This is a genomic window from Bifidobacterium longum subsp. longum JCM 1217, from assembly GCF_000196555.1.
In the GTDB taxonomy this organism is placed as follows: domain Bacteria; phylum Actinomycetota; class Actinomycetes; order Actinomycetales; family Bifidobacteriaceae; genus Bifidobacterium; species Bifidobacterium longum.
On the sequence record NC_015067.1, the window covers coordinates 519044 to 576714 of the forward strand.

Annotated in this window: 39 protein-coding genes (2 of these 39 running past the window's edge); 30 read left to right on the forward strand and 9 right to left on the reverse strand. The window is 61.1% G+C overall.

Features of this window, described 5'->3' with window-relative positions:
* The 6 genes from BLLJ_RS02105 to BLLJ_RS02130 all read right to left on the reverse strand — a co-directional run.
* Window positions 1–785 carry the 5' portion of a PP2C family protein-serine/threonine phosphatase gene (locus tag BLLJ_RS02105; protein ID WP_007056411.1) on the reverse strand. 148 nt of this gene lie to the left of the window's left edge, so the window shows 785 of its 933 coding nt (coding positions 1–785); its start codon is at window positions 783–785; its stop codon lies off the left edge, out of view.
* Window positions 782–3295, reverse strand: coding sequence for a DUF3488 and transglutaminase-like domain-containing protein (locus tag BLLJ_RS02110; protein WP_013582408.1), 2514 nt, complete (start codon window positions 3293–3295; stop codon window positions 782–784). Before BLLJ_RS02110 ends, BLLJ_RS02105 begins: the two co-directional genes overlap by 4 nt.
* Entirely contained in the window at window positions 3292–4515 is a 1224-nt protein-coding gene (locus BLLJ_RS02115; protein WP_007051314.1) for a DUF58 domain-containing protein, read from the reverse strand. The genes BLLJ_RS02110 and BLLJ_RS02115 overlap by 4 nt, the downstream gene beginning before the upstream one ends.
* Before the next feature lie 24 nt (window positions 4516–4539).
* Window positions 4540–5913, reverse strand: a complete 1374-nt coding sequence (locus tag BLLJ_RS02120) for an AAA family ATPase (RefSeq protein ID WP_013582409.1) — start codon at window positions 5911–5913, stop codon at window positions 4540–4542.
* A 10-nt stretch (window positions 5914–5923) separates the two neighbouring features.
* Window positions 5924–11908: an Ig-like domain-containing protein gene (locus tag BLLJ_RS02125; protein WP_013582410.1), complete on the reverse strand. Its 5985-nt coding sequence runs from the start codon at window positions 11906–11908 to the stop codon at window positions 5924–5926.
* A 166-nt stretch (window positions 11909–12074) separates the two neighbouring features.
* Window positions 12075–13496 (reverse strand): serine/threonine-protein kinase, encoded by a 1422-nt coding sequence (locus tag BLLJ_RS02130; RefSeq protein ID WP_007057781.1) that lies wholly within the window; start codon window positions 13494–13496, stop codon window positions 12075–12077.
* A 131-nt stretch (window positions 13497–13627) separates the two neighbouring features.
* On the opposite strand from BLLJ_RS02130, the gene BLLJ_RS02135 reads away from it, so the two are divergent.
* The 25 genes from BLLJ_RS02135 to BLLJ_RS02250 all read left to right on the forward strand — a co-directional run bounded on the left by BLLJ_RS02135 (window position 13628) and on the right by BLLJ_RS02250 (window position 48601).
* The gene (locus BLLJ_RS02135; protein ID WP_013582411.1) at window positions 13628–17938 is read left to right on the forward strand and encodes a PD-(D/E)XK nuclease family protein; all 4311 of its coding nucleotides are present in this window, start codon (window positions 13628–13630) and stop codon (window positions 17936–17938) included.
* Window positions 17935–21966 (forward strand): ATP-dependent DNA helicase, encoded by a 4032-nt coding sequence (locus BLLJ_RS02140; RefSeq protein WP_013582412.1) that lies wholly within the window; start codon window positions 17935–17937, stop codon window positions 21964–21966. Before BLLJ_RS02135 ends, BLLJ_RS02140 begins: the two co-directional genes overlap by 4 nt.
* A gap of 211 nt (window positions 21967–22177) precedes the next feature.
* Window positions 22178–23497, forward strand: a complete 1320-nt coding sequence (locus BLLJ_RS02145) for an MFS transporter (protein ID WP_013140338.1) — start codon at window positions 22178–22180, stop codon at window positions 23495–23497.
* 335 nt (window positions 23498–23832) lie between these two features.
* A complete protein-coding gene (dapB, locus tag BLLJ_RS02150; RefSeq protein WP_007051307.1) occupies window positions 23833–24588 on the forward strand; it encodes a 4-hydroxy-tetrahydrodipicolinate reductase in 756 nt (251 codons plus the stop codon).
* 162 nt (window positions 24589–24750) lie between these two features.
* Window positions 24751–25656 (forward strand): 4-hydroxy-tetrahydrodipicolinate synthase, encoded by a 906-nt coding sequence (dapA, locus tag BLLJ_RS02155; protein ID WP_012578306.1) that lies wholly within the window; start codon window positions 24751–24753, stop codon window positions 25654–25656.
* A gap of 84 nt (window positions 25657–25740) precedes the next feature.
* Window positions 25741–27591: a ribonuclease J gene (locus BLLJ_RS02160; RefSeq protein WP_007057778.1), complete on the forward strand. Its 1851-nt coding sequence runs from the start codon at window positions 25741–25743 to the stop codon at window positions 27589–27591.
* A gap of 41 nt (window positions 27592–27632) precedes the next feature.
* Window positions 27633–30242, forward strand: a complete 2610-nt coding sequence (pepN, locus tag BLLJ_RS02165) for an aminopeptidase N (RefSeq protein ID WP_007053722.1) — start codon at window positions 27633–27635, stop codon at window positions 30240–30242.
* A 177-nt stretch (window positions 30243–30419) separates the two neighbouring features.
* Window positions 30420–31325 carry a sulfite exporter TauE/SafE family protein gene (locus BLLJ_RS02170; protein ID WP_013582413.1) on the forward strand — a complete coding sequence of 302 codons (906 nt, stop codon included), beginning with the start codon at window positions 30420–30422 and terminating at the stop codon, window positions 31323–31325.
* Between the two features lie 198 nt (window positions 31326–31523).
* Complete coding sequence (locus BLLJ_RS02175; RefSeq protein ID WP_007051301.1) at window positions 31524–31856, forward strand: hypothetical protein; 333 nt, start codon at window positions 31524–31526, stop codon at window positions 31854–31856.
* 15 nt (window positions 31857–31871) lie between these two features.
* Window positions 31872–32111: a hypothetical protein gene (locus BLLJ_RS11100; protein ID WP_007051300.1), complete on the forward strand. Its 240-nt coding sequence runs from the start codon at window positions 31872–31874 to the stop codon at window positions 32109–32111.
* A 193-nt stretch (window positions 32112–32304) separates the two neighbouring features.
* A complete protein-coding gene (glmM, locus tag BLLJ_RS02185) occupies window positions 32305–33690 on the forward strand; it encodes a phosphoglucosamine mutase (RefSeq protein ID WP_007051299.1) in 1386 nt (461 codons plus the stop codon).
* A 24-nt stretch (window positions 33691–33714) separates the two neighbouring features.
* Window positions 33715–34368 carry a peptide deformylase gene (locus BLLJ_RS02190; protein ID WP_013582414.1) on the forward strand — a complete coding sequence of 218 codons (654 nt, stop codon included), beginning with the start codon at window positions 33715–33717 and terminating at the stop codon, window positions 34366–34368.
* A complete protein-coding gene (locus BLLJ_RS02195; RefSeq protein ID WP_013582415.1) occupies window positions 34365–35846 on the forward strand; it encodes a 3'-5' exonuclease in 1482 nt (493 codons plus the stop codon). The genes BLLJ_RS02190 and BLLJ_RS02195 overlap by 4 nt, the downstream gene beginning before the upstream one ends.
* A 16-nt stretch (window positions 35847–35862) precedes the next feature.
* Window positions 35863–35994: a hypothetical protein gene (locus tag BLLJ_RS11500; RefSeq protein ID WP_007056419.1), complete on the forward strand. Its 132-nt coding sequence runs from the start codon at window positions 35863–35865 to the stop codon at window positions 35992–35994.
* Between the two features lie 234 nt (window positions 35995–36228).
* Window positions 36229–37353, forward strand: a complete 1125-nt coding sequence (gene prfB / locus BLLJ_RS02200; RefSeq protein WP_007051295.1) for a peptide chain release factor 2 — start codon at window positions 36229–36231, stop codon at window positions 37351–37353.
* Window positions 37354–37361: 8 nt separating this feature from the next.
* The gene (gene ftsE, locus BLLJ_RS02205) at window positions 37362–38495 is read left to right on the forward strand and encodes a cell division ATP-binding protein FtsE (RefSeq protein ID WP_013582416.1); all 1134 of its coding nucleotides are present in this window, start codon (window positions 37362–37364) and stop codon (window positions 38493–38495) included.
* A gap of 10 nt (window positions 38496–38505) precedes the next feature.
* Entirely contained in the window at window positions 38506–39429 is a 924-nt protein-coding gene (gene ftsX / locus BLLJ_RS02210; protein ID WP_007057792.1) for a permease-like cell division protein FtsX, read from the forward strand.
* A gap of 102 nt (window positions 39430–39531) precedes the next feature.
* Window positions 39532–40890 (forward strand): CHAP domain-containing protein, encoded by a 1359-nt coding sequence (locus BLLJ_RS02215; RefSeq protein ID WP_013582417.1) that lies wholly within the window; start codon window positions 39532–39534, stop codon window positions 40888–40890.
* Between the two features lie 122 nt (window positions 40891–41012).
* Window positions 41013–41489 carry an SsrA-binding protein SmpB gene (gene smpB, locus BLLJ_RS02220; protein ID WP_007051292.1) on the forward strand — a complete coding sequence of 159 codons (477 nt, stop codon included), beginning with the start codon at window positions 41013–41015 and terminating at the stop codon, window positions 41487–41489.
* A 162-nt stretch (window positions 41490–41651) separates the two neighbouring features.
* A complete protein-coding gene (locus tag BLLJ_RS02225; RefSeq protein WP_013582418.1) occupies window positions 41652–42608 on the forward strand; it encodes an ABC transporter substrate-binding protein in 957 nt (318 codons plus the stop codon).
* Window positions 42609–42818: 210 nt separating this feature from the next.
* Entirely contained in the window at window positions 42819–43763 is a 945-nt protein-coding gene (locus BLLJ_RS02230; protein ID WP_008783149.1) for an ABC transporter substrate-binding protein, read from the forward strand.
* Window positions 43764–43893: 130 nt separating this feature from the next.
* The gene (locus BLLJ_RS02235) at window positions 43894–44877 is read left to right on the forward strand and encodes an amino acid ABC transporter permease (protein ID WP_013582419.1); all 984 of its coding nucleotides are present in this window, start codon (window positions 43894–43896) and stop codon (window positions 44875–44877) included.
* A gap of 15 nt (window positions 44878–44892) precedes the next feature.
* Window positions 44893–45723, forward strand: coding sequence for an amino acid ABC transporter ATP-binding protein (locus BLLJ_RS02240; protein WP_007057800.1), 831 nt, complete (start codon window positions 44893–44895; stop codon window positions 45721–45723).
* Between the two features lie 207 nt (window positions 45724–45930).
* Window positions 45931–47823, forward strand: a complete 1893-nt coding sequence (gene glmS, locus BLLJ_RS02245) for a glutamine--fructose-6-phosphate transaminase (isomerizing) (RefSeq protein WP_013582420.1) — start codon at window positions 45931–45933, stop codon at window positions 47821–47823.
* 13 nt (window positions 47824–47836) lie between these two features.
* Window positions 47837–48601, forward strand: a complete 765-nt coding sequence (locus BLLJ_RS02250; protein ID WP_013410317.1) for a pseudouridine synthase — start codon at window positions 47837–47839, stop codon at window positions 48599–48601.
* A gap of 35 nt (window positions 48602–48636) precedes the next feature.
* Here BLLJ_RS02250 and BLLJ_RS10075 read toward each other — a convergent pair whose 3' ends face one another.
* Both BLLJ_RS10075 and BLLJ_RS02255 read right to left on the reverse strand, forming a co-directional pair.
* The gene (locus BLLJ_RS10075; protein ID WP_013582421.1) at window positions 48637–48798 is read right to left on the reverse strand and encodes a transcriptional regulator; all 162 of its coding nucleotides are present in this window, start codon (window positions 48796–48798) and stop codon (window positions 48637–48639) included.
* Window positions 48799–48888: 90 nt separating this feature from the next.
* Entirely contained in the window at window positions 48889–49875 is a 987-nt protein-coding gene (locus tag BLLJ_RS02255) for a LacI family DNA-binding transcriptional regulator (RefSeq protein WP_013582422.1), read from the reverse strand.
* Between the two features lie 246 nt (window positions 49876–50121).
* On the opposite strand from BLLJ_RS02255, the gene BLLJ_RS02260 reads away from it, so the two are divergent.
* The 4 genes from BLLJ_RS02260 (at window position 50122) to BLLJ_RS02275 (ending at window position 55521) form a co-directional block, all read left to right on the forward strand.
* Complete coding sequence (locus BLLJ_RS02260; protein WP_007051281.1) at window positions 50122–51048, forward strand: carbohydrate ABC transporter permease; 927 nt, start codon at window positions 50122–50124, stop codon at window positions 51046–51048.
* A gap of 58 nt (window positions 51049–51106) precedes the next feature.
* On the forward strand, window positions 51107–52114 hold the full coding sequence (locus BLLJ_RS02265; RefSeq protein WP_032738944.1) for a carbohydrate ABC transporter permease: 1008 nt from the start codon (window positions 51107–51109) through the stop codon (window positions 52112–52114).
* A 193-nt stretch (window positions 52115–52307) separates the two neighbouring features.
* Window positions 52308–54383 (forward strand): beta-galactosidase, encoded by a 2076-nt coding sequence (locus BLLJ_RS02270; protein WP_013582423.1) that lies wholly within the window; start codon window positions 52308–52310, stop codon window positions 54381–54383.
* Between the two features lie 124 nt (window positions 54384–54507).
* A complete protein-coding gene (locus BLLJ_RS02275) occupies window positions 54508–55521 on the forward strand; it encodes a LacI family DNA-binding transcriptional regulator (protein WP_013410313.1) in 1014 nt (337 codons plus the stop codon).
* Window positions 55522–55640: 119 nt separating this feature from the next.
* On the opposite strand, the gene BLLJ_RS02280 is transcribed toward BLLJ_RS02275, so the two are convergent.
* Entirely contained in the window at window positions 55641–57341 is a 1701-nt protein-coding gene (locus tag BLLJ_RS02280) for an alpha-N-arabinofuranosidase (RefSeq protein ID WP_013410312.1), read from the reverse strand.
* Between the two features lie 159 nt (window positions 57342–57500).
* Here BLLJ_RS02280 and BLLJ_RS02285 point away from each other — a divergent pair, with 159 nt between their 5' ends.
* Window positions 57501–57671, forward strand: the start of a protein-coding gene (locus BLLJ_RS02285) for an ABC transporter substrate-binding protein (RefSeq protein WP_013582425.1). The gene runs 1182 nt beyond the window's last position; 171 of the gene's 1353 nt are visible here — the first part of the coding sequence; its start codon is at window positions 57501–57503; its stop codon lies beyond the right edge, outside the window.

Genomic DNA, 57671 nt, shown 5'->3' on the forward strand with positions numbered 1-57671 from the left:
GTTCCGCCCGCATCAAGAGCGGCCGCCACCAAGGCGTCCACGGCCTCCTGCGGACTGGAATGCGCCGCGGCGATGGCCGCGATCTGTTCGTCCGGCACCTCGCCATGCAATCCATCCGAACAGATGATGAAGCGGCCGGTCAGATCGGCGACATATACGTCGGGCATGATGCCATCCGGATCACCCAGACATTGGGTGATGATGTTGCGTGGAATGGTCGCCTCCGCCTCTTCCGGCAACATCTGCCCGGAATCGATGGCTTCTTGGCGCTGGGAATGGTCTCGCGTGATGCGGGTCAGCGAAGCGGCGTCCCACACGGGAATGATATCCGTGGCGGGAGCATCGGCATGCGCCAACGGACTGAGATGGTAGGTGCGGGAATCGCCGACATTGACCACATAGGTCTGGTCCGAGAAGTCCTGATCATCGGCGTCACTGAACAAAGCAGCGCTGCGGGCGCTGGCGGAATCCGCATGATCTTGGGGCAGTACCAAACCGGAGCAGGTTGTGCCGGCCACGCCGCCAAGGCGGTCTCCCAGATCGAGAATGTCGTGCTGGGCCCGTGCCAAGGTGTCGTCGATATCCTGACGGGTGCGTGAAGGCATGGCGGCCAATTGTGCGAAATGCTGGGCAGCCAACTGGCTTGCCTGCTCGCCGCCTTTGCCGCCGCCCATGCCGTCACAGACCATGAACACGCCTTGTTGCGCGAATCCGGTGTCTTGGTTGTTTTTGCGCCTAAGACCCACGTCACTGGTCATCGCGATACGGATGGAGCCTGTGGTCATGACGCCTTCCCCTTCTTACGCGTGCGCTTGACATGCGTCGTGTGCGGCTTTGCTGCGTGCCCATTTGACAGTATAGCCACGCTTTTCAGGGAAAGTCGTGTACGTATCCTCCTGAAACGCGGCAAAGAAGCGAGCATTGCCTTGCGTAATTGGTCGACTCCTGTCCAATATGTGGTGGCTTGGCCCGATTCAATGTCTTGCCCCGAGAACGTGGCGTAGTCGGCTTCCCGGCCAAGCTGGATCAAAGCCTGGTCATCTGTGCCGAGTTGACGGGCGATGGCACCGGCCTGATCTCGACGAGTGCCCTTGGCTGTGATGCCGCTTTGCTCGGCAAGCATGCGTATGGCATTCCAACCTGCTGCCACACGGGTTTTCGGACTGCCGTGTCGCCGCGCTCGTGCCAGCAGTATGGCCTTGAACATCAGAATCAGACCGCAGGCGATGAGTAGGGTCCACAATGGGCTGCCGTACAGGGCCACCTTGCGGGTCACTCGCCAGAACCGCGCCCAGAACAGGTTGGTCGGCGAATCATCGGCGTCGGCGCCGGCCAATGAGCTTTGGCCCTTGGCTTGCGTCTGATCGCGCAGCGGATCGGTCAACGGCACTGGTGGTTGCCGGACCAGCGTCTGCGGATTCGGCGGCGTCAGGTTCTGGTTTTCATCAGGCATCTTGGTCTCCTTGGGCGTCGGATAGAACGCCACCCATCCCAGGCCCTGCAATTTGATTTCCACCCAAGCGGTGACATCGTTGCCGGTGAATTCGATTTTGGTGCCATTGCCTGAGGTCTTCTCCGTGCGGGCATCGGTGATTTCGCCATCCTCGTTTTTCGGCAGGAAGCCCAGGACCACACGGGAGGGCAGTCCCAGATCACGAGCCATCAGTGCCATGGCGGAGGCATATTGCTCGGAGTCGCCCACCATGGCCGTGCCTGCCAGCAGCTTGTTGATGCGGTAGTTGCCATGGCCGGCATCGGAGGGATAGTCGCCTTCAAGTCCATGAGAGAACCATCCGGAGTCTTTCAATGTGTCGGCCAACGCCGTGGCTGCGGCACCGCCCGAGGACTGCCCGCCGGCAATGGACGTGGCCAGTTTGCTGGCCGAATCGGGAACATCCTGGGCTTCTGGTTGGGTGATGCGGGCCGCAGCCGCACTGCTGATCTGCTTATCGGTGGGATTACGGGCGATAATGCCGGATTCGGTATAGGTGAGGCCTTTACGCGTGCCGGCGGGAATAATGGCGGAATCGGTATCCGTGTTGTAGTAAAACGTGTCATTGCCGTTGTCGGCATCGTTGGCGAAGCTCACGCCAGTGGCCGCTCCCGCCAGCGGCAGCCAGGTGTCGGTCAGTCCCTGATCGACGGTGAAGGTCGCAGTGAAGGATTTACCCTGCTCATCCGCCTTGATCGTGGTGCCCACGCGATGATAATTCGAGGAGTCCGTGGCTTCGGAAGAATCGGACAGGTTCCATACTGTGCCATCGAATCGATCCATCACCGCAAGTTTGACCGGTGTTCCGGCCGGCAGATTATGAACGGTCAGCAACACGTCTTTTTTGTGGTCCTTGATATAGGATCGCATGCCGCTGAGCGGGCTGGTGTAATCGTAGGGGCTTAACGGCGGATCGTAGCGGTCACGCAGCACGAAACGGTCCTGTGGCACCAGCAACGTGCCCCCGAAAGCAAGGCCGGCAGCGAGCACGACGATGATCAGCGCGGATATCCAGCGCCCCCATTCCAGCAGTTCAAGACGCCAAGACAGCCAGATAATCAGCAGCAAGGCAAAGGCAATACCGCAGATGGCGCGTTGCCAGCCGCTGTCTGTGCCCAGCAGGGCACATACGGCCACGGCCGCCGCAAGGGGCAGCACTCCCACCAGAGACAACCATGCGTTGGCATTAATGGCAAACACGCCGGTGAAGAACGTAAGCCACAGGCCGATGGTCCATACCGCCATCAGCACGCCGTCTTGCGTGCCCAGAGGCGGATCGACGGAAATAATGTACTTGAACGAGCCAAACGTCATTTCCCAACCTGAACTCAAGGTCTTCAAGGTGGGAATCACGTAATGGGACGTAGTGGAACTCAGCGTTACCACCGGGCCGATGATGAATTGGGCAAACGCCAGAAACACGATTTGCCACCACAGTCGCAACGCCGGCAACATGCCCGCCAGAGCGATGATCGCGCCCAGCAAGGTGGCCGGTACAGCGGCAATCGCCCAAGTGGCCACGCCGCCGTACACGTCGATGAGATTGGCTTGCGCCAGCAACATCATCGCCGCTATGAGTACGAGGCTGGCGATTCGTTTGCCCCACGGCTGGCGACTGAGGCCCATGCCGCGAAGCACATTGCCTCTGGTCATCCAGATAACCGAATGTGTGGAGTCGGCCCAGGAGCCGGTGGTGGTGGAGGTCCCGGTGTACGTGCCGGAGGAAGTGCCGGTGTATGTGCCGCTCGATCCGGCGTACGCAGCGGTATTGGTATTGGTGATACTGGACTGGTCGAAGGTCATGCGAGCACCCCCATGATCAGCGGGAGATCATCGAGGTCGCCGATGGTGGCCAATGTGAAGTTGGCGAATCTTCTGATGCCGCGATTGGCGCCGGCGCTGGCCTGCAATACCACGCAGCTGGCCGATCGGGGCAAGGCCAAGGTCATGCGCTTGATTTGCTCGATGTCTTTCAGCGATCCAACAGTGAAAAAATAGAACGAAGCATCAGGACTGTGCTTCAGCGTGCCCTCGGCGAGATTCGGATTATCCTCACGATCAGGCTCTATGGCACTGGCGTTGTCGAGGAACTCCATGGCGTTGCGCGGCTGGCCGTGCGCGTTGCCCGCGTGGCAGAACAATGGACGATCCTGCAGCAGGCATTTGACGCCGATGGAGGAGTGGATGGACACCGCCATCTCGAATTCCTCGCCGTTGACGTATTCGTCCGGGTTCACGCTGATGGTCACCGAGGTGTCGGTGCGGCGCGTGGCCTCATATTGGCGAATCATCAACGTGCCGGTTTTCGCGGAGCTCAGCCAGTGGACGTTACGCACGTCGTCGCCCGGCTCGTATTCGCGCAATCCGTAGAAGTCGAGATCATCATCCACGATCTGGCCGGATGGTTGGCCTTCCAGGTCGCGGGGCACGCCGGCATTCAGAGTATCGAGACGCACGGTACGAGGGTGGATGAATACGGTGATGCGGTCGGCCAGCTCCTTTTCGTGACGCACCAGACCGAACGGGTCTCCCTTGCGGATGCGCAATGGGCCGATGGGCAGTATTGCGCGCGATACGGTACGGAACTCCACATCGGTTTGCTTGGATTGCCCGGGAGCCAGCATGGGGATGTTGAATCGTTCATGCGCATCGCCGATTGGCAGATATCCGCGTGCCGTGGTCGTCGGCGTTCTGCCGGTGTTGTCGATGCCGACGATAACGGATACGGTGTCTCCCACGGTCACGCGATGATTGGATACGACGATGGACGCGTGGAAGCGTGTGTTGCCGAGGGAAAGCACGATTGCCGCGAGCATCATCACCATCGCCACGATGCCGAATACGAGCAGCTCATACCAGCCCAGAAACGGGAACGCAATAAGGCATGCGATGCCTGCGCCCGTTACCGCCCAGCCCAAGGGCGAGACGTAGGATGCGAAGAACCGTCTGATGCGTCTTACCGCGCGCTTGAACATGCGTTCAGCGCGCCGGCGACGGCGTAATGCGGCGGATGTAGATGCCATGGTCGGATACCTTTCCGGGCCCTATCAGGAACCGATGGTGGGGGAGGGAACGTCTTCGAGCACCTGTGCGATCAGGCTTTCCGGAGTCGCGCCATCGAAGGTGGCTTCCGGAGTCAGCGTGATACGGTGTGCGAGCACGGCCACTGCAAGGTCCTTGACGTCATCCGGCACCACGTAGGCACGGCCATCGGCCGCGGCCCAGATACGGGCGCATCGGGTCAGTGCCAAAGCGCCACGCATGGAGGAGCCGACCGTGATCTTCTCGTTGTGGCGGGTCGCCTCGACGAGCCTGACGATGTATTCACGAATCGCATTATCCACATAGATTTCGGTGGCCACCTGACGCAGCCGCATGACATCGTCACCGCTCAGCACCGGGGAAATGGTCTGCGCACGGTCGGTGATATCGACCTGCTTGAGGATATCGACGGACACATCATGGCCCGGGTAGCCGATTGACGTCTTGATAAGGAATCGGTCCATCTGCGCCTCAGGCAGCTTATAGGTACCGAGCTGCTCGATGGGGTTCTGGGTTGCAATCACGATAAACGGCTGCGGCACATCATGTGTGACGCCGTCAACGGTGACTTTCTGCTCTTCCATAACCTCCAGAAGTGCGGACTGCGTCTTCGGCGATGCACGGTTGATCTCATCGGCCAGCACGATGGAGGCGAAAATCGGGCCTTCGCGGAACTCAAATTCTCCGCGCTTCTGATCGTAGAAAGTCACACCCACCACATCCGAAGGCAGCAGATCGGGCGTGAACTGAACACGCTTGAAACCGGTGGAAATGGAATTGGCCAAGCCTCGGGCCAACTGGGTCTTACCGGTGCCGGGGTTGTCTTCAAGCAGAATATGGCCACCGACCATCAGTGCGGTGACGCATTGCTTGATAGGGATGGTCTTGCCGATAACCACCTTGGAGACATTTTCGACCAGCGCATTGAAGGACTGCTGGAAATCCCGGACCTGAGCCGTGGGCTGGGGCAGTAGTCCGGAATTGATGCTGGCGGGCAGTGCCGATGCGGCTGCTTGCGCGGCTTTGCTCGACTGACGCTGCGGCTGTGATTGCGGCTGGGATTGCGCGGTGGCCTGCTGCGGGATGGCTGGCGTCGATCCCTTGCGCGGCTTGAGCACGGTGCTGTCATCGCCCGCAGGAATGGAGGCGGCATCAGTAGTAGGAGACGGCTTTTCTGACGGCGCTTGTGACGGCCGCTGCGGCAGGTTAGGCAGCGCAACGGACTGCGGCGCCGACTCGGTGCTTGGGGTCGTGCCGGTGTGTGGTGCGGATGCCAGGTGCGTGGCGTCGGACAAGTGCGTGCTGTCGGATAGCTGCGTGCTGTCGGACAGACGGGTCGTGTCAGACAACTGCGTCGCGTCATCGATGTTCTCGCTCATGGATGTTCTCCTACTGCTTGTGAATGGTGGTTGACGATATTGGGGTATTGCCGAAACCAAGAATCCAGGGGTTCTTGGCCAAAGTGGTGACATCGGTACCGGATTTGAGCGACTTGGTCCCCTCCGAGGAGTCAGAGGGACGTGTGCCCGCGACGCTGCCTCCGTCCGCAGTGTTGTCGAGACCGGAGTATCCCGGCCCGCCGGTGACTTTGACGCTCCACGCGTAGTTGCCATCGGCGGCCACGGCCAAGTCGGTGACATCCAATGGCTGGCCGGAGTTCCACGTGAACGGTTGGCCATTGATGATGATTTGTACAGTGGCCGACTTGCCATAGACATCAACCGAACCGCCGGTGACGTTAATGACGTGAGCGTTGTCTGACCAGCGCAGCTCCTGCGGTTTGTTGATTACAGCCTTCTTCTCATAGGTGTAAGGAGCGCCATTGTGCGGGCCTCCGGTGACGGCGTCGCTGGTAGCGCCGTTGAACACCTGTTGCACCGATGCGGTGTTGCATTTGGCCCAAGGACTCATTCGGAAGTCGAGTGAGTTCCGGTTAGTAGCTGTACCGGAATCGATGCCATCGGCAGTCACGCTGTAGGACTGCGCATGTCCCTGCTTGGTCCAATGCACGGTGCATGTACTGCCGGATCCGGTGGTGTAGACGTCAGTGGGCGGCTGGACCTTGTACTGCGGGACAAAGCTGCTCTTGCCCGTGCCGGAGGAAGCATCGCGCTGCGGCACCACGGTGGCCGTTACGGTGATTTCCCGGGTGTTCAAATCGTTCTCATTGATATCGAACGTAGCGCCACTGTCACTGCAATCGATGGTGTCCTTGACGTCTCCTCCCAAGGAAATTCGCCGGCAGCCGGCATTGCGGTTATTGCCGAGAGTGACTTTCGCCGTTACCGTGGTGTCGTCGTTCGACAACGCAATGTTCGGCGCATCCGGGTCTCCCCAGATCTTCTCTGACGGCGATGCGGCGGACTCGGCACTCCAATTGATTTTGTTATGGGCTTTGACGGTCGCCGTAATGGCGGTGCCATCGGAAATGTCGTTGTTGTTGAACGTAAACGACAGCTCGGTGGCCGTATTGCCGGTTTCCTTGGTCTGCGGAGCACCTGCACCGGTGACGGTCACTGAATAGTTGTCGACGGCGCTGAAATCACCGCTCGGCGCTTTCCACGTCACCCTGGCGGTTTTATTGCCACCTGTGATCGTAACATCGGTGGGAGCGGACGGCACCTTGTCCGGTGTGGCTTCGACGGCGGTGGACGGCTTGGACCAGCCGACGTCATTTCGCGCGGCGACGGTGAAGGAATAGGTTTTGCCGTTCTTCAGACCAGTGACCTGGCATGAGGTGACGGCACCGCAATCCTTCTCTCCGGTGACGGCACCGGTCCAACTGACCTTGTAGTTGGTGATCGGGCTGCCATTGGCGGCACCGGGCGTCCATGTGAGGCTGACCGCGCTGTCCTGCGGTTCCCCGGCTACGGGGGAGAGCAGTGGCGGCTCGGGCTTGTCGATCACGGACACGGTAATCGATGCGGTGACTTCACGATCCTTGGACTTGGTGCCGTCTTGCACGGTGACGAGCACGGTGTTCGTGGAAGCACCTACATCGGATGCGACGGCGATGGTGATGTTTCCGGAGGCATCGCATCCGGCGATGGTGAGTTTGGCGGCGTCATCCGCCTTGCAGCTGATGACGGTCAGCGAGGAATCGGGGAACGGATTGTACGCGCCGGTAAGCACGTTCACGGCATCGCTGGCACCGGCCTTGATCTTCAACGTCTTGTCGCCGACGCGTGTCAGCGGACGGGTCGAAGACACTACGCGCACGGTCACACCGGCATTCACGGTGCCCGCGCCGTATGCGATTTGCACGGGAACGGACGCGGTGGTGCCAGGAGCGGCATCCTTGGTGGCGGAAACCTGCAAGCTACCGGAACGGGACAGGTTTGCGGTGATTTGCCTGGATGATGAGCTTCCACCGGAATACGTGTATTGCTTTTCGTCGTCATACACGCCGGACGGTGCATGGGTGAGCGCCGTCAGATCAACGGTCTTGGGGTCCGCGCCCGCCTCGACATCAATAGTGGAGGACGAGAACGTGGGCGGCGGCACATCGCGGCCTATCACCGTGATCTGGAGAGTGATCACTGCGGAATTGATGATCTTGGTCTTATCCGATCCCTGCTTGCCATCCACAGCGGTAAAGGTAATGGAGGCGGGGCCTGCGTAGTCTTTTGCCGCAGTGAACTTCAGGGTCTTGTCGTTCACGTAGAAATCGGAGTTGGAAGCCTTGGTGGCGCTGACGGAATCAGCGCTTTCGATATACGGTTCCTTGCCGGCGCCGACGCGGACATAGTCATTGATGTTGATTTCAATGGTCTCGCGCGAGTTGACCTTCAATTCCGGTGCCTTGGGACGCAGCGTGGGCGGAAAGACACCATAGGCCGGTACCTGGATGAACGCGGTGGAGGTGATGTTGTATTTCGTATTGGTCACCGTGTAAGGCACGGCTCGCGCCTGTGACGTCAGGTCGACGGTGATGGTGGTCGAATGCTCGCCGCCCTTGACGTGAGCGTGAGCGCTGGCGGAGGGATGCACGCCGACCTTGAGCTCATTGGCTGTGCCGGAAGGATTGGCGATCCACTGGGAAACATCCACATCCACGGACTTCTTATCGATGGTGGCGGCGGACGGCACACGATAGTCGTAGGCGGTAGGCGGCTCGATGGCGGCACTCGGATCCACGTTTACCGTGAGGGTGGCCGTATCGGACAAGCCGGCCTTGTCTTTGACCGTGTAGGCGATATAGTCGGTGGTGGCGCTGTCGGGCGTGGTGAAGGAGAGCATATTGTCTTTCACGCTCACCCCGTCGAGACCTTGGACCTCGACATGCTTGTCGACGGTCAGATTGGTGTTGTCGCCGGAGATGTCGTTCTGCGCGACCGGCACGGTTGCGGCCGTATTGGGCCTCAACGTGATTTCGTCATCCCTGGCGTATACGCCGGAGTCGGACGATCCTTGGAATACGCCCACGCGGATCTGCGCCTGTGCGCGCTGACCGGTCCAATCCTCCACGGCATAGGAGAAGGTGTCGGTGCCGGACGAATCCGGATACGCTTCATAGACCAAGTAGTCGGAACCGACTTCGGATATGCGGCCCAGCGTGGGTGCCTTGTTGCCCAGACCCAACAGCTGATTGTCGTCGCCATCCGTGTCTATGCCGGTCAGTGTGATGGGGATGCGGACCTTCTGCCCGGCGGCAACCTGCGCTTCGGCGTCATGCGGGGTTGGCGCGGCCTTGCTCGCTGCGTCGCTCTTATGCACGGTAATGGTGATATTGGCGGAAGCCACATTACCCAGATTGTCTTCAACCGTATAGGTGATGGGGAAGTTGCCGGTCTCGCTGGATGCTTGGTAGCGGACCGTGTCTCCAGAGACGAAGGCCAGACCCTTGAACGTCCCCTTGTCGTATTGCAGGTTGTTCTTGAGTTTGACCGTGGTGCCATCCGAGTAGGCCACATGGTCAAGCACATCCACGGACACGATGCCGTCGGTACGCACCTGGGCATTGATATTGCTGGCCTTGGGCACTGAATTCGAGGTGGCCAGAGCCGGCGGCTGCAACACGATGGTGCCCTTGGCGGTTCCGGAGGCGTTGGCCACGGTGTAGGTAAGGGCGACGGGCTTCGTGGGCACCTGACGCGCGGTGATATACACGCGCTTATGGCTGACGAGACCAACCTTGATGCCGGAGTCGGCCGGTGCGCTCACCGTGGTGACGGACAGCACACCGCCCATCGGATCGACGTCATTGGTGAGCGGCTCCACAATGGCGGTATTATCCGCGCCAAGCAGGGCGACATCGTTGGCGGCAACCGGTTTGGCGGCCTCGCCGGTGGCGGGCTGCACCTCGACTCGAGCCAATCCGGTGGCCGGAATCGAACCTTGAGTAATGATGTAGGGCACATAATAGGTGCCGGGATTGGTGGCCTTGAACGTCAACGACATATCCGCCGCATTGGTGGTCGTCGAAGCGCCGTTGGGCGTATCCACCTGAGTCAGTTGTGCCGGCTGCAAGGAAGTGCCATGCACATAAGAGGACAGCTTGACGACGGTATCCGTGTTGGGAACGGTGGTTTTCGCTACCGGGTCGATGACCGCGGCCAAGGTGTTCGCGGGCTTGACCGAGAAATACACCATGCCGGTGCCGGTTGCCGTGCCGTCGGAGACGGTGACCTCGACGCCCACACGTCCCGACGCCAGCGCACCGGTGTTGAACGTAAGCTGGCCGTCGGCTCGGGTGGACACCTGCACCTGGTCGGTGTTCTGGGCCACAGCGGAGACCAGAGTGAGCGGGTCTCCATCCGGATCGTTGAAGCTGCTCAGCGCATTGGCGGTATAACTGGCTCCCTGCTCCACATCGATCTCGGGAGGAGTGTCGAACTGTACGGGAGCGTGGTTGCCTCCATCATTCAGGGTTACGGTCACCGTGGCGGAAGAGGTCTGGCCGCGACCATCGGAAATATCGTAAGTAAAGGTAACGGTGCCTGCGGATGCGGCGGAGGCATCGAGTTGCAGATACCGGCCGTCGTAAATCGGCGAAATGGTGACGTCTTTGTTGTTTGGTGCGCCAACCTTGGTGATTTTCAGTACGGAACAATCGGTCTGCTCGTCATTGCGCAGCGCGTCGAGAATCTGTTCCGAACCGGCTCGTGCGCCGATTTCATCATCCTCGGCTTTGATTTGGCCGGATTGTGCGGAACAGGTCTTGGAGAAGTCGTGGTGGTTGTTGGCCGAGTCGTTGTTCTGCTGTTCTTTCTCGGTCTGCTCGGTCTGTATTTTGTTCCACTGTATTTTGATGACTTTGGTGGAATCCTCAGGGTTCCACACATTGCCGTTAACCGTGTCGTTGAGCACCACAAGGCGATGGTTGGTGCGGAACACCAATTCGGAAGTAGTATTGACGGATTCGAGGGTTTGCGGCTTGACGCTGGTATCCGTGGGGGAGCAGGCGCGAATGTAGTTGCTGGCCTTCTGGCTCCAAGCCGAGTACACGCAGCCCTTGGACGATACCGGTCGTGCCGGATTCGCCTTGCCCCCGTTGGCTATGAAATTCGCCTTGGCATTGGACTTCAACGGGATAAGCGCAAGGCCTCTCGGTGATGCCGCGGCCACCCAATCGGACTGTATGTCATCGGTGGGAGGCTCCTGAAGGGTGAGGGTGCCGGTCGTGTCGACATCGACGCGGCCGCCCTTGAATATGACGGTTTTGCCGGTTGCGATTACCGGCGTGCTCCCGATGACGGTAAAGCTTTCAACGGTCTGCTGCTTGCCGTCGGTCAGCGATTCGAGGGTTTTGACGTTGGCGCTGCTGGGATTGTCAAGACGCAGCACCATACCGTCGGATGGACGGTATCCGTAGACTTTGCCATCGTGGGTTACTGCGATGCGCCCGCCCTCGCCCAGCTTTATTTTCGGATCGGAAGTGGTGGGGGTCACGGAATCAAGGTTTTCCGACAAGCCGGTCCACACATTGCCGGTCTTCTCGTTGATCAGGGCTGCGGTATCCCCGCCGACCACAGTGGTGGTGCTGGCTTTGATGTCGGTCTTGACACCGGTGCTGACCGTGGATGCCTTGATGGTGGAGGCTTTGGTCGTTTCGGTCAGGATGGTGTCGCCATTATGCTGTGCGATGTCGAATCGTGGGGCGGAGGAGGAGACGCCGGCGTCGGCCTCCTTGTTCTTTACGTTGAATCGTGCGGCCTTCTGGTTTTTCAGCGAAGTGACCCATACGGTGCCATCGTCCAGTTGCACATGGCGGCGCGTGACGGTGCTCATGATCACCGCGCCGGCAACAAGTCCCAGAAGCAGCAGGAGCGTGATTACGGGAACCGTCCACGTATGCCCTCCGGAGGGCATAAGGCGGCGCAAAGCCGCGCTGATGCGTCGGCGACGATCGTATGACTGGGACGATGTGGCCATCTGAACTCCCTGACCCCTGTTTTCTCTGGTTGCTGGTGTAATGACAACGCTTTACGGTTCCAATACCTGCCGTTCCTGTTGTCCATTTGGTGAATTCGCCGCTGCTGGGCGCACGTCTGATGCGATACGCAATGCCAGGGTGGCATGCCCGGCAGTGGCGAGCGGATCATTCTTGCGGCTTGGCCGCACAGGCGATGGCGGGGCTGACGGACATCTGGCGGTTCTTGCGCACAATGGACACCTGAATGCAGGTCTGCGAGCCTTCCTGCGCGTTGACGGTCACCGTGGGATCTGACGTTGTGACGGTTTGCGCGCTCTGGTCGGTATTGCTGCCCTGCACTATGGCCCACGCATAGGTATCACCGCTTTGCGGGTCTGGATTCGTCCAGGTGAACGTCACGGATGACCCATCCGCCGCATAGGTGCCGTTCAGATTCTCCGGGGAAGGAATCTGGGCGTTCGCGGTATCGGTGATCACGTCATCCTGATTATTGCGGTTGTTGTCATCATCCTTGGTGCCGGGCGTCGCCACCTGTTTGGTATCTGATCCGGTGGCGCTGTCCATGCGGGGAACGACCACGAAGGCGAATATCAGTGCCGCTGCGGTGATCGCCGCAAGTATACCGACGGTAATACCCACCGGTTTGACCCATCGCCGTGACGAACGGGTGATCTGATCTCGCTGGTCCGTGGCCCGGCGCCGACGCTCGATGTCTTTGGGATAGGCCGGCATCCCTTCCACGGTAACGGGAGTGGCATGCCCGAAATATGCGAATTGCACACGCTGCATGGCACGTGCGAACTCCAACGCGGAGTAGTACCGCTGGTCGGGGTCCTTGTTCAGGGCCCGGCGCAGCACCGCTTCCACATCGGCCGGCACGTCGGGGCGGTTGAGGCGAGGCAATGGCTGGTTGACGATCAGCGAAATCAGTTCCGATTGCGAACGCGGGTGATAATCGTGCTGGAATGGCGAGCAGCCGACGAACATGGCGTACAGGGTGGCCGCCAGTGAATAGATGTCGGCGGCTTCCGAACCATTGGTCAGATGCTGAAGCACTTCAGGCGGTGCCCACGGCGGCGAGAATCCGGTTTCGGTACGGTCATACACATCGGTGGAGATACCGAAATCACCCAGAACAGGCAAGCCCTGCGAGGTGATGAGAATGTTGCTGGGCTTGATGTCGTGATGGATGATATTGCTGCGATGCGCGGTGAACAGCGCGCTTGACAGCTTGATGCCGAGGTCGAGTACCTGCTCGCAGGTCATGGACCGGGCCTTCATGATGCTGTTGTAGGTGCCGCCCGGCGCATATTCGATGACGATGTAGCCATGGCCATCGGAGGTGACGCCGGCACCATATACCGGCAGAATGTACGGGTGGGATGACAGCTTGGCCATGAAGTTGGCCTCGCGGTTGAACAGGGCAGCGGCCCGTGGGTCAAGGGTTTTGGCGCTGGCCTTTACCGCCACCGGGCGTGCGGGCATACGCTGGTTATATAGGTACACCGTGGCGGTGGCACCGCTTCCCAACATCTGGACGAAATCATATCCGGGCAGCTTCGGCGGTCTCATCGGAATGTTGTCCATCTGTTCCCTCCCTCCTTGGAAAATGCGCTCTCCCTGCATTCGTTCTACAGGATACCGTCAAGGGTACGATTCTTCGTCGGGTTCGGTAAAATTTTTCCCTCTGTGACGGTCGGGTTTAGGCTGGAGCCATGATGACGAGACTTGAACCTGGAACAGTGCTGGACGGCATCGACCGTGATGGAGCGGCGAGGCTGATTGTCGGCACGCCTGGAAGCGGCAAAACTGAATTCGCCTTATCGGTGTTGATGGCGGGGCTGCGCCGCTACGGTGGCACGCAGGCGGTGATGGCCGTATCCGGCCGTGTGGCCGCCGACGCATTGGGCAATCGGGTGATTCGTGAGCTCGGGTTTTCCGTGCAGGCCAGGCCGGTCACCACGCTGGGTGCCGTGGCATTCCGGGCCATATCGGCTTTGCGCGAGGGAACTGGATTGCCGTCGCCTCGATTGCTGAACGGTGCGGAACAGGATGCTTTGCTGCGTCAAGTCATGGCCGTGCATCTGCGCCATGCCGTAGCGGGAGATGATTGCGGCACCTGTGATTTGCTGCGCGTCTACTTTGCCCAGGATGACTGGGCGAGACTCATACGCGATGCCGGTGCCGGCGAGATGCCCGGCTCGGCCGCTTCCGCACAATCAAGCCTCTCGCAACAAGGGTCGGATTCGCCGTCTCCGACGTCGGCAGGCGGCTCGACCAGCGCGGATAGGTTCACGCGAGGTATTTCAGATGCGTTTATCAGCCAGTTGCGCGATATGCTGGCCCGATTGGATGAGCTCGGTGTAGGCGTTCACGAAGAGCCACGTCTCTTGGACGCCGTGACGGAGGACGCGCGATTGTCGGTGCAATGGCGTTTGGCTTTCGCGTTGCGCCGTGAATATATTGCAGCCCAAAGCGCGGTATATCCGGGGCAATACCGTTTGGATGCCTCGTATTTGCTGGTGGCAGGCGCTCGTGTGGTGCGTGAGGCATTCGCCGCCGATCACGCGGATGATTCCGACCGGCCTATGTGTGTGGAGGCGTTGGGCTTGCCCCGGCTGCTGGTTGTGGATGATGTTCAAGACACCACGCTGGCCGGCATGCGCTTCTTGGAGGAGTTGGGGAATGCCGGCGTCAAGTTGGTGCTGGTCGGCAACCCGGATGAATCGGTGCAGACCTTCCGCGGATCGTATCCGGAATATCTGATGCGCCGTGCCGTGGAAGGGCGGCTGAAGGCCAAGGAAGAACAGCTGGTTGGCGGCAGTGCCGTCGCTGATCAGTCGCACATGACGATGGCTGATGTGATCGCGTCTCGTATTTCGCTGTCGATTCCCTCGCCGGAAGACGAGCCGCTGCCTCCGGCCGAGCGTCCCGGCAAGCTGACCGCCATACTGGGCGGAGTCGATGCAGCGAATTATCAGGCGGACGGCACGGTGACCGCCGGCCTGTACCGATCCTCACGTGAGGAGCTGGATGATGTGGTCTGGCGCATCAAGCGGGCGCATCTTGACCGGCATATTCGGTGGAACGACATGGCGGTCATCACCCACGACAATGCCGCCGTGCGGCTGTTCGGCGAACGACTGCGCCGAGATGGTGTACCGGTGCGGTATTCGTCGGTCACCCGTCCTTTGAAGGACGAGACTTTCGTGCAGGGATTGTTCGCGCTTGTGGAGCTTGCCCGATTGCGTGCCGAGGGGATGGCGGAATGCCAGATGACGTTGGCTTCCTGCGCGGCATATATAAGGACTAGAGTGGCCACGTTGATGAACGGCCCGTTGGTGAGTGCCGGGGCCAAACCCGGTCAGGGGCGTCCCGCAAGGCTTGCGCCGATCGAATCGGCCATGGGGTCGTTGGAGTCGCTGGCGCATCTCGCCACGGATGATGCCATGCTGACCTCTCTGACGACGGCATGGGAAACATTGCGTGAAACATACCATGAAACACGGCGTGAAACAGGTCGTGAAACATCCTCGTCAGTGGTTTCGACGTCAGCGGTTTCGTCGTCAGTGACTTCGTTGCCAGTGTCTGTCGAAATACTCGGTGAACCGTCCGGCGATGACTTGGCCTTTGGCGTTGACGCGCTGTACGTGATGCTTGCCATTGATGATGCCGCCGCGCCGGCGCAGGCTGCGCTCGCATCCATCCACGCGGTGCTCGGCAACGACCCTCAGGCCCGCGCTTTTGCGAACCTGTGGCATCTGGTGGGCAGCGTTGCTTCCGGCTTGGAGCGGCTGCCGGCAAGCCAGCGCGTACAGCCGCGCTATGCGCTGTCTGTTGCGTGGAACGCCACCGGTCTGGCACCGGTCTGGCAGCGTGCGGCATTATTCAACACGGCAGAGGGGCGTACGGCCAATGACCGGCTGGACGCGGCAATGCGCCTGTTCCAGTTCGCCGATGATTCCACCGCCAGTCGAGACATCACGTCATTCATGGCACAGGTTCGGGGCATGGAAGTGCAGGCCGATTCCTTGGCCCACATAGGACCGGTGGAAGACGCGGTGACATTGACTACGCCGGCAGGCGCGGCCGGACGCCACTGGGAATATGCGTGGATACCGGTGGTCCAGCAAGACGTGTGGCCGAACCTCGCCGGGCGCAACACCATGTTCGGTGGTGAAGACCTTGCCGAGCTCGTGCTGAGGGGAGCGCTTGAAGAAAGCGACAAAACCGGGCATGATCCGCGGTTCGCGGCTGTATTGTCGGGCGAGAAGAAGAGTTTCCTGGTCGCGCTGACCCGTGCACGGCGAATCATGATCAGCGCGGTATGGAACGACAGCATGAGCCCCTCGGACTTTCTCTTCGGGTATCTGCCGGAATACTATCCGCGCAACCGGCAACAGGCGCCTTTCACCACAGTGGGGGCACATGCGGGATTCGCCGAATATGATCTGGCCGGATTGGACGCCGACCCACGTGGGTTGGTCAGCGCCGCCCGCGCGGTTCTGGCCACTGCTCAACCGCAGCAGGCTGCCGCAAAGGACGCCGCGATTGCGTTGACACTCCTGTTAGAGCATGGTGTGCGCGCCGCAAATCCGCAGAGCTGGGCGTTTGTGGAATCGCCGGCCCAATCGGATAGCGCGTCATCTGGCGGTGCGTCATCTGGCGGTGCGTCATCTGGCGATACCTCATCTGACAGTGCCTCATCCGACAGCGCGTCATCTGGTGGTGTACAGCCTGACGGTATCCAAACAGGGAAAGGCAAGACGGATGCGCAGGCCGCGCCCATGGTCACCTTATCTCCATCGGCGGTCGACAGCCTATGGGCGTGCCCGGTGTGCTGGATGCTGGAGAACCGGTTCGCCGGTCCTCGCCCCAGCTCCGTGGCCACCAGTTTCGGAACCCTCATCCATGCGGTTGCGCAGCAAGGCAGCGAGGAAGGGCTGGACCATCTTTCCCACAATGCCCAGGCGTTGGCCGCACTGGGCTTGGACTCCACGGCCGGCGCGGAACGTCGCATCGAGGCTGTCTCGGCACGGCTTAATGCCATCTATCAGAGCAAACGTCCTGATCCGAATGCCATAGCCGACACCCGGAACCGCTATGAGGCCACCCGTAAGGACGAGTCCGCGGCGGATACCCTGCGCAACATCGCCGATTACTTTGTGCGCAGCGACGCCGATCCGGAAACGTATCTTGGCAAGAACTCCAGCAACTTCAGCATTGGCGCATTGGCCGGTGCCGAATGCGAACGGGAGTTTGCCGCACGATTCGATGTGCGTGACATACTCGACGCATACAATGCCGTGCCCGGCCTGCACCCAATCGGTCGGAACACGCTGGTCCGTCTGATGGGAGCACTGGTCGGAGGGTGGCCGGAAGGCATGGACGAGCATCTGACCGTGAGACTGTCCGGGCGCATCGACCGTATGGAAACCCGCGTACTCGCAGACGGCGGCGAATGCATTCGCCTCATTGACTACAAAACAGGCAGAACGCCCACGGTCAAACAGATTTTCAATGATTTGCAGCTCGTGTGCTATCAGCTTGGCCTCGTGTTCCCCGAAGACGGGCCGCGCGGTGCCAAGGCACTTGCCGCAATGCCGCATATCAGCCAAAGCGTGCTATTCCATGTCGGGCAGAATGCGGCACCAGCCAGAAGCTACGCTCCGGAAGGTGCCTTCCAGCCGCCGCTGTTCACTGATGGCTCGTTGAATGCCGAACCGTTCACGCCCCGATACTGGTATAAAGACCCCAACCGTTTCTTCGACATACCCGCCATAGATCCGGCTACTCCTCCCGAAGGTGTGAGTGCCGAAGCGTGGGCGCAATTCGCCGCGCTCGCCGGTACGCAGACGTTATGGTCGCTGACCATGATCGCCCGCGTATTCTATGCCGCGGCGGCCAGCAGATCAGCCATCATCGAGGCCCATCCGCAAGACACCCATATCGGATTCTGCCGTATGAAGAACGTCTGCCCTGCCTGTGCAGGCCAGATCGACACGATTTTCGAAACGAGGCAAGCATGAGCACGTTCACTCCCAGTGCGGAACAGGCCGCCATCATCGATGCGCCAGTCGATGCTGACGTATTGGTGGTTGCCGGTGCCGGTTCCGGCAAAACCTTTACGATGACCCAACGCATCATCGCGCTTATCAATCGAGGTGTGGCACCTGAACGCATCCTGGGCCTGACCTTCACACGCAAGGCCGCAGGCGAACTGCTGGAACGCGTCTCCGCCGCAGTGGCCGGTGATATGGCGGGCTCTACGACCGCCACGGTGTCTGATCGGGCATTCCTCAAGCCGGCCATTTTCACGTATGACGCCTTCTTCCAGACCATCGTGCGCCAATATGGACTGCTTGTCGGATTCGATCAGAACACGCAACCATTGAGCGCAGCCGGAGCGCTTCAACTGGCCACCGAAGTCATCGACAGTCACATGGATCTGGCGTTCAGTGAGGATTTTGGCGCCTTCTCCAGTTTGGCGAACCGTGTTCTGGCGTTGTCGGATGCCATTGGCAGTGCCATGATCGGTGCCGGCTGCACCAGCTTCGATGATGCGATCAATCGAGTACGGCAATGGGATTCGGCATTCATCAATCGATTGCAACAAGCCGTTGCAGACGAACCCATGCCCGAGGACGAGCCGAAAATCCCCAAGATCAAACGACTGAAGAAAGATACCGACGCCAGCTGGCAAGCCAAGCTCGATGACCGTGCCGAACATTTGCACGCCCGCTGCACCTATCATTGCGGTGCGCTGCTGGAGACCACACGCAAACGCGATATTCTGCTCCAGCTGGTGGAGGCCTATGCCCAAGCCAAGCGGGAACGCAATATGGCCGAATTCTCCGACTTCACCATTGCCGCGTATCAGCTTATCGAGCGCTTCCCCTCCATCGGAGAGCGTACGCGCCGCAGGTACAGCCACGTGCTGCTCGACGAATATCAGGACACCTCCACCACGCAGGCCGCTCTGCTGGCAGCACTGTTCCACGTGGATGCGTCACAGAGGTCCGCCGTCAACGCGGTGGGTGATCCGTTCCAGTCGATTTACGCATGGCGTGGTGCCAGCCCTGGTGCATTCCGTATGTTCCAGCAAGATTTCCACCTGCCTGCCGGATACAAGCCATTCCCGTTGTCCGTCACCAGGCGCAACAGCCGTATAGTGCTCGAAGCCGCCAATAATCTCACGCTGCCGTTGCGCTCCAATCCGTCGCGTCCCTCCAGCTCATTGATGCGTGAGGTCGATGTCTCATCGCTCGACCCCATGCCTGATGCCCCCGAAGGAACATTGGGAGTACTGGGCTTCGCCACGGCCGGGCAGGAGATCGACGCCGTAGTGCGTTTCTGCAAGACGGCCATCGCACGGCACCGTTCCGCAGCCGAACAACAGGAACAGATGCCGGGCGAACAGAAAGCGCCGGTCGCCGTGCTGTTTCGGTCCAAATCACATATGCCCGAATATCAGGCGGCATTGGAACAGGCCGGATTGACCACATTCGTGGTCGGCTATTCCGCGCTGCTGGAACGTCCGGAAATCCGCGATCTGATGGCGTTGCTGCACGTGGCCGCCGACCACACCGATACGGGATCGCTGATGCGCTTGCTGGCCACGCCACGATTCACCATGTCCGCAGCGGATTTGACCATGTTGGCCCGTTTTGCTGAAGAACAGAACATGGAACAACGCTTCCAAGCATTGGTGCAGGCCGGCCTTGCCCAACCGGATACACCAGCGAATGAATGGGCGGCTGTGGTGCGTGAGTACCGCGATCAGGTGGCCAATGCGGTATTCCTGCCAGACGTATTGCTACGCGGCGACCTGGTAAAACTGCTTGAACGGTTGAGCGCACACGGGCGCAACGCCATAACCTGGGCCGCGGTGATGCTCCGTCAGGTGCATGATGCCGTCGGGCGGCCACTGGGCGACGTGATTCGCGCCGGCATAGAAGCGTTGGATCTTGACATCGACACCGTATTGGCCGGTGTGCTGCATAATCCGCAGCACCGCGCCAATCCCGCTTTGGCGCATATGCCTATGGATGCGATTGTGGATTTGGTGGATACGTACACGCAAGAGATTGCCGCTGAGCAAACTCCCTCGTTGCATGGGTTCATCACATGGGTGGATCATCTGGCTTCGGTGGAGGATGAAGCCGCCAGTCTCCCCGACGCTCCGGTGGATGTGGAACTGATGACCGTACACCAGTCCAAAGGGTTGGAATGGGATGCCGTTGCGGTAGTGGGGCTTACCGCCGGCGGATTCCCCAGCAATCAGGGCGACCATCTCAAGATCGTGCTGGACGAACACCATACGGGAGGCACCGAGCAAGGTCACTGGACCGCACCCGAATATCATGAGACCGCCGACTCCTGGCTCACCAACCCCACCGCCGTGCCCGTGCCTATGCGCGCCGATGCCGGCATTTTGCCGCGATTCCCCCATGATGCCGATGTGGAAGCCGACCCCATCGCATCGTTGGCGGCTTTGGATGATGTGGAGCTTATCGATGATGAAGTGTTCGGCTCCATGCGCGAATTCGGCGATGGCGTGGAAGAAGTGGATGCATCCGGCTGGTATTTGACGCAGGCGGAGGAATATGGGCGTCGGCTGCATGCCGACGAACGTCGATTGATGTATGTGGCGCTTACCCGTGCGCGGGAAGATGCCCTGATGACCTATTGCGCCTATACGGGCGAATCCGGGCGGGACCCGTCAGTGGTGCCCAAAGGCTCTCGCGCCGCTCAGCCATCCAATTTCTGGCTTGAAGTGCATGACGCGCTCCAAGCCCGTGAACATGCGATATCGGCTCAGGACTGTGTGGAACGGCTGCAAACCGCCAATGCCGGGAAGCCCATGCTGATCTCGGCGCAAGGCGAAGCGATTGCCCCTCCCGAAGGGTTCTTTATCGGAGAGCATGCCGCGGCATACAGTGACGCCGTGGTGGGGGAGGCGTGGCAAACGCCGATTACGCAGACGAATGCCGCCGTCGAATTGCCGTGGCCGGCTACCCTCAGCGACGCGGTGCATGAACAGCTGTCACGCGGCATCGATGTCATCGCCGCAGATTCCTCGTCACTTGAGCAGCACCAAGACGCCGGCCCACTCCTGCAACGGGCACAATTGCTGGTGGACGACGCCGATTTGATGGCCGATGCCGCCAGCGGCCAGTCGCTTGATGAGGCAGTCAAAGCCAAGGCGCAACGCGTTCTGGCTGCAGGACGCCAGAACGTGACAAGCCTGCAAGCCCGCGTAGGTGGCATGAACGAACGGGAGGAGCGCCTCTACTGGCGTAGCATTATCCGCCCGATTCCGCGCATATCGTCTCCGGCGGCCGAGGCCGGCACGCAGTTCCATGCGTGGGCCGAGCAATTCATCAATGCCGGTAAGCCGGATGAAGCGGTACTGGCATATGAAGCCGAACCAAGCATGCCGCATACAGGTCAGGATGCGGGATTCGTTTCCCGGGAAGCCATGTTGGCCGATTTGGCCGAACGGGAGCGGCAATGCCGCAAGCCATCCACACGGCAGCCCGCTGTCCCACAGCCCACGGCTCAACAATCCGTATCCGCCGTATCCGCCGTATCCGCCACTTCCATAAGCAGCGACAATGCCACCGAGTCCAAGCTGGTGGCGTGGCAGCGCAGACTGGCCGAATCATCGTGGGCCAAGCGCATCCCGGCGTGGACGGAGCGTGCCATCGTCGTGGACGTGCCGGGCGTGGGCCTGGTCAATGGCAAACTCGATGCGGTATTCATCGGTGGACTTGACCCGTCCAGCACCACCGCACGCTTTACCGTGGTCGACTGGAAAACCGGTCGTCGGCCCACCAAGCCAGACGACATCACCCGCAAACTTGCCCAGCTCGACATGTACCGACTGCTGCTGGCAGCGGTCGAAGGTGTGGAATTGGACAGTATCGACGCCACTCTCTACTATGTCAGTGAGCCCGACGAGGGCTTGCGCGAGCTTCACGCCCGCGCGAAAACCAAACAGGAAATCCTTACCGAGTTGAGCTCCGGCATTCCCGAACAATCTGACAACGACTGAGCCCAAAGGCTCATGACCTGTACAGCATCGGACGGCCTTCACCGGTGGAGAGACCTTATGCATCGCAAGGCATCTCCGACGATGAAGACGACTGGCCACGTACCGGTCCGCGGTTGAAACGCACCGCGTGACGTTGCCCGGGAACCGCTACCCTCGGATGGCACGTGTGGGCGGGCGCACGTGCCGGACAACGCACCAGTAAGGAGTTATTGTGTCCACGACTCGCGCGGTTTCGAAGTCGTCCGCTGCCCACTCGCCCTACCAGCGCCTGTTCATGCTGCCCGGAGCCAAGGCGTTCTGCCTGTCCGGCGCGGTGGCACGATTGCCGATCTCCATGATGAGTCTCGGCATCGTTCTGGCGCTCAACCATCTCTACGACAATTGGACCATCGCCGGCACCATGAGCGCCGCCTATGTGCTGGCCATGAGCTGCGTCACCCCGTTCTACGCCCGCGCCTTCGACCGTTTCGGCCAAGCCCGCGTGGGCCGGCTTGCGCTCGCCGTGCAGATTGTGGCCATGCTCGCCTTCGCCTTCGCGGCGTTGGTGCGCGTGCCGATTCCGCTGCTGTTCGTCCTGGCCATCATCATGGGTCTGACGCAGTTCTCATTCGGCGCATTGGTCCGAACACGCTGGTCCTATGCGTTGCGCGGTGTGGAAGATGGTGAACAGCTGCTCAACACGGCCTACGCCATGGAAGCCGCCATTGACGAGATCGTCTTTATTCTGGGGCCGATTCTGGCGGCTTGGCTGGCCACCTCCGTGCATCCGGTATCCCAACTGTTCGTGCCCACCGTGGCATGCGGTATCGGCGGCACCATATTCTTCTCGCTGAAATCCACCCAGCCACCGGTTATCGTGGAACAGGTCACCGTGGCCGCGCACGATGACGGCAGCCCTGCTGCAAGCGAAGATGCCGACCAGCTGACCCTGCGCCAGCTCAAACGCAGCGGCGCCAAGCCCAAGAGCGTATTGCTCTATGCCGGCGTACTGCCGTTGCTCGCTGTGTTCATCGTGTTCAATATGAGCTTCACGTCCTTCGACGTGTCCATTACCGCCACCATGAAATCCATGGGACTTGAGCCCTTCCTCGGTCTGCAATTGGCGATGTTCGCGGTCGGCTCGTGCATCGGCGCGCTGGTGTTCGGCTCTTGCCGACTCAAAGGCTCCCATTGGGCGCATATGGTGATGTTCCTATCGCTGCTGACCGTCGGCTACGTGTTCTTCCGGCTGTCAATGGACAATCTCATCCTGCTGGGCGTCTTCGAAATCCTCGCCGGCCTGACCGTCTCGCCGACGTTCGCCACCGGCAACCTCATCGTCAAGGATCTGGTGCCGGCGGAATCCCTGACCGAAGGGCTGAGCTGGGTAACCACCGCAGGCACGGTCGGCACGTCGATCGGCTCGTCCGTGGCCGGCATTGTGCTTGACGCCTCCAACCCTCATGTGGGCATGATGCTGCCATTCATCTTCACGCTGGCGTCCGTGCCATTGGCGTTGGCCGGATGGGCCTTGGCCAAGCGGCGTGGGTGAAACGGGATCGGGCTACGCCCGATGGATGGTTGGCGGCTTCGCCGGGGTCTCTCCCTCAGTCCGCTTCGCGTCCAGCTCGAACGCAATTAATGATGGCTTTCAGCCAACTGAATTATTGCTCACTGTCGTTCGCCCTCACCTAAAAACGCCTCCGGCGTTTTCTTCACGGTTCGGCTCATCAGAGGGAGCTCGACTTCACGGTTCGGCTTGTCAGAGGGAGCTCGATTCTGTGGACGGGATATTGGCGTGAGGGCTTGGCGGTGATAGGCTGATTGCCGATTGGAAAACGTTCCGGGTACATTGCCGGGCAGGTACGGGTAGACAGGGAAGAAGACATGATCAAGGTTTCGGTGGTCGGAGCAAAGGGCCGCATGGGCTCGCACGTGGTCGAAGCGGTGAACAAGGCCGAGGATACGCAGCTGGCGCTCGCATTGGATGCCGGCGACGACCTGACCCAGGTCACCACCGACAACACCGATGTGGTCGTCGAATTCACCGTGCCGTCCGTCAGCCTGAACAACGTGCTGACCCTGATCGGCCAAGGTGTGGACGTGGTGGTCGGCACCACCGGCTGGACCGACGAGAAACTCGCCCAGGTCAAATCCGCCATCGCCAACGGCCCGAAGCCCGAAACCCAGAAGGTCTTCATCGCACCTAATTTCGCGATCTCCGCCGTGCTGGCCGACTACTTTGCCACCAAGGCCGCGAAATACTTCGAATCCGCCGAAGTCATCGAACTGCACCACCCCACCAAGGTGGACGCCCCCTCCGGCACCGCCATCCACACCGCCCACGGCATCGCCGAAGCACGCAAGGCCGCAGGACTCGCCCCCGTGCCGGACGCCACCGAAACCGATGGCGGCTCACGCGGCCAGGTGGTCGACGGCATCCACGTGCACGCCGTGCGTCTGCGCGGCCTCAACGCCCACGAGGAAGTGCTCTTCGGCAACGCCGGCGAGCAGCTGACCATTCGGGCCGACAGCTTCGACCGCACCAGCTTCATGCCCGGCGTCCTGCTTGCCGTGCGCAAGCTCGCCGGCGACGCTCCGGCCGGCCTGACCATCGGCCTCGACCACTTCCTCGACCTGTAATCGACCCGCAGTCGACCAGTAGTCGCCCCCGCATTTCAGGCAGGGAAGCGCGCCGGGACGCGCATCACGGCATTGCCACCGGCTCCGGTCATAATGCCACGCATTCAGCAACAATCAAGGTACGTAATATAAGAGTCCACAATGGGAAGTACGGTGAACACTATGAGCGAGCATGACATGCACCTTCTTGAGCCAGCACCTTTCGGCCGCATTCTGCCGGCTATGGTCACCCCGATGAAATCCGACGGCAGCGTCGATTTCGCCGCCGCGCAGAAGCTCGCCAAATACCTCGTCGCCGATGGCGCGGATGGTCTGGTGGTCAATGGCACCACCGGTGAATCGCCCGTCACCCATATGGATGAGAAGGTCGAGCTGGTCAGGGCCGTCAAGGAGGTCGTCGACGTTCCGGTGATTTCCGGCGCCGGCTCCAACGACACCGCACACACCGTGCGTATGGTCGAACAGACTCAGGAAGCGGGCGCCGACGCGGTGCTCGTCGTCATGCCTTACTATTCCCGCCCCTCGCAGGACGGTATCGTCGGCCACTACAAGGCCGTCGACGAATCCGCCGAAAAGCCGATCATCGTCTACGATGTTCCCGGCCGTACCGGCTTGAAGGTCAAGGTCGAAACCTACGACCGACTGGCCGGACTTGAACACGTCAAGGCTGTCAAGGACGCCACCGGCGATCTTGCAGCCGCAGTGGAGAAGCAGCAGCGCACCGGCCTCGCCTGGTATTCCGGCGATGACGGCCTGTTCCTGCCGTTCCTCTCCATCGGCGCCGTCGGCATCATTTCGGTGATTGCCCACGTCGCCTCCAACCCCATGCAGCAGCTTGTCCAGGCATTCGATCGCGGCGATATCACCACCGCCCGTCGCCTCGCCAACCAGCTCGCCCCCCTTGTCCACGCGTTGAATGGCGACGGCTATCAGGCCGTCATGGCCAAGGCTGCGCTCAAGGTCAAGGGCGTTATCCCCTCCACCACCATGCGTCTGCCGAACATCGGTCCCGACGCCACTCAGCTTGACAAGGCTGAAGAGGGCATGCGCGCTGCCGGACTGCTGTAAGCCCGAAACGCTGCATACGGGTTGCCAGCCCGCCGCCCCTGCATGACAGAGCAGAGGCACCACAACAGAAATCCCAAAAAGGTTATGGCACAAGAACAAAAGAAAACAAGCAAGAACACGAATTCTCGCCGTCGCGGTTCCGCGCGCGGCCGCAACACCAACGGATCCAACAGCCGTACGCCGTCCCGTAAGATCAACGCCACCCGGCAGGCCACCGCACCCCAGCAGGATGCCGTGCTGATCGCCCCGCCGAAGTACCGCAAGGGCTCCATGCGCATCACGCCGCTCGGCGGCTTGGGCGAAATCGGCCGCAACATGAACGTGATCGAATACAACGGTCACCTGCTGCTCATCGACTGCGGCGTGCTCTTCCCCGAGGAGGAGCAGCCGGGCGTGGATCTCATCCTGCCCGATTTCAGCTACATCAAGAACCGTCTCGACAAGGTCGACGCCCTGGTGCTCACCCACGGCCACGAGGACCACATCGGCGGCGTGCCCTACCTGCTCAAGCTGCGTCCGGACATCCCGCTGATCGGCTCCAAGCTGACCCTCGCCTTCGTGGACGCCAAGTGCAAGGAACACCACCAGAACCCCACCAAGGTTGAGGTTGCCGGCCGTGAGAAGCTCAAGGTGGGTCCCTTCGACCTCGAATTCGTCAACGTCACCCACTCCATCCCGGACGCCCTGGCCGTCTATGTCAAGACCCCGGCCGGCTCCCTGATCGACACGGGCGATATCAAGCTCGACCAGCTGCCGCTCGACCACCGCATCACCGACCTCGTCGAATTCGGCAAGATCGGCGAAAAGGGCGTGGACCTGCTGATGATGGACTCCACCAACGCCGAGGTGCCCGGCTTCGTCAAGCCCGAGACCTCCATCGGCCCGGCCCTTGACCAAGCGTTCGCCCAGGCCACCCGCAAAATCATCGTCGCCAGCTTCTCCTCCCACGTGCACCGTGTGCAGCAGGTGGTGGACGCCGCCCACAAGTACGGCCGCAAGGTCGTGTTCGTCGGCCGTTCGATGGTGCGCAACATGTCCATCGCCGCCGACCTCGGCTACCTGCACATCCCCGAAGGCACCGTCGTGGACCTGAAGCAGGCCAACGACATTCAGGACGACAAGCTCGTCTTCATGTGCACCGGCTCCCAGGGCGAACCGATGGCCGCACTCGGCCGCATCGCCGACGGCAACCACCGCGATATCCACATCAACGAGTTCGACACCGTGATTCTCGCCAGCTCCCTGATTCCAGGCAATGAGCACGGCGTCTACAAGGTGATCAACAAGCTCGTGCAGCTCGGCGCCAAGGTCGTCAACCGCGACAACGCCGCCGTGCACGTGTCCGGCCACTGCAACGAGGGCGAGCTGCTGTACATGTACAACATCGTCAAGCCCAAGTGCGCCATGCCGATCCACGGCGAAAACCGCCATCTGGTGGCCAACGGCCTGATCGCCGTCAAGACCGGCGTGGACCCGCAGAACGTGGTTTTGGCCGAAGACGGCGATGTGGTCGACCTGTACCACGGCAGGGCCGCGGTCGTCGGCTCCGTGCCGTGTGGTTACGTGTACGTCGATGGCGATTCCGTCGGCGAGCTGACCGATGACGAGCTGGAAAAGCGCCGCATTCTCGGCACCGAGGGCTTCGTCTCCGCGTTCGTGGTGGTCGACACCGACAATCACGAGGTCGTCACCGGCCCGAAGATCTACCTGAATGCCGTGGCCGAGGACGAAAGCGAGTTCGACAAGGTTCGTCACCAGATCGTCGAACAGCTCAACGACCAGATGATGCAGGGCACGCGCGACACCTACAAGCTGCAGCAGACCATGCGCCGCACGCTCGGCAGCTGGGTTGCGCGCCAGCTGCACCGCAAGCCGATGATCGTGCCCGTCGTGGCCGACATCGCCCAGGACGTCGAAACCGTAGAAACCAAGTAGTCCGGATTATCCAGGGACGACCGTAAGGAGTAATTGAAGTCATGCCCGGTTCTAATCTCACTCGTATTGAAGCCGAAGAACGTAAGGCCGTTATCGAAGCGCCGATTCACTATCACGTCGACCTTGACCTGACGGTCGGCGCGAAGAACTTCGGTTCCAAGTCGTTCATCTGCTTCAACGCGAAGCCTGGTTCGTCGACCTTCCTCGACCTGATCGCCGACGAAGTGACCTCCATCGACCTCAACGGCAAGTCCCTGGACCCGGCCGTGGCCTTCCAAGACAACCGCATCGAACTGACCGACCTCAAGGAGAAGAACGAGGTCACCGTCGAAGCCAGGTGCCGTTACTCCAACACTGGCGAGGGCCTGCACCGCTCGGTCGACCCGTCCGATGGCAACATCTACCTGTACTCCCAGTTCGAGGTGCCGGACGCTCGCCGCGTCTACGCCGTGTTCGACCAGCCTGACCTGAAGGCCACCTTCGACTTCAAGGTGCTCGCTCCCGCCAGCTGGATCGTCACCTCCAACATGCCGGTTGCCACCATCGAGGACGATCCGCGCGAAACCCTCGACGGCACCCTCGGCGACAAGCCGAACGAAAGCACCCGTCTGTGGGACTTCGAGCCGACCCCGGTGATGAGCTCCTACCTGACCGCCATCTGCGCCGGCCCGTACGCCGAATGGCACACCGAATACCTGAACGAAGACGGCCGTACCGTGCCAATGGCCCAGTACTGCCGACAGTCGTTGGCCAAGGCCTTCGCGAAGGACGTCGACTACCTGTTCGACATCACCAAGAAGGGCTTCGCGTTCTACGCCAAGACCTGGGGCGTGCCCTACCCGTACGCCAAGTTCGACCAGATCTACGTGCCCGAATACAACGCGGGCGCCATGGAGAACATCGGCATGGTCACCATCCGCGACTCCTACGTGTTCGAATCCAAGGTGACCGACGCGCTGGCCGAGCGCCGCGTGGTGACCGTGCTGCACGAGCTTGCGCACATGTGGTTCGGCGACTATGTGACCATGAAGTGGTGGAACGACCTGTGGCTCAACGAGTCCTTCGCTGAATTCACCTCCACGCTGGCCACTGCCGAAGCCACCGAATGGCATGACGCTTGGGCCACTTTCTGCTCCGGCGAGAAGAGCTGGGCGCTGCGCCAGGATCAGCTGCCCACCACGCACCCGATCGTCGCGCCGATCAACGACCTCAACGACACTTACGTCAACTTTGACGGCATCACCTACGCCAAGGGCGCCTCCGTGCTGAAGCAGCTGGCATTCTACGTGGGCCGCACGCAGTTCTTCGAAGGTATCCACAACTACCTGAACCGTCACGCCTACTCCAACGCCACCCTGGCCGACCTGCTGAGCGAACTGGAAAAGACCTCCGGCCGCGATCTCAAGGCCTGGAGCGCCAAGTGGCTGGAGGAATCCGGCATCAACACGATCGCCACTGGCCTGACCGTAAACGCGGACGGCACCATCGCCGAACTGAAGCTCACCCAGAGCGCGCCGGCCGAACACCCGGTGCTGCGCCCGCATCGCCTGGCCGTCGGCTTCTACAACGAAGACGCCGCAACCGGCAAGATCGTGCGCACCGAGCAGTTCGAACTCGATGTAGATGGCGAAACCACCATCGTCGAGGCCGCAGCCGGCAAGCCGCGCCCGGCATTCGTGCTGGTCAACGACGATGACCTGACCTACACCAAGATTCGTTTCGACGCCGAATCCCAGGCATTCGCCGAAGCCAACCTGCATCGTTTCGATGATGCCCTGGCCCGCGCCGTGACCTGGCTCGCCTTCTGGGATATGACCCGTGACGGCGAATTCCCGGCCGAACGCTTCGTGGACATGACCCTGCGTCTTCTGGCCACGGAAACCGAATCCACCACCTTCCGTTACGCGCTGGCCTGCATGAGCACCACCGCCCACCACTACGTGGCGCCCGCCCGCCGCGACGATGTGCTGCGCCACGTGGCCGCCGAACTGTGGACTCTGGCCAACGCCGCCGAAGCCGGCTCGGACACCCAGTTCCAGCTCGTCACCGCCTACTTGGGCTACGGTGAGGAGGGCGACGCCGCATTCGCCGCCAACGCACACGGTCTGCTGGACGGCACCGTGCGTCTTGAAGGCCTCGAAATCGACAACAACTTCACGTGGACCATCGTCCAAGCGCTCACCTCCGTCAACGAGATGACCAACGACGACGTGGACGCGCAGCTCGCCAAGAAGGAGACCACGGAAAACCGCGAGTTCGCCTACGGCGCCCGTGCCTCCATGGCCACCGCTGAGGCCAAGGAATGGGCTTGGGATCAGGCGCTCCACAACGACGAGCTGACCAACTCCCAGCTCGAGGCCGTGGCCCGTGGCTTCTCCGCCACCCCGCGCTCCGATCTGGCCGAGCCGTTCGCCGCCAAGTACTTCGAGACTGTGGACTGGGTCTGGGCCAACAAGACCTACCACATGGCCGACGCCCTGCTCAACGGCCTGTACCCGGGCTACGCCGATCCCGCCACGCTGGTCAAGCTCGGTGACGCCTGGCTGGACGAGCACATTGCCGCCGACAATGCCCTGAAGCGTCTGATCGTCGAAAACGTGGCATCCTCCCACCGCACCCTCAAGGTTCGCGAATACAACGAAGCGCTCTGATTTCCTTCTGGCTCCCCTCGGGCGCGAGGGGAGCTGTCGCCTCAGGCGACTGAGGGGAGTCGCTTCCGCGAGAAGCTACGTCCACATTCCAACATAAAACCCGCAACCAATCCTCAACAGCGTATTCTCGCTCAAGGCCGGCAATATGCCGGTCGATGAGCGACAAGGATACGGGGAATGATTGCGGGCTTTTCCATAACTTCATTACTGCTGATTCTGTTGGCCGGAATCGGCGCAGGATTCGTGGGCTATGCGGTAGGCGCATCGTCACTGGTCTCATACCCGGCCCTGCTCGCGTTCGGCATTCCGCCTGTATTGGCAAACGCTTCTAACACCGTTGGCGTGGTCGGCACGGGCATCGGTGGCGTGATGGGTGCGCGCAAAGAACTCAAAGGCCAAGCGGTACGCTCCATTACGTATGTGGTCATCGGCGCATTCGGCGGGGTGGCCGGTGCGTTTCTGTTGCTCAAACTCGACCCGAGTGTCTTTGAATTTGCCGCACCAGTGCTGATTTTGCTGAGCTCGCTGATCATCGCCATCAATCCGCGCGGCCGCATGCAGGCCAAGCAAGCCGCCGCGGATGCCACCGCGCAACTCAAGCACATCGAAGCCACTGAAGCCACTGAAGCCACTGAAGCCACTGAAGCCACTGAAGCCGCCAAGCGCGCAACCACCCCTACCGCACCTCACCGCCCGCCGGAACAACTCGTGCAGCCCATGAGTCAGGATTCCTGGTGGGTATGGCTGGGCGTAGCGGCGGTCGCCATCTACTCCGGCTACTTCGGCGCGGGCGCCGGTACCTTGGCTCTCGCCGTGCTTGATGCCGCCAAAATCGGCCCATTCCACAAGATCAATGCATTGAAAACCCTGATCGGCACAGGCGCGAACATCAGCGCCTCAGTGGTATTCATCATCCAAGGCGCGGTCGATTGGCCGGCCGCCATCATGCTGTGCATCGGATGCTTCATCGGCGGGTACATCGCCCCGTCCATCACCCGCAAGATTCCCGCAAACATCATGCGCGCCGCCGCCGTAATCGCCGGCATCATTCTTACCATCGATCTGGGGCTCAAAACCTATTGATTCGTGCCTTACACTGATGCAGTGAAGCATACAGCATGGCCGTCAACCGCAGCGTGGTCGCAGACCCCGATAAGGTGGCCAATGTCTGGCATTTGGCGACTGCGGAACCTGAGCGCCTAGAAACCAGCGCGGCAGGCGAAGCGGTGAACGACTTCCTCGATCCGCCAGACACGTCGCAGATTCACGGCATTGCGTGTCATGCTGATTGGCGGTTCGCGGCGCGAGCAGGTGCTGTTCGCCGGCGTTATGAAGGAGCTACTCGCGCCCATCAACAATCCGCGATATGTCATCATCGGTAAGGAATGGGGCGTGCGCGCTTACTGCGTGAGCTTCCCCTGCCCGTCCGTATTTGCCCGCCGCCAGCAGGACGCCGAGATACTGAGCCGGCAGTTGGACCGCTGCCTGACGCATTGCACCATGGTATACGCCCGCACTGAGGAAGGTCGGCATACGCTACTTCGCTGCCAAACGCGTTCTTTCCTCAACCGCGACGAGCAACTGCCGCACATACTGACCACAACATCGGAGTAATAGATCGTTGCATTCATGGCCGAGACCACCCCGGTAGAGGAGATGCCGTTGGGCATGTTCATCGCATGGCTCAGCGTGTTCCTCGCCGTCGTTCTGTTTGGTGTTGCTTTGCCGGTTATCGATGTACGCTGGGTAGTTCCGTTCGTCGTATTTGCCGCTGTATTGTTTACAGGCGCGTTTGCCGGCCCGTTCTTACTAGTGCGATGGCTTCGTTCCCGTGCCGGAGTGCATCGGTCCGCCCGGCATGCCCGCTAACGAATGTATCTCATCATTCATCCGCCGAACAAGATGAATATGCGGGTTTGTGGGTGATGCCATTGCGGCTGTTGAATGCTGATTTCCGGTTCTGGAGCAGATTCCGTGGCGGTTTTTTGCCGAGTCGGGTCCTAGGGTGGAGCACAACGACTACGATGGTGCGGGTAACGCGATACAAGGAGTGGAACTTCATATGCCGAAGATGTTTGGAACCGATGGTGTTCGAGGACTGGCCAATAGGGATTTGACCGCACGTCTGGCGTTGGATTTGGGCGATGCCGCCGTGCGTGTGCTCGGCGACGCCGGCACCCAAGACGATCAGCCTGAGGGGCGCCGCCGCGCGCTCGTGGGTCGTGACACCCGTGTGTCCGGCGATTTTCTGGCTTCCGCCCTGTCTGCGGGCATGGCCGCCGGCGGATTCGACGTGATCGACGCAGGCATCATCCCGACCCCGGGCATCGCGTTCCTGACCAGCGTGCTCAACGTTGAGATGGGTGCCGTGATCTCCGCCTCCCACAACCCGATGCCCGACAACGGCATCAAGTTCTTCGCACGCGGCGGCTTCAAGCTGCCCGACCAGAAGGAAGACGACATCGAGGCCGTGCTCGGCCAGGACTGGGACCGCCCGACCGGTGCCGGCGTGGGCCGCGTGAGCCACGACCAGACCACCGCCACCAACCTGTACATCGATCATCTGGTGGCCACCATCGCTCCGCTGAACGATGACAAAACCCAGCCCAAGCCGCTCAAGGGCCTGAAGATCGTGGCCGACTGCGCCAACGGCGCCACTTCCGTGGTGGCTCCCGAAGCCCTGCGCCGTGCCGGTGCGGATGTAATCGTGATCAACGCCTCGCCGGACGGCTACAACATCAACAAGAACGCCGGTTCCACCCACCCCGAGCAGCTGCAGGCCATGGTCAAGGCCACCGATGCCGTGATGGGCGTGGCCTTCGACGGCGACGCCGACCGTTGCCTCGCCGTGGACGAAGACGGCAACATGATCAACGGCGACCAGATCATGGGCATTCTGGCCCGCGCCAAGCAGCGCGAAGGCAAGCTCAACCACGACACCCTCGTGGTCACCGTGATGAGCAACCTCGGTCTGAAGCTCGCCCTGAAAGATATGGGCATCAAGACCGTGGAAACCGCCGTGGGCGATCGTTACGTGCTTGAGGAAATGCTCAAGGGCGATTACTCGCTCGGCGGCGAGCAGTCCGGCCACGTGATCAACCGCGAATTCGCCACCACCGGCGACGGCACCCTGACCGCACTGACCCTGTGCAACGAGGTCGTCAAGTCCGGCAAGAGCCTGAAGGAGCTCGCCGCCGACTTCCCGCAGCTGCCGCAGACCCTCATCAACGTGCCGAACGTGGACAAGAAGGCCGCCTCCACCAACAAGCGCATCCAGGATGCCGTGGCCCGTGAGGAGGAACTGCTGGGAGACACCGGCCGTGTGCTGCTGCGCCCCTCCGGCACCGAACCGCTCGTGCGCGTGATGGCCGAGGCCGCCACCCAAGCCTACGCCGACGAAGTCTGCACCCGCCTCGCCAAGATCGTCGCCGAAGAACTCGCGCTGTAGCACCCTTCCCTAAGGAAAAAAACAATGTTTGGAAAGAACGCCAAAGTCGACCTCGAACTCAACCGTGATGTCGAAAAACTCATCAAAACCGGCGGCAAGGAGAAGCTCCTGCCCATCGTGCAGGCCGGCGAACCGGTGTTGCGCCAACGGACAGTGGCCTATAATGGCCAGCTTTCCAAGCGTACGCTCGCCAAACTCATCGATACGATGCACACCACCATGCTGGAGGCACCCGGCGTGGGGCTCGCCGCCACCCAGATCGGCTTGGGGCTCGCGCTCGCCGTGGTCGAAGACCACGTGCGCGACGACGAGGATGATCCGCGCGAAATCGCGGAATTCCCCTTCCACGTGATCATCAACCCGAGCTACAAACCCACCAGCGACAAAACCGCCTCGTTCTACGAGGGCTGCCTGAGCTTCGACGGATACCAAGCTGTGCGCAAGCGTTGGCTCGACATCACCGCCGAATGGGATGATGAAGACGGCAAACACCACAGCGAGCCGCTGCACGGCTGGCCCGCACGCATCTTCCAGCACGAAACCGATCATTTGAGCGGCGAGTTGTATATCGATCGCGCCGAAATCCGTTCGCTGACCACCAACGAGAACCTCGAGGACTACTGGTGCGAAGACCCGGTGCCCACCGAGGCCGCTGAAGAGCTCGGTTTCGCACTATGACCGACCGTGCATGGTTCGACGCCGCCAAGGGAGACATTCCCCAATGGGCGGCGTCCATGCCCAAGGACGCCGATGGCACCACCATCGACTGGGACTGGGTGCGTTCTCTGGACCTGGCGCATGGCGTCGGCACAATACCGGAATCCACCCCACAGTCCATCCACGACGCATTGAAGGCCGACTACGCCACACGCGAGCGTCTGGAATCGATCATCGCCCAATGCAACAGCGCATTCATGACCGATTTCGACCGGTTCATCGGCTCCTATCGTCTGCCTCGCGCGCTCGCCTACGCCAATCGTCGGCTCAACGACAACATCAACACGCTGTTGCATCTGGGCGAACAGCAACACCTATGGGCGGTCAGTCGCGAACGGCGGGGGAGGGCCACCATTGCCGTGCTCAAGCCGTACTCCGGCAGCGGCCCGTCGAACGATGACCAAGGCATGCTGGATCTGAGCGGCGAAGCCGGTGGCACATCTGCCGGAAACACTGCCGCCGAAAACAGCGATGTCAAGTTCCCCACAACAGTCGCCTTGGACGATGTCCAAGATCGTACGGCAGCGATTCTTGACGCACGCGCCGAACGGCGTAAGGCCCAGCGCTTCCAGAAGCGGGCGGGCGATGCGGCGATGGCCCGCGCCAATCTCTCCGGCGCGACTTCGCCGGGTGGTGCCGCTCTGCCGGGTGGTGCCGCCGCGTCTGGCAACGCTACCGGACACCATCCCAAGCCCGACTGGCGCGACGCCTACCTGCCCGGCCGCGACGTGGATGCGGTGATGGGCATCGACATCGAAACCACCGGCATCGATCCGGCACGTGACTACATCATCGACGTCGGCTTCGAGTTCATGAACATGGCCAGTCCGCGCCCGGCCGGCGAACCCGAGACATACGCCTATGAGCAGGGCTATTACGCCGCCGGCGACGCCTACGGCCAGTCCCGCCTCGCTTTTGGCGTGCCGCCGGAAAACGCGGCGCTCGGCAACGCCCTCATCGCCAAACTCACCGGTATCGATGTACGCGGCCGCAGCAGCGAGGCCGGGTACCGACTCTTCGACGAATGGCCCCAAGCCCAGGCCGGCCTGCTCGCGCGGCTTACCCAGCAGCCGTACGTGGCGCATAACGCCACCTTCGAACATAGCTGGTTCATGCTGAACGTCGCCGGATACGCGGAAAGCTACCGCGCCGGGCGCATCACCATCATCGATACCCTGCCGATGAGCCGGCAGTGGGACCCCGGCGCGGTACCCACCAACGAGCATCCTTACGGAGACAACACGCTCGACGCCTACGCCAAACGTCAGGGCGCGCTTGATTCCGCCCACAACGAACGCCACCTGGGCCTTGAGGATTCGCACATCATGCTGGTGGCCATGAAACACCATCTGGCGGCGCTGAAAGCGCAAGGGAAAGGGCCGTGGGGGTCCACCGGCAGGGCGGGCATCGGCGGCAAGTCCTGCGGTCGTAAGCGGTGAGTACACTATTGGTCTCGTGAGTAACTATCAGGACAGCCGACAGCAGCGTGAGAACCGCCGCCGCACCATCGTGCGTGTGGTGTGCGTGGTCATAGCTGTGGCCATGCTCGGCTCCCTGGTCATCCCGGCGATTTACGCGGGGCTTTGACGTTGCCTTCGCATATTCGTGCCCGCAGTTGAACACGTCTGATGCGAGGGATTCGTGAGGTCGCCCGGCCGGTTATCGGCAAGGCAGGCCCGGAACCTTCTGACAGCATGGATTGCAGGCGGATGCGCGTGTGGCGCGGCAATGCCCGCCAACGCCAGAGGAATGTGCGAAGGCTGTCAACAAGGACGTGACTTCCCAAGGAATCTCAAAGAATCAACAGTAAGGTAAACCACGATGGCAGAATTTGACTTTACCCAGGCGATCGGCGAAGCCCGCGCCAAATACGAATCCATCGCCAAGGCGCTGGACGTCGACCGACTCAAGGCCGATATCAAGGATCTCGAAACGCAGGCCGCGGCCCCGGGCCTGTGGGATGACCCGGAAAACGCCCAGAAGATCACCAGCCGGCTGTCCGCCGCGGAATCGCAGCTGAAGCGTCTGAACTCCGCCTCCCAGCGCATCGACGATGTGGAAACGCTCGTCGAACTCGGCCACGAGGAGGGCGATCAGGACTCTCTGGACGAGGCGCAAAGCGAAATCGGCGAGATCCAGAAGGATCTCGACCAGATGGAGATTCAGACCCTGCTTGACGGCGAATATGACGAACGTTCCGCCGTGGTGACCATCCGCTCCGGTGCCGGCGGCGTCGACGCGGCCGACTTCGCGCAGATGCTGCTGCGCATGTACCTGCGCTACTGCGAGCGTAACGGCTTCAAGGCCAAGGTCATGGACACCTCCTACGCCGAAGAGGCGGGCATCAAGTCCGCCACCTTCCAGGTGGACGCCCCCTACGCTTACGGCCGACTGTCCGTGGAAGGCGGCACCCACCGTCTGGTGCGCATCTCCCCGTTCGACAACCAGGGTCGCCGCCAGACCAGCTTCGCCGCCGTGGAAGTGGTGCCGCTGGTCGAGGCCACCGATCACATCGACATTCCGGATACGGACATCCGCGTGGACACCTACTGCTCCTCCGGCCCCGGCGGCCAGGGCGTGAACACCACGTACTCGGCCGTGCGCATCACCCACCTTCCCACCGGCATCGTGGTGACCATGCAGGATGAGCGTTCGCAGATTCAGAACCGCGCCTCCGCCATGGCCGTGCTCCAGTCCCGACTGCTCGTGCTGCGCCACGAGGAGGAGGCCAAGAAGAAGAAGGAGCTCGCCGGCGATATCAAGGCCAGCTGGGGCGATCAGATGCGCTCCTACGTGCTGCACCCCTACCAGATGGTCAAGGATTTGCGCACCGGCTACGAAACCAGCCAGACCCAGGCCGTGTTCGACGGCGACATCAACGCGTTCATCGAGGCCGGCATCCGCTGGCGCCACGAACAGCGCCGCGCCGCCGAAACCGAGGAGTAAGCAGCATTATGGCGCTGATCTCACTGGACAATGTGTCCAAGATCTATCCCAAAGGCACCCGACCGGCGCTTGACGACATCAACCTCGATATCGAACGCGGTGATTTCGTGTTCCTTGTGGGTGCGTCCGGCTCCGGCAAGACCACGCTCTTGAGCCTGCTGTTGCGCGAGGAAGAGGCCACCAACGGCGAGATTCGCGTGGCCGGCAACGATCTGCGGCGCATCACCAACCGTCAAGTGCCGCAGTACCGCCGTTCGCTGGGCTTCGTGTTCCAGGATTACAAGCTGCTCAATAACAAAACCGTGTGGGAGAACGTGGCGTTCGCCCTTGAGGTGATCGGCACACGGCGGTCCACCATCAAATCGTTGGTGCCCAAGGTGCTGGATACCGTGGGGCTCACCGGCAAGGAAAAGAACTACCCGCATGAGCTCTCCGGTGGCGAGCAGCAGCGTGTGGCCATCGCCCGCGCCTACGTGAACCACCCGCAGATTCTGCTGGCCGACGAGCCCACCGGCAACCTCGACCCGACCACTTCGCTGGGCATCATGGAAGTGCTGGACGCCATCAACCGCACCGGCACCACCATCGTCATGGCCACGCATAACGAAGAGATCGTCAACTCGATGCGCAAGCGCGTGGTCGAACTGCACAACGGCAAGATCGTGCGTGACGAGGCTCATGGCTCCTATGATTCCGCCCTGTTCTTCCCGGATGCCGAAGTCGAAGCCAAGTCCGACGCCGCCCATCATGTGCTGGCGGCGGCGACCAAGGCCATCGAGGGCAGTGACGAGCCGTCCGAAGGCATCGCCCGTCTGGCCAACTCCGTGCATTCCGGCCGCACCGGCCGCTATGGCGAGACGTTCGCGCCGCTGGAAGACACGCTGACCTGGGGCAAGGGCATCCCGTTGGACGAGCAGGCCGCCGCCCTGGAAAGCACCCAGGCGTTCGACCCGTTCAATGACGAGTCCGGCGAGACCGCCGCGGTTGCCGATACGTCCGTGTCATCCGCCGCCGAGCCGCCGGCCCCGCCGGAACCGCCCGAGCCGCCGACCCCGCCGGAACCGCCCGTACCGCCTGTCGGCGAGCAGTCCGCCGCAGACCAAACATCCGACGATCAACCCGCTGAGGGCGCGAAGGAGTAAGGGGGATCATATGCGAGCACGATTCATTCTGTCCGAAACGTGGGCCAACCTCACCCGTAACCTGTCGATGCTGCTGTCGCTGACGCTGGTCACCTTCATCTCATTCCTGTTCATCGGCGCTTCGGTGCTTACTCAGGCGCAGATCACCAAAGCCAAGGGCGACTGGTACGACAAGGTCGAGGTCGTGGTGTGGCTATGCCCCGACGGCACCAGCCAATCCGCGAACTGCGCTTCCGGCAAATCGCCCTCAGCCAATGAGATCACGGCACTGCAGAAAACCATTCGCGACGAACTCAACGACGTGGTCTCCAACATTGACTACGTCAGCAAGCAGGACTTCTACGACAGCACATTCACCAAGCAGTACCCGAATGGCGAATTCCAAGGCCGTACGCTGACCGCGGACGATATGCAGGACTCTCTCTGGCTCAAGCTGAAGGATCCGACCAAATATCAGGTGGTCTCCGAAGTGCTCTCCGGCAAGGAGGGCGTGGAAGACGTCACCGACCAGCGCCAGATCTTCGACCCGGTGTTCGCCGTGCTCAACCGAGCCACGGCGGTTACGGCCGTGCTCGCCGGCGTGATGGTGGTGGTCGCCATCCTGCTGACCGGAACCACCATTCGCATGTCCGCCGCGTCCAGACGAACCGAAACCGAAATCATGAGATACGTGGGTGCCTCGAACTGGACGATTCGTCTGCCGTTCATTCTGGAGGGCGCCATCGCCTCACTGATCGGCTCGGTGCTCTCGTGCCTGATGCTTTCGGCCATTGTGAACGTGTTCATCACCGGCTGGCTGGCGAAATCCATTACATGGATTCCTTATGTGAATCAGCTCACGGTACTGGTGATATCGCCGTTCCTGGTTGTGGGCGCGATACTGCTGTCCATCATCGCTTCAACCATTTCGTTGCGGCGTTATTTGAGGGCGTAACGCGACCGGCTTACCCGCGAGAAATGTGATGACATCGTGTGCAAGCCTCTCAGGTTCGCATGTTATGGTATTGGCTTAAGTGAGCGAAAGGACCATTCACATATGACGAATGTACGTGTGATCAAGCCCGCACTGGCGGCATTGGTGGCCGCCGCAGCCTGTGTGGGAGGTCTGGCGTTCGGCTCGTCCCAACCTGCCCAGGCAGACACCTATTCCGACCTGATCAATGCGCAGAACCAGCACGCCGCGTCGGTACAGCGCGAGGCCGAACTCAAGCAGCAGTTGGCCGGTGTCAACCAGGAACTGGCGGATAAGGTACTTGAGCTGGATGATTTGACGAACAACAAGATTGTCGCCGCCCAGAACAAGGTCACGCAGGCCAACGAGGATGCCGCCACCGCTCAGGACGAGGCCGACGCCGCATCCGAACGTCTTTCCGCCGCACAGAAAGACAAGGAGACGCTCGAGGAGCAGATCAAGCAGACCGGCAAGGACTACGATGACGCGCACGCCGCCGTGGCCCAGCTGGCCCGTGACGAGATGCACGGCTCGAATGCTTCCGACGTGATGAGCGTGGTCACGGGTGCCACCAGCACACAGGACTTCGTCAACTCCATGCAGTCCCGGGACGCGTTGTCCCGCAACGAGGCGAATGCGGCTTCCTCCGCCGCGAACTCGCTGAGCACGTCGAAGAACCGTGGCGAACGTCTGTCGGCCATCGAAAAGCAGATCGCTGTGCTCAAGACCCAGGCCGATGAGAAGGCCGCTTCCGCGCAGACCGCCGCCGAAACCGCGCAAAGCGAACGTGACGCTTTGGACAAGCTACGTCAGGAAGGCGAAGCAAGGCGTAACGAACTGTCTTCCATGATCGACAGTCTGGATTCCCAATCCGCCAAGCAGGCGGCCCAGACCGTACTGATCGCCTCCCAGGTCGATTCCTACAATCGTCAGTACCAGAAGGAGCAGCAGGACGCCGCCAACCGGGTGGACACCGGTAACCAGGGCGGTACGCCGACCACTCCGGTGACTCCTACTCCCACTCCCACACCGACGCCGGCCCCCACCCCGACGGTTCCCAGCGGTGGCGGCAACAGCAGCGGCCAAGGTACATCGAACGGTGATTACGGCAACGCCTATGCCACCGGCCAGTGCACGTATTGGGCGTATGAACGCCGTAAGCAGATGGGCATTGGCACGCCGTCCTATCTCGGCAATGGCGGTTACTGGTGGCGCAGCGCCCCCTCGTACGGCTTGCGCGTGGACCACAACCCTCAGGTCGGTGCGGCGCTCTCCTTCTTGCCTGGTCAGGACGGTGCCGATGGTACCTATGGCCATGTTGCCGTGGTCGAAGCCGTGTATGGCGACGGCACATTCCAGATTTCTGAAATGAACTGGGGTGGTCCGTGGATCATGCACTACCGCACCTTGACCAATTTGGGTCAGTACTGGTTCGTCCACTGATCGGTTGGTTCGGCCGATATATACGGTTGAAGGGTTCCTCTTGAAGAGGAACCCTTTTTCGTATTCGAGGCCGGTCCGTGATATCGTCGGATGTTGCGTTGCTACCCACGAAAGGAGGAGACATGCCCAAGGAAACCGGTGAGAAACTCATCGTACAGAACAAGAAGGCCCGGCATGACTATGCCATCGAAGACAAGTACGAGGCAGGGCTGGCCCTGACCGGCACCGAGGTCAAGTCGTTGCGCGAAGGCCGCGCATCGCTGTCCGAGGCGTTCATCTCCATCGACCGCCGCGGCGAGATGTGGCTGGAGGGCGCGAACATCCCCGAATACCTGAACGGCACATGGAACAACCATGCGCCCAAGCGCAAGCGCAAGCTGCTGCTGCACCGACTGCAGATCACCAAGCTCGCCCGCGGCATCGAGGCCAAGGGATACACGATTGTGCCGCTGAGCCTGTACTTCAAGGACGGTCGCGTCAAGGCGGAGATCGCACTGGCCCGAGGCAAGAAGGAATTCGACAAACGTCAGGCCCTGCGCGAAGAGCAGGACAAGCGCGAAGCCCTACGCGCCATGCGCTACGCCAACATGCGCCACTAATCCCGTCCCTTGGCTCCCCTCCGGAGGGGAGCCAAGAGTAGGATGTCCACGTTGTGGGCCATTTCGCCCACGATTAACGCTTCCGTAGCATTGCACTCCTACGCTCTGGAACCATCTGGGAAACATACCCGCCCAGCTGACTATCCGGAGAGAGGAAATCCAATGTCTCTAAGCAAGGGAATACAATCCGCTGCGGCCGCCGCCCTGAGCGCGGCCATGCTGATCGCCTTGGCAGCCTGTGGCACGACTGACAGCACCGACACCGCAGCCAAGAGCGGCGATTCATCCAAGGACTCGTCCAGCACTTCGATTCAAGGCTTCGACACCAGCAGCATCCAGAAGGACGACGAGATAGCCGCACTGCTGCCTGATTCCGTCACCAGCGACGGCACGCTGACCGTCGGCACCGATACCTCTTACGCTCCGGCCGAATTCCTGGCCGAAGACGGCAAGACCCCGGTCGGCTTCGACGTCGACCTGTCCAAGGCCATCGCCGCCGTATTCGGCCTGAAGGAAGAAACCATCTCCTCTACCTTCGACTCCATCATTCCGTCCGTGGGCTCCAAGTACGACCTTGGCATCTCCTCCTTCACCGTGACCAAAGAGCGCATGCAGGCCGTCGACTTCGTCACCTACTTCAAGGCCGGTTCCACCTACGTGGTGCAGAAGGGCAACCCGAACAAGGTCGACTCCTCGAACCTGTGCGGCGTGAAGGTGGCCGTGCAGACCGGTACCACCCAGGAAGAGGAAGTCAACAAGGCCAACGAGCAGTGCAAGGCGGACGGCAAGGATGCCATCGACATCCAGTCCTCCAAGCTGCAGACCGATGTGACCACCGCCGTGGCTTCCGGCAAGGCCTCCATCTTCTACGCCGATTCCACGGTGTCCGCCTACGCCATCAAGCAGACCGGCGACACCTTGGAGACGCTCGGTGAAGACGCCGGCGGGGTGCCCGAGGCCGTGGCCATCAAGAAGGGCGATACCAAGACCGCCGAAGCCGTGCAGAAGGCCATCCAGAAGCTGATGGACGACGGCACCTACAAGAAGATCCTCGACACTTGGGGTGTTGGTTCCGGTGCCATCGACAAGGCTGAGATCAACCCGGCCGACGCCGCCTGATTGCCAGGTGTCCCTGTTCGTTCCCGCTGGCGGGAGCTGTCGCCGAAGGCGACTGAGGGTGGTCTGTAGCATAACAGCCACCAGCAGTTGTATTCTTATGCGGCGGCCTCCCAGCGGGAGCATTTGTATATGTATACGCTATAATGTATATTTATACCTGATTGTTGATAGTCGCTATAGGGCGGCTCCACAGAGAAGAAGAGAGAGATCATGCAGTTCAACAAGCTGAAGACCATTGCGGCCGCCGCCTTGAGCGTGGCCATGCTGTTCTCCGCCGCGGCTTGCGGCACCTCCGACAAGGCGGGTGACTCCGGTTCCGATAAGGGCGGTTCCTCCAAGTCGGTCACCATCACCAGCTACGACGTGAGCTCCGTGAAGAAGGACGATGCAATCGCCGCACTGCTGCCTGAATCCGTGACCAAGGACGGCAAGCTCACCATCGGCACCAACCCCTCCTACGCCCCGGCCGAATTCCTCGACGCCGACGGCAAGACCCAGATCGGCTACGACATGGATCTTGCCCGCGCCATGGGCAACATCTTCGGTCTCGATACCGAAATCGTCTCCTCCAACTTCGATACGATCATTCCGGCCATCGGCTCCAAGTACGATCTGGGCATCGCTGCCTTCACCATCACCAAGGAGCGCATGGAATCCGTCGACTTCGTCTCCTACTTCACCGCAGGCATGGGCTATGCAGTGGCCGCAGGCAACCCCAAGAACGTCGATGAGAACGACCTGTGCGGTCTGAACGTTGCCGTCGAGACCGGCACCGTCGAGGAAGAGGCCATCAACAAGACCGCCAAGCAGTGCAAGGCGGACGGCAAGAAAGACATCACCATCCAGTCCTCCAAGCAGCAGACCGACGCCACCACCGCTGTGGTGACCGGCAAGGCCGACGTCTTCTTCGCCGATTCCCCGGTTGTCGGCTACGCCATTGCCCAGACCGATGGTCAGCTGGAACAGCTCGGCAAGGACTTCGATGAAGTGCCGAACGCCATCGCCATCAAAAAGGGCGATTCCCAGACCACCGAAGCCGTGCAGAAGGCCATGCAAAAGCTTATGGACGACGGCACCTACACCAAGATCCTCCAGCACTGGGGCGTCGAATCCGGCGCACTGGACAAGGCCGAAATCAACCCGGCCGTCGAATAGCCGACAAGCTGTCGCGAAAATTCGAATGGGGCGCACTGTTTGTAACACAGTCGCCCCATTCGTACACTAAGGTTCAACGCTAGTTGCAACTTGCAGTTCAGGCTGCCCAACACGTCCAAGGAACCAAATTATGGCGAAGAAAGAAGTCGACGGTGAGGGAGTGAACATCCCCAACCGCATCAAGGCGCTGCCGGTCAAGCGCCCCGGCCCGATTGTGGCCGCAGTGATCGTGGTGCTGCTCGCCGCGATGCTCATTCAAGGCTTGATTACCAATCCGCGACTGGATTGGCCCACCGTCTGGAAGTACCTGTTCAACGAGAACGTGCTTGAAGGCATTCGCTATACCTTGGAGCTCACCGTGATCTCCATGGTCGTGGCGATCATCCTGTCGGTGATTCTCGCCATCATGCGCAAATCCATCAATCCGGTGCTGCGCGGCGTCAGCTGGTTCTTCATCTGGTTCTTCCGCGGCACGCCTGTGTACACGCAGCTCATTTTCTGGGGTCTGTTCGCCGTGCTGATTCCCAAGATTAGCCTCGGCATTCCGTTCACCTCGGTGGAGTTCTGGAGCATCGACTCCAACGTGGTGGTCACCGCATTCAACGCCGCATGGATTGGTTTGGCTCTGAACGAGGCCGCCTACCTGTCCGAAATCGTGCGTGCCGGCCTTGAAGCCGTGGACCCCGGCCAGACCGAGGCGGCCAAGGCATTGGGCATGAACCGCACGCTCATCATGCGCCGCATCGTGCTGCCGCAGGCTATGCGCATCATCATCCCGCCCACCGGCAACGAGACCATCGGCATGCTGAAGACCACCTCGCTGGTCACCGCCGTGCCGTTCACCCTCGAACTGCAGTTCGCCACCAACGCCATCGCCAACCGTATCTACAAGCCGATTCCGCTGCTTCTCGTGGCCTGCTTCTGGTACCTGCTGATCACCTCCATTCTGATGGTTGTGCAGTCCCGCCTTGAGGCGCACTTCGGCAAGGGCTTCAACGCCCGCCCGGTGGGCACCAAGGGCAAGCAGCCGCCATTGCCGGGTAAGACCGACGGTGAACCGAAGGATGACGTGGACAAGCTCAACCAGACCACATTTGTCGGATTGAATGCATAAGGCGGGAGCGCGATTATGACTACGAATGACATCACCAGTGTTGCCCCGGTCGTGCGCAAGGCGGCTGACGGTTCCGTGATTCCTGCTGTCAAGGCCGTGCAGGTGCACAAGGCGTTTGGGCCGCTGCATGTGCTCAAGGGCATCGATCTAACCGTTATGCCCGGTACTGTGACCGTGATTCTGGGGCCCTCCGGTTCCGGCAAGTCCACGTTCCTGCGTCTGATCAACCAGCTGGAAACCCTGACCGGCGGTTCCATCGAGGTGGACGGCGAACTCATCGGCTACAAGCACGTGACCAAAAACGGCCAGGACATGCTGCAGACCCTGGACGATAAGGAGATCGCCGCACAGCGTTCTCGCCTCGGCATGGTGTTCCAGCGCTTCAACCTGTTCCCGCACATGACCGCGCTGGAAAACGTGATGGAAGCCCCGATTCACGTGCAGCACCAGTCCAAGAAAGCCGCCCGTGACCTGGCCGTGGCCGAGCTTCAGCGCGTCGGTCTGGGCGATCGCATGGACTATTACCCCTCCCAGCTGTCAGGTGGTCAGCAGCAGCGTGTGGCCATTGCCCGTGCTCTGGCCATGAAGCCGGAGATCATGCTTTTCGATGAGCCGACCTCCGCCCTTGACCCCGAACTGGTGGGTGAAGTGCTCAACGTCATGCGTTCCTTGGCCAAGGAAGGCATGACCATGGTGTGCGTGACCCACGAAATCGGCTTCGCCCGCGAAGTCGCCGACCAGATCGTGTTCATGGACGGCGGCGTAGTCGTAGAAAAGGGCGGCCCCGACATCATCGACCACCCCACCGAGCCTAGGTTTAAGGACTTCTTGCAGCACGTGCTGTAGGAAGGCTCGTTGTTGCAGCTCCAAAAACGTACGCTGATGAACTCAGCGTACGTTTTTTTGCGACGCCTAATCGCACCCCCATCTCGTGAAGAACGTACGCTGAGTGGTAGTCAGTGTACGGTTTTCACGAAGGGGCATGTTCCAATCCTGCAAAGGCGGCGGGTTGGATTCGCTTTGCGCAATAATCGTCCGCTAGGCTGGTGAGCCATGTGTGGAATCGTTGGATACGCGGGAAATATTGAAACGGCATGCGGCAAGCCTTTGGAGGTCTGCCTGCAAGGCCTGGAACGTCTGGAATACCGAGGCTATGACTCGGCCGGTGTGGCGCTGACCGCGCCCGGCATGGATAAGGTGGTCGTGCGCAAGAAGGCCGGCCGTTTGAAGAACCTGGTCGAAGACATCGAGCGTAAGCCGATGCCGCTTGCCACGGTGGGCATCGGCCACACGCGCTGGGCCACCAATGGCGAGCCGAGCGACGTGAACGCCCACCCGCACACCAGCATGGACGGCAAGGTGGCCATCATCCATAACGGCATCATCGAAAACGCCTCTCAGCTGCGTCTCGACCTGCAAGCCGAAGGCTACCGATTCGCCTCTGCCACCGACACTGAGGTGGCCGCTAAGCTGCTCGGCAAGATCGTGGACAAGATTATCGCGGACGAAGGCAAGCCAGACCTGTTCAAGGCTGTGCGCCGCATGGCCCGCATGCTTGAAGGCGCGTTCACCATTCTGGCCACCGACTGCCGCCAGCCGGACATCGTGGTCGGAGCCCGCCATGATTCGCCGCTGGTCGTGGGCCTTGGCGAGGGGGAGAACTTCCTCGGTTCCGACGTCGCCGCATTCGTGGCCTACACCAAGCGCGCCATGGAAGTCGACCAGGATCAGGCCGTATGCGTGTCCGCCGACAAGGTCATCGTCACCGATTTCGACGGCAACGTGGTCGAAAACCCGAAGACCTACACCGTGGATTGGGATGCTTCGGCCGCCGAAAAGGGCGGCTGGGATTCCTTTATGGACAAGGAGATCCACGAAGACCCTGCCGCAGTGCAGCGCACCCTGCTTGGCCGCTTCGATGCGAATGGCGGCATCACCCTTGATGAAGTGCGTATCGACGAACACGACTTCAAGGCCATCGACAAAATCATCGTCGTGGCCTGCGGCACCGCCAGCTACGCCGGCCAGGTAGCCAAGTACGCCATCGAACACTGGGTGCGTATCCCCGTGGAAATCGAACTCGCGCACGAATTCCGTTACCGTGACCCGATTCTGACCCCGCGTACGCTCGTGGTGGCCATTTCTCAGTCCGGCGAAACCATGGATACTCTGATGGCCCTGCGCCACGCGCGCGAACAGGGGTCCAAGGTGCTGGCCATCTGCAACACGCAGGGTGCCTCCATTCCGCGCGAATCCGACGCCGTGCTCTACACACACGCCGGCCCGGAAGTTGCCGTGGCATCCACCAAGGCGTTTGTGGCGCAGATCACCGCCGCCTACCTGCTGGGCCTGTATCTGGCGCAGGTCAAGGGCGCGATGTTCCGCGATGAGATTCATCAGGTGCTTGACTCCCTGAAAGACATGCCGCGCAAGATTCAGTGGGTGCTCGACACCCAGCCCAAGACCATCCAGGCGGCCGCCGAGCGCATGGTGAACGCCAACTCCTTCTTGTTCCTCGGCCGTCACGTGGGCTACCCGGTGGCGCTTGAGGGTGCACTGAAGCTCAAGGAGATCGCCTACACGTTCACCGAGGGCTTCGCGGCCGGCGAGCTCAAGCATGGACCGATCGCGCTGGTGGACGAGGGTGAGCCCGTGGTGTTCATCGTGCCGCCGCAGCGCGGCCGCAATGTGTTGCACGCCAAGGTGATCTCTGGTATCGAGGAGGTCAAGGCTCGTGGCGCGTACATCATCGCCGTGGCCGAGCAGGGCGACCCGGATGTGGAACGGTACGCTGACGTGGTGTTCTGGCGCCCCGCCTGCCCAACGCTGATGAGCCCGCTGGTTGACGTGGTGCCGCTGCAGCTGTTCGCCATGGACATGGCAAAGCTCAAGGGCTACGACGTGGACAAGCCCCGCAACCTCGCCAAGTCCGTGACCGTTGAGTAAGCCACATCGGTATGTGATTGACGAGCCTCATATTCCGTTTGAGATGGACGTGCTGTATGAGGACGAGCGGATCATCGTGGTGGACAAGCCGCATTTTCTGGCCACCATGCCGCGCGGCATGTGGTATCGGCAGACCGCGCTGATCCGATTGCGTGAGCGGCTGGGGGAGCCGGACATCACGCCAGCGCACCGATTGGACCGCATGACCGCCGGCGTATTGGTGTTCGTGCGGGATCCGGCCTGCCGCGGCGCGTATCAGATGCTGTTCCAGAACCGGCAGGCCGTCAAGGTCTATGAATGCCTGGCGCCCTGCCGGCCGATCAGCCGCCCGCGATTCGGCACGATCATGCAGGTCGAGCCGCCACGCCCGTTCCCATTGCTGCGCCGATCGCACATCACCAAGGAACACGGCACGATGGCCGCATTCGAGGAACCGGGTTTGGCCAACGCCGAAACCCTCATCGAGCGCGGCGACCTCTGTTTCCCTCCCGCTGACGGGAGGTGGCGCGAAGCGCCGGAGGGTGGTCCCCATCCGGGGAATCACCCCATCTGCCGCTACACACTCCACCCGCGCACCGGCAAAACCCACCAATTGCGCGTCCACATGAATTCGCTCGGCCTGCCCATCGTGGGCGACGACTTCTACCCGCGCATCCAGACGCGCCCCTACGACGATTTCAGCCAACCATTGCAGTTGGTAGCACGCATGCTGCGATTCACCGATCCAATAACAGGCGAGAAGCGCGAATTCGTTTCCCGTGTGCCGCTTAAGATCTGATTTCTTATGCATTGAGAGTGTTTTCGCTCATGGTGTCACCATTCATAGAGTTCGGCGGGCTGCGGGGTTTTGCGGACATCCAGCGACAAGCCAAGCTCAGTCAGGGCGCTGAGAATGGTGGAGAATTCGGGATTGGGGACTCGGGCGTGTTCAAATTCGATCAGCCAGCGACGTGGCACGCCCAGCCGTTGGGCCATGTCGGTCTGACTAATGCCCTGGCGTTGCCTATGAATCACTGGCAGGTGGATCACTGGCAGGTACCAGTGGATGCCAGCGCATGCCGCTCGTCAGCTGATGTCGAGCACGGAACCGCGTTCAATCAGTTCCGGCGGGATTACGGTTTTGACGCCGACCGGTATCTTCTCGCCTTCGCATTGACGGCGGACCATGGAGAAGGCGGTGGCGCCAATGTCGTCAAAGCGCAGCTTCATGGTCGTCAGGTTCAAGCGCGGGACCATATCGACCAGCGAATCATCGACGCCCACGATGCTGACATCCTCGGGCACACGCTTGCCCACTGACTGCAACCCGAGCATTGCGCCGTACGCCATCTGGTCGTTGGCGGCGTAGATGGCCGTGCAGTCGGGGTCGTGGGCCAACGCCACGCCGGCCTGGTAGCCTGAATCCGCGCACCAATCGCCGATATACATGCTCGGTACGCGTGCTCCCATTTGTTCCAACGCTTCTCGCCAACCGCGGGCGCGGCTTTCGGCGGCACGCGAGGTGGACGGTCCGGCAATGTGGTAGACGGTCTTGTGTCCCTTGCTCATCAGGTAATCGACGATAGCGATCGAGCAGCCATACTGGTCGGCGTCAACAGTGGGGCAGTGGTCGGCGGCGGATTCGCAGATGAGCACGACTGGAAGTTCTCGCGGAGGCTTGTATCCGACGAAATCGGAGATGCGTTCCTCCAGCACTACGATGACACCATCCACCGGCTGACGCTGCATGCGATCGATGGCGGCGGAAAGCGTGCGTTCCGCACCGTGGCGCATGGTCTGGATGGTGACTGAATAATCGTCATCGGCCGCGTTGGCCACAATAGAATCAAGGATGCGGGCGTTGCCGAACGTGGCGGTGTTGAACATCACCACGCCGATATCCTGGAAGCGGCCGTGCTTTAGGGCTCGGGCCGCATAATTCGGACGATACCCAAGGCGTCTCATTGCAGCTTCGACACGCTGGCGTGTTTCGGGTTTCACCGCATCGCTGCCATTCGCCACGCGGGACACTGTCTGTGGCGAAACGCCGGCGGCTTTCGCTATGTCTTGCATGGACACCTGTGTTGGCCTCGACATTTCACCCTCGCTTGACTCATTAATGTCGGTGTTTCGTTTGCAACGCTTATCTTAGGGCCGCTTACGGTAACGATAACATCGTTGTCTTCGTGACCATTGTAGCAGAGTGACTGAGAAACCCTTAATTCAACACGGTACTCAACACGATTGGACAATGTTACAAATGGTGTTATGATGATAACGCAAACATTTTGGTCAACCTTCGAAGGAGAGGGGTTGGGAATGGCTTCAGCCGATATCGCAGCTGCGCCCGTGCATTCGGGCAAGGCTCGTGTGAATAAGCACAAGGCCGATTGGCGTGGATGGAAATTCATGTGGCCTTTTGCGGTGGTGTTCGTGTTCGTGTTCATCGTGCCGATCGTGTACGCCGTTTATATTTCGTTCTTCAAGAAGCAGATGATCGGCGGCACCAAGTTCGTCGGCTTCGAGAACTACGCGCGCCTGTTGGGTGATGGCCAGTTCTGGAGCAGTGTTGGTCGTGTGGCCCTGTTCACGTGCGTGCAGGTGCCGATCATGCTGTGCCTGTCGGCTTTGATGGCCCTGGCGTTGGATTCGATGAAGCTGCATGGCACGAGGTTCTTCCGTATCTCGACGTTCCTGCCCTACGCGGTGCCGGCGGTGGTGTCGACGTTGATCTGGGGTTTCGTGTATGGCGCGAAGTACGGCCTGGTGGGTTCGTTGAACGATTTCCTGGGCACGGACATCGACGTGCTCGCCCCCAGCGTGTTGTTGGCCAGTATCGGGAACATCGTGACGTGGGAGTTCACGGGCTACAACATGCTCATCTTCTACAGCTCGCTGTCGACCATCCCGCATTCCCTGTACGAGGCGGCCAGCATCGACGGCGCGTCGGAGTGGCAGATCGTGAAGAGCATCAAGCTTCCCGAATTGCGCGGCAGCCTGGCGATCACGGTGATCTTCAGCATCATCGGCTCGTTCCAGCTGTTCAACGAGCCGAGCATTTTGCAGAACATGGTTCCTGGTAATGCGATCACGACGTATTACACGCCGAACATGTACGCGTACAACCTGAGCTTCTCCGGCAACCAGTCGAACTACGCGGCCGCGTTGGCGATCGTGATGGCCGTGATCACCATGGCCATCGCCTACATCGTCCAGCTCAACAGCCTCAAGGAGCAGATGAAGTGACGACGACTACTGCTGTTCGTGTTGAGGAATCGATGATGATCGTGAAGGAGCGTATGTGATGAGTGCAGCAACGACTTCGGCCGCCGGTCGCCTGACCGACGCCGAGCTCAAGGCCCAGGAGAAGGCCGCCAGGAAGGCGGAGAAGGCCCGCCAGAAGAGGATCGCCGCCGACGAGGCCGCCGAACGCAGGCGCAGCGCGAAGGCCGGGTTCGCGAACGTGAACAACCCGAGGCGTTCCACGTTGTTGACCGTCCTGTGCGCGGTCTTCGCCGTGTACTGCCTGTTCCCGTTCGTCTACCTTTTGATCAACGCGACGAAGACGCAGGCCGACTTCACCAGTACGTTCGGCCTGGGCTTCGGCAAGACGTTCGCCCTGTTCGACAACATCGCGACGGTGTTCTCCTATCAGGACGGTATCTTCGCGCGCTGGCTGTTCAACACGATCCTGTACGTGGTGGTCGGCGCCGGCGGCGCGACCCTGCTGGCGATCATGGGCGGCTACGCTCTGGCCAAGTTCCGCTTCCCGGGGCGCAAAGCGGTGTTCGTGGTCATCATCGGCGCGATCAGCGTGCCGGGCATCGCTTTGGCGGTTCCCCAGTTCCTCCTGTTCGCCAAATTGGGCCTGACGAACACCCCGTGGGCCATGATCATCCCGTCGCTGATCAGCCCGTTCGGTTTGTACCTGATGTGGATCTTCAGCGAGCAGGCCGTGCCCCAGGAGCTGCTGGAGGCCGCCCGCGTGGACGGTGCCTCCGAGTTCCGCACGTTCTGGCAGATCAGCCTCCCGTTGTTGGCTCCGGGCATCGTGACGACGGCCCTGTTCACGATCGTGGCGACGTGGAACAACTACTTCCTGCCGTTGATCATGCTCAAGGACGCGGACTGGTACCCGCTGACCATCGGCCTGAACCAGTGGAAGGACCAGGCGAGCACGGCCGGCGGCCAGGCGATCCAGAACCTGGTGATCACGGGCTCCCTGATCACGATCATCCCCTTGGTCATCGCGTTCTTGTGCCTGCAGAAGTACTGGCAGTCCGGCCTGGCCGCAGGCGCCGTCAAGGAGTGAGCGTACTTTGGCTCCCTTCTGGTGGAGGGAGCCGAGATAAAGGCGCATAACCACTAACAGAAGGAGGCACCTATGCAGATATTCGCATTGTTGAGAATTGTGCAGGTGCCTCCTTGTGTGTCTGTGCAACGTGAGGAATTTATTCCCGTAGACGCAGATTATCGATAAAATTCAATAAAGGAACTGAATCATCATGGAACGTAAAGAGTTCAAGTGGCCGCAGCCTCTTGCGGGCAACGAGCCCCGCATCTGGTACGGCGGCGACTACAACCCCGACCAGTGGCCGGAGGAAGTCTGGGACGAAGACATCGAGCTTATGCAGCAGGCCGGCGTCAACCTCGTCTCCGTAGCCATCTTCTCCTGGGCCAAGCTTGAGCCCGAAGAAGGCGTGTACGACTTCGATTGGCTCGATCGCGTCATCGACAAGCTCGGCAAGGCCGGCATCGCCGTCGATCTCGCCTCCGGCACCGCATCCCCGCCGATGTGGATGACCCAGGCCCACCCGGAGATCCTCTGGGTCGACTACCGCGGCGACGTCTGCCAGCCCGGTGCCCGCCAGCACTGGCGCGCCACCAGCCCGGTCTTCCTTGACTACGCGCTCAACCTGTGCCGCAAGATGGCCGAGCACTACAAGGACAACCCCTATGTGGTCTCTTGGCATGTGAGCAACGAGTACGGCTGCCACAACCGCTTCGACTATTCCGAAGACGCCGAGCGCGCCTTCCAGAAGTGGTGCGAGAAGAAGTACGGCACCATCGACGCTGTCAACGACGCTTGGGGAACCGCATTCTGGGCGCAGCGCATGAACAATTTTTCCGAGATCATCCCGCCGCGCTTCATCGGCGACGGCAACTTCATGAACCCGGGCAAGCTGCTTGACTGGAAGCGCTTCAGCTCCGACGCCCTGCTCGACTTTTACAAGGCCGAGCGCGACGCCCTGCTCGAGATCGCCCCCAAGCCGCAGACCACCAACTTCATGGTCTCCGCCGGCGGTGCCGGCATCGATTACGACAAGTGGGGTTACGACGTGGACTTCGTGTCCAACGATCACTACTTCACGCCTGGCGAAGCTCACTTCGACGAGCTGGCTTACTCGGCCTCCCTATGTGACGGCATCGCCCGCAAGAATCCGTGGTTCCTCATGGAGCACTCCAGCTCCGCCGTCAATTGGCGCCCGATCAACTATCGCGTCGAGCCCGGCGAATTGGTGCGCGACTCCCTGGCCCACTTGGCCATGGGCTCCGACGCCATCTGCTACTTCCAGTGGCGCCAGTCCAAGGCCGGTGCCGAGAAGTGGCACTCTTCGATGGTTCCTCACGCGGGCCCCGACTCCCAGATCTTCCGCGATGTGTGCGAGCTGGGTGCCGACCTCAACAAGCTTGCTGACGAGGGCCTGCTGAGCACCAAGCTGGTCAAGTCCAAGGTCGCCGTCGTCTTCGATTACGAGTCCCAGTGGGCTACGGAACACACCGCCACGCCTACTCAGGAGGTACGCCATTGGACCGAGCCGCTCGCGTGGTTCCGCGCGCTGGCGGACAACGGTCTGACTGCAGACGTGGTGCCGGTTCGCGGCCCTTGGGACGAGTACGAAGCCGTCGTGCTGCCGAGCCTGACCATCCTGTCCGAAGAGACCACGCGCCGCGTGCGCGAGTATGTGGCGAACGGCGGCAAGCTGTTCGTGACCTACTACACCGGTCTGGTGGACGACAAGGATCACGTCTGGCTGGGTGGCTACCCCGGTTCCATCCGTGACGTGGTGGGTGTGCGCGTTGAGGAATTCGCCCCGATGGGCAACGACTTCCCCGGTGCCATGGACCACCTTGACTTGGACAACGGAACCGTGGCGCACGATTTCGCCGACGTGATCACCTCCGTGGCCGATACCGCTCACGTGGTCGCCTCCTTCAAGGCAGATAAGTGGACCGGTTTCGACGGCGCTCCCGCCATCACCGTCAACGACTTCGGCGACGGCAAGGCCGCATACGTCGGTGCCCGTCTCGGCCGTGAGGGTTTGGCCAAGAGCCTGCCCGTGCTGCTGGAGGAACTCGGCATCGAGACTTCGGCTGAGGACGATCGCGGTGAAGTGCTGCGCGTCGAGCGTGCGGACGAAACTGGCGAGAACCACTTCGTGTTCCTGTTCAACCGCACCCACGATGTTGCGGTCGTGGACGTGGAAGGCGAACCGCTGGTCGCCTCGCTGGCCCAGGTCAACGAGTCCGAGCACACGGCCGCCATCCAGCCCAACGGCGTACTCGTCGTCAAGCTGTAAAACCGCGCATAGCGCCTAATTACCGAAAGGCTCCCCTGCTGCTCATCGTAGCAGGGGAGTCGTTTTCGTATCTCCAGCAAAGTCGGGTAGGGTGGTCACCGTGCGAGGCAAAAACAGAGTGACGATGGCGGACGTGGCCCATGAGGCCGGTGTTTCGGTAGCCTCGGTGTCTAATTTTCTGAACAAACAGCCATATATGAGCGAGGCGATGGCCGCGCGTATTGCGGAAGCCATCGACAGGCTCGGATACAAAGTCAACTCGTCGGCCAGAAACCTGCGTTCCGGGCGTACCCGGTTGCTCAAGCTGGTCATTCCCGATCTGCGGCAGGTGTACTTCTCCGAACTCGCCGAGGATATTCTGGCCGAGGCCCGGCAACATGGCTACGGCGTCATCGTGGAATCCACCACCAACAATCGTGCCCGCGAGCTGGAAAGCATCGCATCGATGGGCACGCACAGCGCGGACGGGCTCATCTTAAGCCCTCTGATGATGACGGTTGACGATATCGCGGCTTTGGATGGCGATTACCCGCTCGTGCTGTTGGGTGAACGTTTGTTCGGCGTCAACGCGCCGCACGTAGTGATTCGCAATCGCGAAGGGGCCGCCGCCGCGACTTATCACCTGCTTGATGCCGGTTGCCGCCGCATCGCCGTAGTCGGTGCCGTGCCCCACCCCGAGCACGATTTCTCGTCGGGCTCCATCCGCACCCACGGATATCGTGAGGCGCTGGCCGCGCGCGACATCCCCTGTGATGACAGTCTGCTTATCGAAACCCAAGGCTGGGGGAGCGCCGACGGTTTGGCCGCGGTGGACACCATGCTGGAGAGTGGCCTGCAATTCGATGCCGTGTTCGCTTTGAATGACTTGCTGGCGTGGGGCGTGCTGCGTGAACTGCGCGAACGCGGCGTTGCCGTGCCGGATGATGTTCGCGTCATCGGCTTCGATGACGTGGAGGAATCGGCCTACATGGTGCCGTCTCTTTCCACCGTTAACCCCGGCAGGGAAGCCATCGCCCGACTGGCCGTCGAATCCATCATCCAACAGGTCGAATCCGGCAGTCGCGCTCCTGCCCAAACCATCGAGGCCCCCTATAGCCTCTCCCTGCGCGAGTCCTCGCCGGCGTTGGCCTGCGCCTGATGAATCCATGGTTCGAAATATCCGAAGTGAATGACAAGGCCCGTCAATCGTATGGTGATTGACGGGCCCTGGTCGTATTGGACTTGACTGTACTTGGTACGGGCGTGACTCTCCGTCTTTTAGCCGTGGAATTCCACGCTGATCCAGGAGATGGCGGGAAGCGTTGCCGTGCAGGTGCCGGTGGCGTTCATCGCAATGTCGAGCGGTTGCGGCGTGACGGCTTCGGGCGCTTCGGCGGTGTTGGTGCGGTACGGATCGTCCTCATGCAACAGTTGCGCCTTGCCGAGCGCGAGCGTGCCGAGACCGGGCAGGCCGGGCAGCCCGGAAAGGTCGATGGTGAGCGTGTGCGGGGTGTTGGCGTCGCGGTTGACGGCAAGCAGCAGACCGGTGCGGGCCTGTTCATCCCACGTGACTACCGCGTCGATGGCCGGCACGTCGCCGTATGCCTCGGTATGGATGGTGGGGGAGCTGATGGCCGGAGCGTAGGCCTGGCCGCGCGCGTGAAGGGCGGCTTCGGCGAACGGGTAGAACGTGGTCTGCCGCCATGCCGGGCCGTGTTCCTCGGCCATGATGGGGGCGATGACGTTGACCAGCTGGGCGCGCGAGGCGGAACGCACGCGATCGCAGTGCTTGAGCAGGGTGATCATCAGGGAACCTTCGACCACCGCGTCGGCCGCGGTGTAGATGTCTTCCAGCAAATGTGGAGACTTGGGCCATGGCTCGTGGTGCAAACCCTGCGCGGCCTCCGCCTTCCACTGGTCTTCCTGCTCGTTCCACTTGTCCGAATACCATACGCCCCATTCGTCGAAGGACAGGGCGATGTCTTTGGTGCCGTTATTGGCTTCGCGCGCCTGATCGGCCGCGTCCGAGACGGTGGCGATGAACTTGGTCATGTCTTCGGAAGAGGCCAGGAAGTCCTGCATGGAGGCGGCGGCCCGGGTTTTATGGCCGCGGTCGAAGTAGTAGGCATGGCAGGAGACGAAGTCGAGATTCTCGTAAGCCTTGGTGAGCACGGTCTTCTCCCACGTGCCGAAGGTCGGCATATAGGCACCCGAGGAACCGCAGGCCACGAGTTCGAGACCGGACTCGGCGAGCTTCATGGCGTGGGCCACCTTATCCACCGCGCCGGCATATTCTTCCGGGCTCATGTGGCCCACCTGCCACGGGCCGTCCATTTCGTTGCCGATGCACCACATCTTGATATCCATCGGCTCCTCGATGCCGTTGGCCACGCGCTGATCCGCCCAAGCGGTGCCGGGCGCGCCGTTGACATACTCGAGCTCGTCGAGCGCGGCTTTCAGCCCCCGGGTGCCCATGTTGACGGCAAGCATGATTTCGGTGCCGGCTTTCTGGCTCCAGCGGTAGAAGTCGTCGATGCCCATCTCGTTGGTTTCGGTGCAATGCCAGGCCAGGTCGCGGCGCATGGGGCGATTCTCGCGTGGACCGATGCCGTCTTCCCAGTTGTAGTTGGATACGAAATTGCCGCCGGGGTAGCGCACGCAGGTGACGCCCAGCTCCTTGACCAGGTCAAGCACGTCTTGGCGGAAGCCGTTTTCGTCGGCGGTGGGATGGCTGGGCTCGTAGATGCCGCCGTAGACGCAGCGGCCCAGATGTTCTACGAATGAGCCGAACAGACGCGGGGGAACGTCGGCTACCGGAGTGGCGTCGGCGTTGAGGGCGATGCTGGCGTCCGGCGTGGTTGCGTTGCCAGTTGTGGAGACGTTACTGGCCGTGGTGCCGGCGGCGGTCGGCGCCGGGCTGCTTTCCTGCTTGTCGGGATGGGTGGTTTCGGCGGAATACTGGCTGTTGTGAGTGGTCATGAGCGGGATGCATCTCCTTCGGTTTGCGGTTAGTCACCATGGTGCGACGTGTCGTGTTTGCGTAAACATAAAACATGTGGTACCGTTTCTTAAAACGATACAAGACTTGGAACAAAACGCCAAGTCCCGTCGTTTCCAATAACAAGGAAGGAAAGAACGATGAAGTTCGGCAAGAAGACAATTGCCCTGATTGGTGCTGTGGCCATGCTCTCCTCTGTAGCTGCCTGCGGTTCCACTTCTGCCGGGGATGGCGGAAGCACCGGCTCCTCTGATAAGAAGGTCGAGCTGACCGTGTGGTCCTGGGATTCCACACTGCCTCGTACGGTCAAG

Coding starts and splice junctions, on each gene's coding strand:
- BLLJ_RS02110 (WP_013582408.1), bottom strand. CDS start 3,295: ATGACCTTCGACCAGTCCAGTATCACCAATACCAATACCGCTGCGTAC.
- BLLJ_RS02115 (WP_007051314.1), bottom strand. CDS start 4,515: ATGGCATCTACATCCGCCGCATTACGCCGTCGCCGGCGCGCTGAACGC.
- BLLJ_RS02120 (WP_013582409.1), bottom strand. CDS start 5,913: ATGAGCGAGAACATCGATGACGCGACGCAGTTGTCTGACACGACCCGT.
- BLLJ_RS02125 (WP_013582410.1), bottom strand. CDS start 11,908: ATGGCCACATCGTCCCAGTCATACGATCGTCGCCGACGCATCAGCGCG.
- BLLJ_RS02130 (WP_007057781.1), bottom strand. CDS start 13,496: ATGGACAACATTCCGATGAGACCGCCGAAGCTGCCCGGATATGATTTC.
- BLLJ_RS02135 (WP_013582411.1), top strand. CDS start 13,628: ATGACGAGACTTGAACCTGGAACAGTGCTGGACGGCATCGACCGTGAT.
- BLLJ_RS02140 (WP_013582412.1), top strand. CDS start 17,935: ATGAGCACGTTCACTCCCAGTGCGGAACAGGCCGCCATCATCGATGCG.
- dapB (WP_007051307.1), top strand. CDS start 23,833: ATGATCAAGGTTTCGGTGGTCGGAGCAAAGGGCCGCATGGGCTCGCAC.
- dapA (WP_012578306.1), top strand. CDS start 24,751: ATGAGCGAGCATGACATGCACCTTCTTGAGCCAGCACCTTTCGGCCGC.
- BLLJ_RS02160 (WP_007057778.1), top strand. CDS start 25,741: ATGGCACAAGAACAAAAGAAAACAAGCAAGAACACGAATTCTCGCCGT.
- pepN (WP_007053722.1), top strand. CDS start 27,633: ATGCCCGGTTCTAATCTCACTCGTATTGAAGCCGAAGAACGTAAGGCC.
- BLLJ_RS02170 (WP_013582413.1), top strand. CDS start 30,420: ATGATTGCGGGCTTTTCCATAACTTCATTACTGCTGATTCTGTTGGCC.
- BLLJ_RS02175 (WP_007051301.1), top strand. CDS start 31,524: ATGCTGATTGGCGGTTCGCGGCGCGAGCAGGTGCTGTTCGCCGGCGTT.
- BLLJ_RS11100 (WP_007051300.1), top strand. CDS start 31,872: ATGGCCGAGACCACCCCGGTAGAGGAGATGCCGTTGGGCATGTTCATC.
- glmM (WP_007051299.1), top strand. CDS start 32,305: ATGCCGAAGATGTTTGGAACCGATGGTGTTCGAGGACTGGCCAATAGG.
- BLLJ_RS02190 (WP_013582414.1), top strand. CDS start 33,715: ATGTTTGGAAAGAACGCCAAAGTCGACCTCGAACTCAACCGTGATGTC.
- BLLJ_RS02195 (WP_013582415.1), top strand. CDS start 34,365: ATGACCGACCGTGCATGGTTCGACGCCGCCAAGGGAGACATTCCCCAA.
- prfB (WP_007051295.1), top strand. CDS start 36,229: ATGGCAGAATTTGACTTTACCCAGGCGATCGGCGAAGCCCGCGCCAAA.
- ftsE (WP_013582416.1), top strand. CDS start 37,362: ATGGCGCTGATCTCACTGGACAATGTGTCCAAGATCTATCCCAAAGGC.
- ftsX (WP_007057792.1), top strand. CDS start 38,506: ATGCGAGCACGATTCATTCTGTCCGAAACGTGGGCCAACCTCACCCGT.
- BLLJ_RS02215 (WP_013582417.1), top strand. CDS start 39,532: ATGACGAATGTACGTGTGATCAAGCCCGCACTGGCGGCATTGGTGGCC.
- smpB (WP_007051292.1), top strand. CDS start 41,013: ATGCCCAAGGAAACCGGTGAGAAACTCATCGTACAGAACAAGAAGGCC.
- BLLJ_RS02225 (WP_013582418.1), top strand. CDS start 41,652: ATGTCTCTAAGCAAGGGAATACAATCCGCTGCGGCCGCCGCCCTGAGC.
- BLLJ_RS02230 (WP_008783149.1), top strand. CDS start 42,819: ATGCAGTTCAACAAGCTGAAGACCATTGCGGCCGCCGCCTTGAGCGTG.
- BLLJ_RS02235 (WP_013582419.1), top strand. CDS start 43,894: ATGGCGAAGAAAGAAGTCGACGGTGAGGGAGTGAACATCCCCAACCGC.
- BLLJ_RS02240 (WP_007057800.1), top strand. CDS start 44,893: ATGACTACGAATGACATCACCAGTGTTGCCCCGGTCGTGCGCAAGGCG.
- glmS (WP_013582420.1), top strand. CDS start 45,931: ATGTGTGGAATCGTTGGATACGCGGGAAATATTGAAACGGCATGCGGC.
- BLLJ_RS10075 (WP_013582421.1), bottom strand. CDS start 48,798: ATGGCCCAACGGCTGGGCGTGCCACGTCGCTGGCTGATCGAATTTGAA.
- BLLJ_RS02255 (WP_013582422.1), bottom strand. CDS start 49,875: ATGCAAGACATAGCGAAAGCCGCCGGCGTTTCGCCACAGACAGTGTCC.
- BLLJ_RS02260 (WP_007051281.1), top strand. CDS start 50,122: ATGGCTTCAGCCGATATCGCAGCTGCGCCCGTGCATTCGGGCAAGGCT.
- BLLJ_RS02265 (WP_032738944.1), top strand. CDS start 51,107: ATGAGTGCAGCAACGACTTCGGCCGCCGGTCGCCTGACCGACGCCGAG.
- BLLJ_RS02270 (WP_013582423.1), top strand. CDS start 52,308: ATGGAACGTAAAGAGTTCAAGTGGCCGCAGCCTCTTGCGGGCAACGAG.
- BLLJ_RS02275 (WP_013410313.1), top strand. CDS start 54,508: ATGGCGGACGTGGCCCATGAGGCCGGTGTTTCGGTAGCCTCGGTGTCT.
- BLLJ_RS02280 (WP_013410312.1), bottom strand. CDS start 57,341: ATGACCACTCACAACAGCCAGTATTCCGCCGAAACCACCCATCCCGAC.